Source organism: Pseudomonas sp. GD04058 (assembly GCF_029836855.1).
Classification (GTDB): Bacteria; Pseudomonadota; Gammaproteobacteria; order Pseudomonadales; family Pseudomonadaceae; genus Aquipseudomonas; species Aquipseudomonas bharatica.
In genome coordinates this window covers 1-56,328 of the sequence record NZ_JAOECN010000017.1, presented here as the reverse complement: position 1 = coordinate 56,328, position 56,328 = coordinate 1, and the positions used below count along the sequence as shown (strand labels likewise).

General features: G+C 64.3%; 55 protein-coding genes and 2 pseudogenes (1 of these 57 only partly in view). 31 read left to right on the top strand and 26 right to left on the bottom strand.

The genetic code is table 11. The features are described from left to right. Nucleotides 1–809: the 5' portion of a LysR family transcriptional regulator gene (locus tag N7650_RS15785; RefSeq protein ID WP_064302905.1), read on the bottom strand. It extends 70 nt beyond the left edge of the window; the window shows 809 of its 879 coding nt (coding positions 1–809); the start codon lies at nt 807–809; its stop codon lies off the left edge, out of view. Nucleotides 810–939: 130 nt separating this feature from the next. Here N7650_RS15785 and N7650_RS15780 point away from each other — a divergent pair, with 130 nt between their 5' ends. The 16 genes from N7650_RS15780 to N7650_RS15705 all read left to right on the top strand — a co-directional run bounded on the left by N7650_RS15780 (nt 940) and on the right by N7650_RS15705 (nt 19,152). Next, nucleotides 940–2,121, top strand: coding sequence for a serine hydrolase domain-containing protein (locus tag N7650_RS15780; protein ID WP_009404635.1), 1,182 nt, complete (start codon nt 940–942; stop codon nt 2,119–2,121). 168 nt (nt 2,122–2,289) lie between these two features. Further along, the gene (locus tag N7650_RS15775) at nt 2,290–3,438 is read left to right on the top strand and encodes an acyltransferase (RefSeq protein WP_279899026.1); all 1,149 of its coding nucleotides are present in this window, start codon (nt 2,290–2,292) and stop codon (nt 3,436–3,438) included. Nucleotides 3,439–3,465: 27 nt separating this feature from the next. Continuing rightward, complete coding sequence (locus tag N7650_RS15770; RefSeq protein WP_064302908.1) at nt 3,466–4,632, top strand: efflux RND transporter periplasmic adaptor subunit; 1,167 nt, start codon at nt 3,466–3,468, stop codon at nt 4,630–4,632. Next, the gene (locus N7650_RS15765) at nt 4,632–7,805 is read left to right on the top strand and encodes a multidrug efflux RND transporter permease subunit (RefSeq protein ID WP_279899024.1); all 3,174 of its coding nucleotides are present in this window, start codon (nt 4,632–4,634) and stop codon (nt 7,803–7,805) included. Before N7650_RS15770 ends, N7650_RS15765 begins: the two co-directional genes overlap by 1 nt. Nucleotides 7,806–7,881: 76 nt before the next feature. After that, complete coding sequence (locus N7650_RS15760; RefSeq protein ID WP_279899022.1) at nt 7,882–8,883, top strand: zinc-dependent alcohol dehydrogenase family protein; 1,002 nt, start codon at nt 7,882–7,884, stop codon at nt 8,881–8,883. Continuing rightward, the gene (locus tag N7650_RS15755) at nt 8,880–10,070 is read left to right on the top strand and encodes an MFS transporter (protein ID WP_009404649.1); all 1,191 of its coding nucleotides are present in this window, start codon (nt 8,880–8,882) and stop codon (nt 10,068–10,070) included. The genes N7650_RS15760 and N7650_RS15755 overlap by 4 nt, the downstream gene beginning before the upstream one ends. A 75-nt stretch (nt 10,071–10,145) precedes the next feature. After that, on the top strand, nt 10,146–11,066 hold the full coding sequence (locus tag N7650_RS15750; protein WP_009404654.1) for a LysR family transcriptional regulator: 921 nt from the start codon (nt 10,146–10,148) through the stop codon (nt 11,064–11,066). 322 nt (nt 11,067–11,388) lie between these two features. Beyond that, nucleotides 11,389–12,411, top strand: coding sequence for an aldolase catalytic domain-containing protein (locus N7650_RS15745; RefSeq protein ID WP_279899021.1), 1,023 nt, complete (start codon nt 11,389–11,391; stop codon nt 12,409–12,411). Next, on the top strand, nt 12,411–13,586 hold the full coding sequence (locus N7650_RS15740; RefSeq protein ID WP_279899020.1) for an isocitrate/isopropylmalate family dehydrogenase: 1,176 nt from the start codon (nt 12,411–12,413) through the stop codon (nt 13,584–13,586). The genes N7650_RS15745 and N7650_RS15740 overlap by 1 nt, the downstream gene beginning before the upstream one ends. Then, nucleotides 13,583–14,287: an RraA family protein gene (locus tag N7650_RS15735; protein WP_009404659.1), complete on the top strand. Its 705-nt coding sequence runs from the start codon at nt 13,583–13,585 to the stop codon at nt 14,285–14,287. Before N7650_RS15740 ends, N7650_RS15735 begins: the two co-directional genes overlap by 4 nt. 41 nt (nt 14,288–14,328) lie before the next feature. Beyond that, nucleotides 14,329–15,495, top strand: coding sequence for an LLM class flavin-dependent oxidoreductase (locus tag N7650_RS15730; RefSeq protein WP_009404660.1), 1,167 nt, complete (start codon nt 14,329–14,331; stop codon nt 15,493–15,495). After that, nucleotides 15,492–16,052 carry a flavin reductase family protein gene (locus N7650_RS15725; protein WP_279899019.1) on the top strand — a complete coding sequence of 187 codons (561 nt, stop codon included), beginning with the start codon at nt 15,492–15,494 and terminating at the stop codon, nt 16,050–16,052. Before N7650_RS15730 ends, N7650_RS15725 begins: the two co-directional genes overlap by 4 nt. Before the next feature lie 29 nt (nt 16,053–16,081). Beyond that, complete coding sequence (locus N7650_RS15720) at nt 16,082–16,450, top strand: antibiotic biosynthesis monooxygenase (protein ID WP_279899018.1); 369 nt, start codon at nt 16,082–16,084, stop codon at nt 16,448–16,450. Nucleotides 16,451–16,505: 55 nt separating this feature from the next. Next, nucleotides 16,506–17,495: a nitronate monooxygenase gene (locus N7650_RS15715; protein WP_279899017.1), complete on the top strand. Its 990-nt coding sequence runs from the start codon at nt 16,506–16,508 to the stop codon at nt 17,493–17,495. Nucleotides 17,496–17,509: 14 nt separating this feature from the next. Beyond that, a complete protein-coding gene (locus N7650_RS15710) occupies nt 17,510–18,289 on the top strand; it encodes an alpha/beta hydrolase (RefSeq protein WP_279899016.1) in 780 nt (259 codons plus the stop codon). Next, complete coding sequence (locus N7650_RS15705; protein ID WP_279899015.1) at nt 18,286–19,152, top strand: DUF6282 family protein; 867 nt, start codon at nt 18,286–18,288, stop codon at nt 19,150–19,152. The genes N7650_RS15710 and N7650_RS15705 overlap by 4 nt, the downstream gene beginning before the upstream one ends. 7 nt (nt 19,153–19,159) lie before the next feature. Here N7650_RS15705 and N7650_RS15700 read toward each other — a convergent pair whose 3' ends face one another. The 11 genes from N7650_RS15700 to N7650_RS15650 form a co-directional block, all read right to left on the bottom strand. Next, nucleotides 19,160–20,395 (bottom strand): OprD family porin, encoded by a 1,236-nt coding sequence (locus tag N7650_RS15700; protein WP_279899060.1) that lies wholly within the window; start codon nt 20,393–20,395, stop codon nt 19,160–19,162. Nucleotides 20,396–20,515: 120 nt separating this feature from the next. After that, entirely contained in the window at nt 20,516–21,718 is a 1,203-nt protein-coding gene (locus N7650_RS15695) for a benzoate/H(+) symporter BenE family transporter (RefSeq protein WP_279899014.1), read from the bottom strand. Between the two features lie 136 nt (nt 21,719–21,854). After that, entirely contained in the window at nt 21,855–22,781 is a 927-nt protein-coding gene (catA, locus tag N7650_RS15690; RefSeq protein ID WP_279899013.1) for a catechol 1,2-dioxygenase, read from the bottom strand. Between the two features lie 41 nt (nt 22,782–22,822). Continuing rightward, the gene (locus N7650_RS15685; protein WP_279899011.1) at nt 22,823–24,151 is read right to left on the bottom strand and encodes an MFS transporter; all 1,329 of its coding nucleotides are present in this window, start codon (nt 24,149–24,151) and stop codon (nt 22,823–22,825) included. 50 nt (nt 24,152–24,201) lie between these two features. After that, nucleotides 24,202–24,963, bottom strand: a complete 762-nt coding sequence (locus N7650_RS15680) for a 1,6-dihydroxycyclohexa-2,4-diene-1-carboxylate dehydrogenase (RefSeq protein ID WP_279899010.1) — start codon at nt 24,961–24,963, stop codon at nt 24,202–24,204. Between the two features lie 61 nt (nt 24,964–25,024). Beyond that, complete coding sequence (benC, locus tag N7650_RS15675; RefSeq protein ID WP_279899009.1) at nt 25,025–26,035, bottom strand: benzoate 1,2-dioxygenase electron transfer component BenC; 1,011 nt, start codon at nt 26,033–26,035, stop codon at nt 25,025–25,027. Nucleotides 26,036–26,081: 46 nt separating this feature from the next. Further along, nucleotides 26,082–26,570 (bottom strand): benzoate 1,2-dioxygenase small subunit, encoded by a 489-nt coding sequence (gene benB / locus N7650_RS15670; protein WP_064302922.1) that lies wholly within the window; start codon nt 26,568–26,570, stop codon nt 26,082–26,084. Beyond that, nucleotides 26,570–27,925: a benzoate 1,2-dioxygenase large subunit gene (benA, locus tag N7650_RS15665; protein WP_009404686.1), complete on the bottom strand. Its 1,356-nt coding sequence runs from the start codon at nt 27,923–27,925 to the stop codon at nt 26,570–26,572. Before benA ends, benB begins: the two co-directional genes overlap by 1 nt. 384 nt (nt 27,926–28,309) lie before the next feature. Beyond that, nucleotides 28,310–29,266 carry a helix-turn-helix domain-containing protein gene (locus N7650_RS15660; protein ID WP_279899008.1) on the bottom strand — a complete coding sequence of 319 codons (957 nt, stop codon included), beginning with the start codon at nt 29,264–29,266 and terminating at the stop codon, nt 28,310–28,312. A 170-nt stretch (nt 29,267–29,436) separates the two neighbouring features. Further along, the gene (gene catC / locus N7650_RS15655; protein ID WP_279899007.1) at nt 29,437–29,727 is read right to left on the bottom strand and encodes a muconolactone Delta-isomerase; all 291 of its coding nucleotides are present in this window, start codon (nt 29,725–29,727) and stop codon (nt 29,437–29,439) included. A gap of 13 nt (nt 29,728–29,740) precedes the next feature. Beyond that, the gene (locus tag N7650_RS15650; protein ID WP_279899006.1) at nt 29,741–30,862 is read right to left on the bottom strand and encodes a muconate cycloisomerase family protein; all 1,122 of its coding nucleotides are present in this window, start codon (nt 30,860–30,862) and stop codon (nt 29,741–29,743) included. Between the two features lie 127 nt (nt 30,863–30,989). On the opposite strand from N7650_RS15650, the gene N7650_RS15645 reads away from it, so the two are divergent. After that, nucleotides 30,990–31,901, top strand: a complete 912-nt coding sequence (locus tag N7650_RS15645; protein WP_279899005.1) for a LysR family transcriptional regulator — start codon at nt 30,990–30,992, stop codon at nt 31,899–31,901. A 51-nt stretch (nt 31,902–31,952) separates the two neighbouring features. Further along, on the top strand, nt 31,953–32,960 hold the full coding sequence (locus N7650_RS15640; protein WP_279899004.1) for an alpha/beta hydrolase: 1,008 nt from the start codon (nt 31,953–31,955) through the stop codon (nt 32,958–32,960). Nucleotides 32,961–32,964: 4 nt separating this feature from the next. Here the strand turns inward: N7650_RS15640 and N7650_RS15635 are convergent. Next, nucleotides 32,965–34,356 (bottom strand): annotated as a pseudogene (locus N7650_RS15635) (ATP-binding protein); the annotation flags it as partial. Nucleotides 34,357–34,521: 165 nt separating this feature from the next. Between N7650_RS15635 and N7650_RS15630 the strand changes: the two are divergent. Next, complete coding sequence (locus N7650_RS15630) at nt 34,522–35,436, top strand: LysR substrate-binding domain-containing protein (RefSeq protein ID WP_279899003.1); 915 nt, start codon at nt 34,522–34,524, stop codon at nt 35,434–35,436. A 180-nt stretch (nt 35,437–35,616) separates the two neighbouring features. Here the strand turns inward: N7650_RS15630 and leuD are convergent, their stop codons facing one another. The 3 genes from leuD to N7650_RS15615 are packed head-to-tail and all read right to left on the bottom strand — an operon-like array spanning nt 35,617 to nt 38,534. After that, nucleotides 35,617–36,225, bottom strand: a complete 609-nt coding sequence (leuD, locus tag N7650_RS15625) for a 3-isopropylmalate dehydratase small subunit (RefSeq protein WP_279899001.1) — start codon at nt 36,223–36,225, stop codon at nt 35,617–35,619. A gap of 1 nt (nt 36,226) precedes the next feature. Beyond that, complete coding sequence (gene leuC, locus N7650_RS15620; protein WP_279898999.1) at nt 36,227–37,648, bottom strand: 3-isopropylmalate dehydratase large subunit; 1,422 nt, start codon at nt 37,646–37,648, stop codon at nt 36,227–36,229. Further along, nucleotides 37,641–38,534 (bottom strand): alpha/beta hydrolase, encoded by an 894-nt coding sequence (locus N7650_RS15615; protein WP_279898997.1) that lies wholly within the window; start codon nt 38,532–38,534, stop codon nt 37,641–37,643. Before N7650_RS15615 ends, leuC begins: the two co-directional genes overlap by 8 nt. Nucleotides 38,535–38,958: 424 nt before the next feature. On the opposite strand from N7650_RS15615, the gene N7650_RS15610 reads away from it, so the two are divergent. Further along, nucleotides 38,959–39,654 carry a 3-oxoacid CoA-transferase subunit A gene (locus N7650_RS15610; protein WP_009404708.1) on the top strand — a complete coding sequence of 232 codons (696 nt, stop codon included), beginning with the start codon at nt 38,959–38,961 and terminating at the stop codon, nt 39,652–39,654. An 8-nt stretch (nt 39,655–39,662) separates the two neighbouring features. Then, nucleotides 39,663–40,304 (top strand): 3-oxoacid CoA-transferase subunit B, encoded by a 642-nt coding sequence (locus tag N7650_RS15605; RefSeq protein WP_279898994.1) that lies wholly within the window; start codon nt 39,663–39,665, stop codon nt 40,302–40,304. Between the two features lie 4 nt (nt 40,305–40,308). Here the strand turns inward: N7650_RS15605 and N7650_RS15600 are convergent, their stop codons facing one another. Next, nucleotides 40,309–40,467 (bottom strand): hypothetical protein, encoded by a 159-nt coding sequence (locus tag N7650_RS15600; RefSeq protein WP_279898993.1) that lies wholly within the window; start codon nt 40,465–40,467, stop codon nt 40,309–40,311. 457 nt (nt 40,468–40,924) lie between these two features. Here N7650_RS15600 and N7650_RS15595 point away from each other — a divergent pair, with 457 nt between their 5' ends. Together N7650_RS15595 and N7650_RS15590 are read left to right on the top strand one after the other, a co-directional pair. Beyond that, on the top strand, nt 40,925–41,221 hold the full coding sequence (locus N7650_RS15595; protein WP_279898992.1) for a DUF3077 domain-containing protein: 297 nt from the start codon (nt 40,925–40,927) through the stop codon (nt 41,219–41,221). Nucleotides 41,222–41,414: 193 nt separating this feature from the next. Further along, nucleotides 41,415–42,221: a ketol-acid reductoisomerase gene (locus N7650_RS15590; RefSeq protein WP_279898990.1), complete on the top strand. Its 807-nt coding sequence runs from the start codon at nt 41,415–41,417 to the stop codon at nt 42,219–42,221. A gap of 365 nt (nt 42,222–42,586) precedes the next feature. Here N7650_RS15590 and N7650_RS15585 read toward each other — a convergent pair whose 3' ends face one another. Next, nucleotides 42,587–42,769 (bottom strand): DUF1289 domain-containing protein, encoded by a 183-nt coding sequence (locus N7650_RS15585; RefSeq protein ID WP_009401950.1) that lies wholly within the window; start codon nt 42,767–42,769, stop codon nt 42,587–42,589. Nucleotides 42,770–42,887: 118 nt separating this feature from the next. Here N7650_RS15585 and mdcA point away from each other — a divergent pair, with 118 nt between their 5' ends. Genes mdcA through mdcH form a run of 7 tightly spaced genes read left to right on the top strand, consistent with a single transcriptional unit; the run spans nt 42,888 to nt 48,881 of the window. After that, the gene (gene mdcA / locus N7650_RS15580; protein ID WP_279898988.1) at nt 42,888–44,549 is read left to right on the top strand and encodes a malonate decarboxylase subunit alpha; all 1,662 of its coding nucleotides are present in this window, start codon (nt 42,888–42,890) and stop codon (nt 44,547–44,549) included. After that, a complete protein-coding gene (locus N7650_RS15575) occupies nt 44,550–45,404 on the top strand; it encodes a triphosphoribosyl-dephospho-CoA synthase (protein ID WP_279898986.1) in 855 nt (284 codons plus the stop codon). It begins immediately after the preceding gene. Between the two features lie 2 nt (nt 45,405–45,406). Then, on the top strand, nt 45,407–45,706 hold the full coding sequence (locus N7650_RS15570) for a malonate decarboxylase subunit delta (RefSeq protein WP_009401959.1): 300 nt from the start codon (nt 45,407–45,409) through the stop codon (nt 45,704–45,706). After that, nucleotides 45,699–46,553, top strand: a complete 855-nt coding sequence (locus N7650_RS15565) for a biotin-independent malonate decarboxylase subunit beta (protein WP_279898982.1) — start codon at nt 45,699–45,701, stop codon at nt 46,551–46,553. The genes N7650_RS15570 and N7650_RS15565 overlap by 8 nt, the downstream gene beginning before the upstream one ends. After that, the gene (gene mdcE / locus N7650_RS15560; protein ID WP_279898980.1) at nt 46,550–47,332 is read left to right on the top strand and encodes a biotin-independent malonate decarboxylase subunit gamma; all 783 of its coding nucleotides are present in this window, start codon (nt 46,550–46,552) and stop codon (nt 47,330–47,332) included. The genes N7650_RS15565 and mdcE overlap by 4 nt, the downstream gene beginning before the upstream one ends. Before the next feature lie 5 nt (nt 47,333–47,337). After that, nucleotides 47,338–47,955 carry a malonate decarboxylase holo-ACP synthase gene (locus N7650_RS15555; protein ID WP_279898979.1) on the top strand — a complete coding sequence of 206 codons (618 nt, stop codon included), beginning with the start codon at nt 47,338–47,340 and terminating at the stop codon, nt 47,953–47,955. Further along, complete coding sequence (mdcH, locus tag N7650_RS15550; RefSeq protein ID WP_279898978.1) at nt 47,952–48,881, top strand: malonate decarboxylase subunit epsilon; 930 nt, start codon at nt 47,952–47,954, stop codon at nt 48,879–48,881. Before N7650_RS15555 ends, mdcH begins: the two co-directional genes overlap by 4 nt. 367 nt (nt 48,882–49,248) lie before the next feature. On the opposite strand, the gene N7650_RS15545 is transcribed toward mdcH, so the two are convergent. Both N7650_RS15545 and N7650_RS15540 read right to left on the bottom strand, forming a co-directional pair. Then, nucleotides 49,249–50,169: a LysR substrate-binding domain-containing protein gene (locus tag N7650_RS15545; protein ID WP_279898977.1), complete on the bottom strand. Its 921-nt coding sequence runs from the start codon at nt 50,167–50,169 to the stop codon at nt 49,249–49,251. Nucleotides 50,170–50,273: 104 nt separating this feature from the next. After that, nucleotides 50,274–51,620, bottom strand: coding sequence for an SLC13 family permease (locus N7650_RS15540; protein ID WP_009398922.1), 1,347 nt, complete (start codon nt 51,618–51,620; stop codon nt 50,274–50,276). Nucleotides 51,621–52,444: 824 nt separating this feature from the next. Between N7650_RS15540 and N7650_RS15535 the strand changes: the two genes are divergently transcribed. Next, the gene (locus tag N7650_RS15535) at nt 52,445–52,753 is read left to right on the top strand and encodes a hypothetical protein (protein ID WP_037060085.1); all 309 of its coding nucleotides are present in this window, start codon (nt 52,445–52,447) and stop codon (nt 52,751–52,753) included. A 75-nt stretch (nt 52,754–52,828) separates the two neighbouring features. Here N7650_RS15535 and N7650_RS15530 read toward each other — a convergent pair whose 3' ends face one another. From N7650_RS15530 to N7650_RS15505, 6 genes and pseudogenes are all read right to left on the bottom strand, one after another. Then, nucleotides 52,829–53,311, bottom strand: a complete 483-nt coding sequence (locus N7650_RS15530; protein WP_009398920.1) for a hypothetical protein — start codon at nt 53,309–53,311, stop codon at nt 52,829–52,831. Nucleotides 53,312–53,441: 130 nt separating this feature from the next. Next, complete coding sequence (locus N7650_RS15525; RefSeq protein ID WP_279898973.1) at nt 53,442–54,077, bottom strand: DUF2625 family protein; 636 nt, start codon at nt 54,075–54,077, stop codon at nt 53,442–53,444. Between the two features lie 148 nt (nt 54,078–54,225). Beyond that, nucleotides 54,226–54,507 carry a YrhB domain-containing protein gene (locus tag N7650_RS15520; protein WP_009398917.1) on the bottom strand — a complete coding sequence of 94 codons (282 nt, stop codon included), beginning with the start codon at nt 54,505–54,507 and terminating at the stop codon, nt 54,226–54,228. Between the two features lie 130 nt (nt 54,508–54,637). After that, nucleotides 54,638–54,997, bottom strand: coding sequence for a hypothetical protein (locus N7650_RS15515; RefSeq protein WP_279898971.1), 360 nt, complete (start codon nt 54,995–54,997; stop codon nt 54,638–54,640). 349 nt (nt 54,998–55,346) lie between these two features. After that, on the bottom strand, nt 55,347–55,805 hold the full coding sequence (locus N7650_RS15510; protein ID WP_080604749.1) for a hypothetical protein: 459 nt from the start codon (nt 55,803–55,805) through the stop codon (nt 55,347–55,349). 316 nt (nt 55,806–56,121) lie between these two features. Beyond that, a pseudogene (locus N7650_RS15505) lies at nt 56,122–56,328 on the bottom strand (hypothetical protein); the annotation flags it as partial.

Below are 56,328 nucleotides of genomic sequence, written 5' to 3'. Positions count from 1 at the left end.
AGCACGCTGAAGTGGATGGTGCGGGTCACTTCTTCGGTCAGCACCGCTTGCAACTGCCCGGCATCGAGGGCGGCCTTGACCGAGAACTCGGGCAGGCAGGCGATGCCGCGCCCGGCCAGCGCCGCGTTGAGCAGCATGTCGATGTTGTTGCACACCAGCACCACGCGCAGGTTCTGCGGGCCATTGGGCGCCTGCTCCGGCAGCGGCCAGCGCTCGAGCTTGCCGGTGGAGGGCACGCGGTACAGCAGGCAGTCATGCTGGCCAAGGTCGTCGGCACAGCGCGGCTCGCCGTGGGCCTGGAAATAGCCCGGGGCGCCCACCAGCAGGAAGCGGAACGCGCCCAGGCGCCGGGCCACCAGGCGCGAGTCGTTGAGGGCGCCGGTGCGGATCACCGCATCGAAGCCCTCCTCTACCACGTCCACCAGGCGATCACTGAAATCCAGTTCCAGATGGATGTCCGGGTAGCGATTGGCGAAGCCGGACAGCAAGCTGAACAGGAACTGCCCGGCCAGCGGCAGGCTGACCCGCAGCTTGCCCCGCGGCTCGCTGCTACTGCTGGACAGTTCCAGCTCCGCCGCCTCCAGTTCATTCAGCACACGCTGGCAGCGCCCGAGAAACAGCGCGCCCTCGGCAGTCAGGTTAATGCTGCGGGTGCTGCGGTGGAACAGCCTGACCCCGAGACGCTGCTCGAGGCGAGCGATGCTCTTGCCGATGGCCGATGATGAAACGCCCAATTGCCGCCCCGCCGCCACGAAACTCCGGGTTTCGGCAACCTGCACGAAAACCGAGATACCACTGAGGTTATCCACGCTCTGTCCTTGAGTCCTGGGCTCCTGATTACGGAACCCGATGTCCGATGTGTCCGGAATTCTAGCCTCTGTTTCCGCAGATGTCCGCGCCCTAGCATGGCGCCGTCTACTACAGCAGGGAAATGCAGACATGACCGTCAAACAAACCATCCAGCTCGCCAACGCCGTCGCCACCGACCCGATGCAGGCACGCATCGACGCCGCGCTGGACAGCGCCATCAATGAACAGCGCCTGGTCGGCGCCGTGGTCCTGGTGGCCCGCCGCGGCGAAGTCACCTACCGCCGGGCCGTCGGCCTGGCCGACCGCGAGGCCGGCCTCGCCATGCGTCCCGACGCCTTGTTCCGGCTGTCCTCGGTAACCAAGCCGATCACCTCCGCCGCCGCCCTGGCCCTGGTCGCCCAGGGCCGTATCGGCCTGGACGACCCTATCGCCCGCTGGCTGCCGGAGTTCCAGCCGACCCTGGCCGACGGCACGCGCGTAGCCATCACCGTGCGCCAGTTGCTCAGCCACACCGCGGGCCTGGGCTACGGCTTCCTTGAAGCCCAGGGCGGTGGCGCCTATGCCCGCGCCGGGGTCTGCGACGGCCTGGAAAACGCCCCGTTGAGCCTGGAAGAGAACATCCGCCGCCTGGCCACCGCGCCGCTGCTGTATCGCCCGGGCACCGACTGGGGCTACTCGATCGCTACCGATGTGCTCGGTGCCTTGATCGAACGGGTCACCGAGACCGGCCTGGCCGAAGCGATCGAGCAACTGGTGAGCAAGCCCCTGGGCCTGACCGATACGCGCTTCCAGGTGGTGGACCGCTCGCGCCTGACCGCTGCCTATCTGAATGCCGAGCCGGCGCCACGGCGCATGCAGGGCGTCGAGGTGATCGAGGTATTCGAAAATACCGCCGGCATTCGCATGGACGCCGACCGTGTCCTGGATGACAACGCCTATGCGTCCGGCGGCTCGGGGATGGTCGGCACCGCCGGGGAGTTCCTGGTCCTGCTCGAAACCCTGCGCCAGGGCGGCGGCGCCCTGATGCCGGCGAGCCTGGTGAAGGAACTGGGCAGCGTGCAGACCGGCCAACTGGAACTGGCCAACTGGCCCGGCCGCGGCTTTGGCCTGGGCTTCACCGTGCTGACCGACCCACAGGCCGCGCAGACCCCGGAATCCGTCGGCACCTGGCGCCTGGGTGGCGCCTTCGGCCATTCGTGGTTCGTCGATCCGGCGCAGCAACTGTCGGTCGTGGCCTTCACCAACACCGCCTTCGAAGGCATGTTCGGCCAGTTCACCGTCGATCTGTGCAACGCCGTCTACGGCGCCTGACCCCACCCGCCTGCACGCTGCAAACAAGGAGCCCATGACTACAGGACCGGCCGCCCCGCCGGTCCTGCTGCGAATGCCGCTTGAGTGGCCCCGTCTAGCTGCCCCATGGAATTGACCAGGCCCGTCGATCCCCGACGGCGCCGGATCTTTAATGAAAGGTATCGACTCATGACGCATTCACACCTGTACCACCAGCACCCCCACGCGCGCCTGGATTCCCTCACCGGGTTTCGTTTCATCGCCGCGGCCCTGGTGTTCTTCTTCCACGCATCCCTGACCAAGATCATCGGTTTCAACCCCTTCGCCGACCCCGACATCATCGCAGGCTTCCAGCGCCTGTTCAGCGTCGGCGGCTGGACCGGGGTGTCGTTCTTCTTCGTCCTCAGCGGCTTCGTGATCACCTGGTCGGCGCGGCGCAACGACACCCTGGTGGCGTTCTGGCGCCGGCGCCTGGTGAAGATCTACCCCAACCACCTGGTGACCTTCGTCCTGGCGATGGTGCTGTTCGCCGTGCCGCTGGGGGCCATCGGCGCCTGGTTGCCCAACCTGCTGCTGGTGCATGCCTGGGTGCCGGACATGTCGGTGTTCCTCAGCGTCAACGGCCCATCCTGGTCGCTGTGCTGCGAACTGCTGTTCTACCTGGCCTTCCCGTTCCTGCTGCGGGCCTTGTGGAAAGTCCGCGAGGAGCGCCTGTGGCTGAGCGCGGGCCTGACCGTGGGCGCGCTGGCCGCCACCCATTGGGCGATCGCCAGGTTCGTCGGCGCCACGCCGCAGATCGCCGAGTATCCAATCTCCCTCCAACAGTGGTGGCTGGCTTACTACTTCCCGCCGCTGCGCCTGTTCGAGTTCGTGCTTGGCATGCTGATGGCGCGCATTCTCATGGCCGGGCGCTGGCCGGCGATCCCGGTCGCGCCGGCATTGGCGCTGGCGGCGCTGGCCTATTTTGTCGCCGGCGAAGTGCCCTTCATCTATAGCCTGTCGCTGACCACCGTGATCCCCATCGCCCTGCTGATCACCAGCCTGGCGGCCGCCGATGTGACCCGCCGCTGCTCCTGGTTCCGTCATCCGCTGATGGTCTGGCTGGGCGAGATCTCGTTCGGCTTCTACATGATCCACCTGCTGATCATGACCTGCGTGACCAACCTGCTCGGCGGCCAGACCTTCGCTGCCGGCCCCGCCGCCTTGATCCTCATCGCCACGTTCGCCCTGTCGCTGCTGGGCGGCTGGCTGCTGTTCGCCTTCGTCGAGCAACCCGCCATGCGCCGCTGGGGCAAGGCCCGCCCGGCGCCACAGCCACTGGGCGTGCCCCTGGCCTGAACCATTCCATTCGAAAGGATGCTTGCCATGTCTTCGTACCTTCGCAAATTGACTGGCGTGCCCGCCTGGGCGCTGGCCGGTTTGACCCTCATAGCGCTCGCCGGGCTCGCCATGGGCCTGCGCGCCCCCCGGGCCCAGGCCACCAACGCCCCGGCGCCGCTGCCGCAAGTCCAGGTGATGAACGCGGTCAGCCGCGACGTGGTTGACTGGCAGGGCTACACCGGCCGCCTGGTCGCCACCGACACGGTGGTGATCAAGCCGCTGGTGGCCGGCACCCTGGTCAGCGTGCATTTCAAGGATGGCGCACTGCTGCGCAAGGGCGACCTGATGTTCCAGATCGACCCGCGCCCCTACGCCGCCGCCCTGCAACAGGCCCAGGCGGCGCTGGTGGCGGCGCGCTCGGTGAGCCAGTTCGCGGACAAGGAACTGCAACGCTACGAGCACCTGATCAACAGCAATGCCATCGCCAAGACCGACCTGGACAAACGCGTGCAGAGCGCCAACGAAGCCCGGGCCCGGGTCGACGAGGCGCAGGCGCGGGTCGAACTGGCGCGCCTGGACCTGGAGCACACCCGCATCCTGGCGCCGTTCGACGGGCGTGCTTCTCGGGTCGAGGTCACCCCGGGCAACATCGTCGATGTCGGCGAACGCTCGACGGCGCTGACCAACCTGGTGTCGATCTCGCCGATCTATGCCGACTTCGACGTGGACGAGACCACCTTCCTGCGCTACCTGGGCAACCGCCCGGGTGGCGAGCCGGTACCGGTCAGGCTCGGCCTGGCCCACGAGGAAGGCTACCCGCGCCAGGGCACCCTGAGTTCCCTGGACAACCGCCTGGATACCCGTTCGGCCACCATCCGGGTAAGGGCCAGCTTCGATAACGCCAACGGCGAGCTGCGCCCCGGGCTGTTCGCCAGGGTGCTGCTGCCGGGCAGCGCCAGCCGGCCGGCCACGCTGGTGGACGACAGCGCCATCGGCACCGACCAGGACAAGAAATACGTGCTGGTGGTCGATGCCGAGGGCCGCGTGCAGTACCGCCAGGTCAAGCCCGGCATCCGCCAGGGTGCGCTGCGGGTCATCGACCAGGGCATCGAGCCCGATGAACAGGTGGTGGTGAGCTCCCTGCACCTGGCCACGCCAGGCAGCCAGGTCACGCCGGTCCAGGTTCCCTCCCGACCACAGGCGCAGCAATGATGAATATCTCCGCATTCTTTATCGACCGCCCGATCTTCTCCGGCGTGCTCAGTGCCCTGGTCCTGCTCGCCGGCCTGCTGGCGCTGACGCGCCTGCCGGTATCGGAGTACCCCGACGTGGTGCCACCGCTGATCGTGGTCAACGCCCAGTATCCCGGGGCCAACCCCGAAGTGGTGGCGCAAAGCGTGGCCGCGCCGCTGGAAGAGCGCATCAACGGCGTGGAAGGCATGCTGTACATGCAATCCCAGGCCAACAGCGATGGCAGCCTGGCGATCAACGTCACCTTCGCCCTCGGTACCGACCCGGACAAGGCCCAGCAACTGGTGCAGAACCGCGTCTCCGAGGCGCTGCCGCGCCTGCCGCCGGACGTGCTGAGCCTGGGGGTCAACACCAGCAAGTCGTCCTCCACCCAGACCCTGGCCATCCACCTGGTGTCGCCGAACAACGCGTACGACGCCAACTACCTGCGCAACTACGGCATCCTCAACATCAAGAGCCAGCTCGAACGCATCCCCGGCGTCGCCGAGGTGCGCATCTGGGGCGGTGGCGACTACGCCATGCGCATCTGGATCGACCCCGATCGCGTGGCGCAGCGCGGCCTCAGCGCTGGCGAAGTGGTGCAGGCGATCCGCGAGCAGAACGTGCAGGTCGCGGCCGGGGTCATCGGCGCCTCGCCGATGAAGGCCGGGGTGCCGCTGCAGTTGTCGGTGAACACCCAGGGCCGCCTGAAGACCGAGGAAGAGTTCGCCCGGATCGTGGTAAGGAGCCTGCCCGACGGCGGCGTCACCTACCTGCGCGATGTCGCCCGTATCGAGCTGGCCGCCTCCACCTACGCCCTGCGTTCGCTGGTGGACGGCCAGCCGGCGGTGGGCTTCGGGGTGTTCCAGATGGCCGGCGGCAACGCTCTCGACATCTCCGCCCGGGCGCGGGCGATCATGGCCGATGCCAAGGCCGACATGCCGGCGGGCGTCGATTACAAGATCGTCTTCGACCCGACCCAGTTCGTGCGTTCGAGCATCAATGCGGTGATCAGCACCCTGTTCGAAGCCATCGTCCTGGTGGTGCTGGTGGTGATCCTGTTCCTGCAGACCTGGCGCGCCTCGGTGATTCCCCTGCTGGCGGTGCCGGTGTCGATCGTCGGCACCCTGGCCGTGCTGCTGGCCTTCGGCTTTTCCATCAATGCCCTGTCGCTGTTCGGCCTGGTGCTGGCGATCGGCATCGTGGTGGACGACGCCATCGTGGTGGTGGAAAACGTCGAGCGCAACATCGCCCAGGGCCTGTCGCCACGCCAGGCCACGCACAAGGCGATGATGGAAGTCAGCAAGCCGATCATCGCCATTACCCTGACCCTGGTCTGCGTGTTCATTCCACTGGCCTTCATGCCCGGCCTGTCGGGTGGCTTCTATCGCCAGTTCGCCCTGACCATCGCCATTTCCACGGTGATTTCGGCCTTCAACTCGCTGACCCTGTCGCCGGCCCTCTGCGCCCTGCTGCTCAAGCCCCACGGCGCGCCAAAGGATGCCCTGGAGCGGGCGATCGATCGCCTCGCAGGGCGTTTCTTCAGCAGCTTCAATGCCCGCTTCCGCAGCGCCGAAGCGCGCTATGGCAACGGCGTGCGCGGCGTGCTGGCGCACAAGGGCCGGACCCTGGCGCTGTTCGGCGTGTTGCTGGCAGCCTGCGCCTGGCTCGGCAACAGCCTGCCGACCGGGTTCGTCCCGGCCCAGGACAAGGAGTTCCTGGTGGGCTTCGCGCAACTGCCCGCCGGCGCCTCGCTGGATCGCACCGAAGCGGTGATCCAGCAGATGAACGACATCGCCCTCAAGCATCCGGGCGTGGCCCACACCCTGGAATTCCCCGGGATGTCGGTGAACGGCCTGATGAACTCCTCGAGCTCGGGGATCATCTTCGTGATCCTCAAGCCATTCGCCGAGCGCTCCGGCGAGGCGCTGGGGGCCAACCGGATCGCCGCCGAACTCAATGGCCAGTTCAGCGCGATCAGCGAATCGTTCACCGCCGTGTTCCCACCGCCGCCGGTGCTGGGGCTGGGTACCCTGGGCGGCTTCAAGCTGCAGATCGAGGACCGCGCCAGCCTCGGCCATGTCGCTCTCGACAGTGCCCTGAAGGCGTTCATGGCCGAGGCCGCCAAGGCGCCGGAACTGGGGCCGCTGTTCTCCAGCTACCAGATCAACGTGCCGCAACTGGACGTCGACCTGGACCGGGTCAAGGCCAAGCAACTCGGGGTGTCGGTAACGGATGTGTTCGAAACCCTGCAGATCTACCTGGGCTCGCTGTACGTCAACGACTTCAACCTGTTCGGTCGGGTCTACCAGGTACGTGCCCAGGCCGATGCGCCGTTTCGCGCCAACCCCGAGGACATTACTCGGCTGAAGGTGCGCAATGCCCATGGCGACATGGTGCCGCTTTCGACGCTGCTCAGCGTGGGCCAGGGCTACGGGCCGGAAATGGTCGTGCACTACAACGCCTTCACCGCGGCGGACGTCAACGGTGCGCCCGCGCCGGGCTATTCGTCGGGCCAGGCCGAAGCCGCCATCGAACGCATTGCCCGCGACACCCTGCCCCAGGGCATCCGCATGGAATGGACCGACCTGACCTACCAGCAACGCCTGGCCGGTGACAGCAGTGCCTGGGTGCTGGCGGTCAGCACCCTGCTGGTGTTCCTGGTGCTGGCGGCGCTGTACGAAAGCCTGCTGCTGCCCCTGGCGGTGATCCTGATCGTGCCCATGGGGGTGCTGTCGGCGCTGGCCGGCGTGTGGCTGACCGGCGGCGACAACAACATCTTCACCCAGATCGGCCTGATGGTCCTGGTGGGGCTTGCGTCGAAGAACGCCATCCTCATCGTCGAGTTCGCCCGCGAACTGGAACGCCAGGGCCACAGCATCGCCAGTGCGGCGCGAGAGGCCAGCCGGCTGCGCCTGCGGCCGATCCTGATGACCTCGATCGCCTTCGTCATGGGCGTGGTGCCGCTGGTGCTGTCCACCGGTGCCGGCGCGGAAATGCGCCAGGCCATGGGCGTGGCGGTGTTCTTCGGGATGCTCGGCGTGACGGCCTTCGGCCTGTTGTTCACCCCGCTGTTCTATGTGCTGGTGCGCAACCTCGCCAGCCGTCTGGCCCAACCGCGCCCGACGAGGATTGCGGACATTCCTGTCCATTAACAGCGGAACTCCAGCGCGTTTTTCTTCATTGGACGCGCCCATAGACTGCGACTTTGCCAACCTTGCGAGAAATACCATGACACGTGTCGTTCGCTTCCATGAGTACGGTGATCCACAGGTCCTGCGGATCGAAGAATTGCCGGAGCCCCAGCCCGGCCCCGATGAGGTGCGTATCCGGGTCAAGGCCATCGGCCTCAACCGCGCCGAGTCCATGTTCCGCCGCGGCCAGTACTTGGAGCAGGCCGATTTCCCCAGCCGCCTGGGCTACGAAGCGGCCGGGCTGGTCGAGGCGGTCGGCGAAGGCGTACGCGACTTGCGGATTGGCGATGCGGTGAGCCTGGTGCCGCCGTCGAGCATCGCCCAATGGGGTACCTATGCCGAGCAGGCAGTGGTGCCGGCGGCCATGCTGGTGCGCCACCCGGACAATCTCGACATGCAGCAGGCCGCCGGCGTGTGGATGCAATACCTCACCGCCTGGGGTGCACTGGTGGCGGTGGCCGGCGTGGGCGCAGGCGACCACGTACTGATCACCGCGGCTTCGAGCAGCGTCGGCCTGGCGGCGATCCAGATCGCCAACCGGCTGGGCGCGATCCCGATTGCCGTGACCCGGGGCGAGGACAAGGTGCGCAAGCTGCTGGCCGCCGGCGCGGTGCAAGTGATCGTCAGCGACCAGGAAGACCTGGTCGCCCGGGTCGCGCAGATCACCTCGGGCAACGGTGTGCGGGTGGTCTTCGACCCGGTGGGCGGCCCGGCCATAGCGCGCCTGGCCGAGGCCACCGCGCGCGGCGGGATCATCATCGAGTACGGCGCGCTGAGCAACGAACCGTCGCCCTTCCCGCTGTTCACCGTACTGGGCAAGAGCCTGACCTTGCGCGGCTACCTGCTGCACGAGGTGGTCAACGATCCGCAGCTGTTCCGCCAGGGCAAGGCCTTCGTTACCAGCGGCCTGGAGGACGGCAGCCTGGCTCCGGTGATCGCCCGCACCTTCCCCTTCGAAGAGATTGTCCAGGCCCATGAGTACCTGGAGGCCGGCGAGCAGTTCGGCAAGATCATCGTGACCCTGGAGGATCGACCGTGAAAATGTTCAACCCACTGTTCTTCATCGCCCTGGGCCTGTTCGGGGTCTACACCATCGAGTTCGGCGTGGTCGGGATCCTCCCGGTGATCATCGAACGCTACAGCGTCAGCGCTTCCCAGGCCGGCTTCCTGGTCGGCCTGTTCGCCCTGATCATCGCGGTATTCGGGCCGTTCATGGTGCTGCTGTTCTCGCGCTACAACCGCAAGCGCGTGCTGACCCTGTCGCTGTTCATCTTCGCCGCCGCCAGCGCGCTGTCGGCCTACGCGCCGAACTACGAGTCCCTGGCGCTGCTGAGGATCATCCCGGCGTTCTTCCACCCGGTGTACTTCTCGCTGGCATTCGTCGCGGTGGTGTCGCTGTACCCCAAGGAGCAGGCAACCCAGGCGACCGCCAAGGCCTTCGTCGGCACCAGCATGGGCATGGTTTTCGGCGTGCCGATCACCACCTGGATCGCCGCGCGCTTTTCCTATGAGGCAGCGTTCCTGTTCTGCACCGCCGTGAACGTGATCGCCGGCCTGGGCATCATCGCCCGCCTGCCCGATACCTTTGCCGGACAACGGGCGCCCTACGGCAAGCAACTGGCGATCCTGCGCAAGCCGACCCTGTGGCTGAACATCCTCGCCTCCACGCTGATCTTCGGGGCGATGTTCTCGGTGTATGCCTACAGCGCCGAGTACCTGTCCCGCGAGGCCGGCATGAGCGGCGAGGTGATCAGCGCCATGCTCATCCTGTTCGGCGTCGGCGGTGTCGCCGGCAACCTGCTGGCCGGGCGCCTGCTGGCGCGGAGCAAGGTGGGTACCACGCTGATGCATCCGATCATGCTCGGCGCGGCCTACCTGCTCCTGCACTTCTTCGCCAGCCCGGCGATCGTGCCGATGATCATCATCGTGGTGCTGTGGGGGGCGACCCACACCAGCGGCCTGATCGTCACCCAGGTCTGGCTCACCTCGGAGGCCCCCGAGGCACCCGAGTTCGTCACCGGCCTGTACATCTCGTTCATCAACCTGGGGGTGACCCTGGGCGCTACCACCGGCGGCTGGTTCCTGGAGCGCCTGGGCATGCAGGGCACCATCCTCTCCGGCCTGCTGTTCTGCGCCCTGGCCGCGGCGACCATCGCCGCCAAAGTGTTGATGTACGGCGCTCGGCCAGTGGAACCCGAGCCAGAAACCCGAGCGGTTTTGCACTAGAGTGAGTGACTGGAAAACCGTGGCGAGCCACGGTTTTCCTTTTGCAGTTTCCATCGCCTAGGACGGAGTCACGAAATGGATGTCAGTACCTCTTCGCTCAGCACAGCGCAGCCCATGGATTTTGCCGTGGACAGCACCCAGTTCGACTGGGAGAACCTGCGCTACTTCATTGCCTTTGCCCGTATACGTTCCCTGGCCGCCGCCGCCCGTGTGCTGAATGTCGAGCACGCCACGGTGTCACGGCGCATCGCCGCCCTGGAAAGTGCCTTGAAGATCCGCCTGGTGGACCGTCGCAGCCACCGCTACGAGCTGACCGAAAACGGCGAGCGCATCGCCCAGCTGGGCAACCGCATGCAGGAAACCGCCTGCGCCCTCAGCCGCACGGTGTGCGCCATCCGCACGGAACGGGTGGCGGACATCACCCTCAGCACCCCGCCGCACCTGGCCACCCACTTCATCGCCCCGCACCTGGGGCGGCTGCGCGAGCAGTGCCCGGACGTCAACGTGCGCATCCTCTCCAGCCTGCGCATGGCGTCCATGGCGCGGCGCGAGGCGGACATCGCCATCAGTGTCGGGCGACCGACCGAGACCGACCTGGTGGTGCGCAAGATCGGCACCCTGGATTTCGGTTTCTTCGCCGCCCCCGCCTACCTGCAGGGCCGCAGCGAAGCGGACTATGAATTCATCGCCCACGACGATGACCAGGAGCCCTCGCCGCAGCGCATCTGGCTGGAGCACGCAGCCGGACAACGCCCCGTGGTGCTGCGGGTCAAGTCGTTCGACGTGCAGGCCGAGGCGGCCAGGGCCGGTGCCGGTATCGCCTTGCTGCCGGTGTTCATGGCCGATGCCCAGGGTGGCCTGCAGCGGGTGGCGATCGAGGAACGTCCCCTGCACGCGGAACTCTGGCTGGTGGTCCACCGCGATATGCGCACTGCCCCCGGTATTCGCGCAATGATGGACTTCCTCATCGATTGTTTTGCCGCCCACCATGAATAAAGTGGTTTACCGCCGTGCCTTGTGAATTTTTTAACAGCCGCTGTTAAAAACAACCTGTTTACATACCCGGCTGTATTGTCCAGTATCGAACTTGGTCAGGCCTCTACAAAACCGCAAACGCCATGACTTCGCTGTATCACGTTGCTGCCACACTTCCATAATAATAAGCAAAGCGGCCATATGCATATAACGATACCTCTGCCGACGGATCGTTATATGCATTCGGTCGTACACGACATTGCTACTCCTGGTGACCTCGGTTTTATTCGAAGTAAAAGCGGCACACTTGCGTGCCTTCGAAACATGATAAGGGACTGTATTCATGAACCAGATAAAGATTATCGATGTCACGCTGCGTGACGGCGGCTACCGCAACAACTTCAACTTCACCGTGGACTACGCCCAGTCCGCCATATCGCAAATGATCGACGCCGGTATTCCCTATTGTGAAATCGGCTATCGCAACGGCCCCTTCGCGCCCAAGCGCGAACACGGCCTGACCAGCGCGGTGGACGCGCGCTACCTGGAGGCCCTGCAGGCCGCCGCCCAGGGCCGCATCGCCCTGTGCGTCATGGTGCATCCGCACAACGTCGACGCCAGCGACTTCCAGTTGCTGCGCGAGCACGGCGTATCGATGATCCGCGTATGCCTGCGCCGTGACCGCCTCGAGGACGGCCTGGCCACGCTGCGCCTGGCCAAGGCCCATGGCTTCCAGGTCAGCGCCAACATCACCCATGTCACCACCCTCGGCCCGGGGGAAATCTCCGACATGAGCCTGCGGGCGGAAAACGCCGGGGCAGACGTGCTGGTGTTCGCCGACTCGAACGGCAACATGATCCCGGCCGACGTCGATCGGCTGATCAGCCGCATTTCCAGCCGGGTCCTGATCCCGTTGGGCTTCCATGCCCACAACAACCTGTCCCTGGCCCTTTCCAACGCCATCGCCGCCATGGATGCCGGCGCCGAGTACATCGATGCCTCGGTGTGCGGCATGGGCAAAGGCGCCGGCAACCTGCACCTGGGCGTCTTCGTCGCCTACCTGCACCGTGCCGGGATCCGCAACGACTACGACCTGGCCAGCACCCTGCACCTGTCGCAGCACACCGCCGACACCGTGCCGGCCAGCAGCCTGCCGCTGTCGCTGACCGACCTGATGATGGGCACCTACAACATGCCCTTCGATGTTCAGCAACGCCTCGATGAAGTCATCCGCCTGCATAACCCGACTTCAACTTTCCATGCCTTGCAACTCCTTCATGAACAGGACAACAGCAAGGAACAACGGGTGATCAAACCTTTGTCGCGCGCTCAATCAGCGCCCCTTGCCAGCGGAGGAACCCTTTAATGAACCAGCGCCAGAAAGTTGCAGTATTGCCCGGCGACGGTATCGGCATCGAAGTAACCGAAGCGGTACTTCCCTTATTCGAAGCCTTGAATCTTCCGATTGACCTGAGTTTCGGCGACATCGGCTGGAGTTGCTGGCAGAAGGAAGGAAACTGCATTCCCGATAACACTTGGAAACTGATCGAGTCCAGTGATGCGACCTTATTGGGAGCGATCACCAGCAAACCCCTGCGCGAAGCCGAAGCGGAACTTCCAGAGGCACTTCGCGGGCGTGGAAAAGTGTATGTTTCGCCGGTGATCCAGTTGCGTCAGAAACTTGGCCTGTTCGCCAATGTGCGGCCGGTGACCGATGTGCTGGGCGATAACCGCTACCGCTTCTCGGTGATCCGCGAGAACACCGAGGGCCTGTACGCGGGGCTGGATTTCGCCAGCATTCCCGAGGCCTTCGCGCCGATTCTCGAGGAGCGCGAGCGCAACGGCGCGGCCTGGACCCGCGCCGGGCTGGACGACGCCACCATGACCGTGCGCCTGCAGACCCGCGCCGGGCTGACGCGCCTGTTCCGCTTCGCCTTCGAGCATGCCCGCGAGCAGGGGCATGACCGCGTCACCCTGGCGGACAAGCCCAACGTGCTGCGCTACAGCGGCGCGTTCGCCCGCGACATCCTGGAAACGGTCGCGGCGGACTACCCCGACATCGGCTTCGCCATCGACAACGTCGATGCCGTCGCCCTGTGGATGGTGCGCCGCCCCGAGCGCTTCGGCGTGGTGGTGGCGGAAAACATGTTCGGCGACATCCTCTCCGACCTCGGTGCCGGCGTGATGGGCGGCCTGGGCCTGGCGCCCAGCGCCAACATCGGCGCCCAGGGTGCCTATTTCGAGCCGGTGCATGGCAGCGCGCCCGCCTATGCCGGGCAGAACCGGGCCAACCCGAGCGCGATGTTCCTCACCGTCGCCCTGTTGCTCGAACACCTGGGCCATGCCCAGGCCGCCCTGGCGATTCGCAACGCCGTGGCCCAGGTGGCACGCAGCGCCTGCCGCACCTACGACCTGGGCGGCACCGCCAACACCTTCGAGGTGGCAACGGTGATCGTCCGCCAGACCCTCGAATGGGCCGCGAAGCTCGACGCCGGCGCCAGCCGCACCCCGCACACCGTGAACACAGGAGCCCACGCATGAACGCAATCACGTCGCCCGTCCGCCAGGACCCTGCCCTGCTCAAGGCCTGCGAAGCGCTGGATACCGCCAGCCTGTCGGATGCCCTCGACAGCCTGGGCATCTCCGGCGGCCTGGCCGGCTTGCACCAGCAAGTCCCCGGCACCCGCTGCGTCGGCTTTGCCTACACCGTGCTGTACGAACCGGTGCAGGAACGCAGCGGCTTCAGGAACGCCGCCAACTACATCGACGACGTGCCGTCCGATGCGGTCATCGTTTCCAGCAATCCCGGACGCACCGATTGCACCACCTGGGGCGACATCCTCACCCACGTGGCGGTCAGCCGCGGCATCCGCGGCACGCTGATCGACGGCGCGGCGCGGGACATCGACACCGTCCAGCGCCTGGGCTACCCGCTGTTCAGCCGTGCGCGCTTCATGCAGTCGGCGAAGAACCGTGTGCAGCTCAAGGCTGCCCAGGTGCCGGTGCAGGTGTCGGGGGTGACGGTCCACCCGGGCGACCTGGTGGTCTGCGACAGCAGCGGCTGCCTGGTGATCCCCGCCGGCCAGGCCGAAGAGGTGATCCGCCGCGCCCGGGCCGTGGAGCAGACCGAGCGCGACATCATCCAGAGCGTCAACGAAGGCTATTCCCTGGAACAGGCCCGCGCCCTGCACCGCTATGACCAGCCCTGGCTCTCCAGCGGCGAAAAACGCACCAGCGCCTGAGTCGCGAACCCTTCCATTTTTCTTGCAGCGAGTACGTAGACATGACCAATGCAACCCCGTCCATCCGCAAGCCAAACCCGGTGCGCGACAGCAAGAACAAGATCAAGCTTGGCGTCTTCGGCTTCAACATCGAAGGCGGCTGCACCCTGACCAGCGCCCCGGAACGCCACCGTGCCGCAGACTGGCAAAGCAACCTGGCAATCGCCACCCTGGCCGACCGCGCCGGCCTCGAACTGCTGCTGCCGGTGGGCCGCTGGCGTGGCTGGGAAGGCGCCAGCAACCCCATGGGCGTTTCCTACGAAACCTACACCTGGGCCGCCGGCCTGGCCTCGGTCACCGAGCAGATCGCGCTGTTCACCACCTCGCACCTGTCCACCGTGCACCCGCTGTTCGCCGCCAAGCAGGCAGCGACCATCGACCATATCAGCGGCGGTCGTTTCGGCCTGAACATGATCTGCGGCTGGTTCGGCCAGGAAATGGGCATGTTCAACGGCCACCAGCGCGACCACGACAAACGCTACGACCACGCCGACGAGTGGATCGAGATCGCCAAGACCGCCTGGCAAGCCAACGGCTACTTCGACTACGAGGGCGAGTTCTTCAACGTCAAGCAAGGCTATTCCGAACCCAAGCCGCTGAACCGGCCGTTCCTGATGAACGCCGGCGGCTCGGCGCGGGGCAAGCAGTTCTGTGCCACCCATTGCGATGCCGCGTTCCTGATCCTCAAGCACGAGGACGATGACGACACCATCCGCGCGCAGATCCAGGGCTACCGCGACCTGGCCCGCGAGCAGGGCCGCGACCTGCAGATCTGGGTGTATGCCTATGTGGTCCACGAGGACACCCTGGAGCAGGCCCACGAGCAGCTCGACTACTACGTGACCCGGCATGGCGACGACGCCGCGCTGGACAACGTGACCCGCGAGATCGGCGTGCAGAGCGGCATGTTCAAGGACGAAGAGGATGCCGAGCGCTTCCGCTTCCATTTCAAGGCAGGCTTCGCCGGCGTGCCGCTGGTGGGCACCGCGCCGATGATCGTCGAGCAGATGCAACGCTGGTCCGACCTGGGCGTGGACGGCATCAACCTGACGTGGCTGGACTACCAGCGCGGCCTGCAACGTTTCGTCAAGGAAGTCCTGCCGCTGATGGAACAGGCCGGACAGCGCGCCCCGTACAAACCGGGCCGGATCATGGAGGCGGTGGCATGAGCGGATACCCACAGGCCCAGGCCGTTGCCGGTGCGCTCGCGCACCTGCCGGTCGACGGCGAGGACGATGCCCTCGAACTCGCCGATCGCTTCAAGAGCGCCATGCGCCGGCTGACCTCGAGCGTGGCGATCATCGCCAGCCGCGACGGCGACGACCCGGTGGGCATGATCGCCACGGCGGTTGTCTCGGTCAGCACCACGCCGCCGGCGCTGCTGATCTGCGTCAACCGCTCGGCCAGCCTGCACAGCCCGCTGACCCTCTCCGGGCGCTTCAGCGTCAACCTGCTGAGCGCCCGCCACAGCCATCTGGTGCCGGTGTTTGCCGGCCAGGTCAAGGGTCCGGAGCGCTTCGCCCATGGCCACTGGGAAGACATCCAGGGCCTGCCCTGCCTGGCGGATGCGCAATCGAGCCTGGTCTGCACCCTGGACCGACGCGTCGACTATGGCTCCCACGACGTGATCATCGGCCGCGTCGACGAAGTGCGCTTCGCAGAATCCATCAACCCCCTGCTTTGGGAAAACGGCAGCCCGGCGATCTCCGCCCGGCTGGCGCAATGAACCTTCACACCTATCAAGGAGCGACACCCATGACCCAGATCGAACAGTTCCAGGCCCCGCAACCGGGCGAAGACCAGGCCATCTTCCTGGTGAACGTGGTGCACGTGAACCCTGGCCAGCAGGATGCTGCCCTGCAGGTACTGCGCGACACCGTGCAGTACGTGGCGCGCACCTACCCGGCCTTCCAGTGGAGCCGGCTGTACAAAAGCACCGACGGCAAGACCGTGATCAACCAAGCGCAATGGAGCAGCCAGGACGCCTTCGATTCGCTGTTCCACGACGATGAGTTCCTGTCCCGCTACAACGGCCTGAAGAACACCGGCACCTGGGAGTTCCACCTTTACCACGTCAGCGACTACATCCCGCAGGCGCTGACCGTGGCTGCCCTCGCCGAGTGACGGACCGACCCGGGCGGCAGGCACGGCCTGCCGCCACCTCAACAGGAGCGTTGACATGACTGATCTCGATACCCGTATTACCCGAAGCCTGAACATCCGCAATCCGATCATCCTCGCCCCCATGGGCGGCGCCTCCGGGGCCAGGCTGGCCAGCGCGGTGTCGCGGGCCGGCGGCCTGGGCCTGGTCGGCGCCAGCTACGGCGACGAACAATGGATGCGCACCGAACTGGCCCCCATGCGCGAACTGGAACAGCCCTGGGGCGTCGGCCTGGTGATGTTCACCGTGGCCCGCAACATGGCCCTGCTGGACCTGGCCCTGGACTATCGCCCCGACGTCGTTGCCCTGTCGTTCGGCAACCCGGCGGACTTTATCCCGACCATCCACCGCGGCGGCGCCAAGGCCATCGTGCAGATCCACGAGCTGGACCAGGCTCGCGCCGCCGTGGATGCCGGCGCCGACGCGCTGATCGTGCAGGGCGCCGAAGCCGGTGGACACAGCCTGCGCCGCGGCCTGCTGCCGTTGCTGCCCGCGGTGCAGGACCTGGTCGGCGACCGGGTGCCGCTGATCGCCGCTGGCGGCATCGCCGACGGCCGTGGCGTGGCCGCGGCCCTGGTGCTGGGCGCCGATGGCGTGATGCTCGGCACCCGCTTCCTGGCCTCCGAGGAAGCCCTGCCTTCGGATGCCTTCAAGCGCCGGCTGATCGAGTCTGCCACCTCCGACACCGTGCGCACGCGGATCTTCGACCGCGTGCGTGGCATCGAATGGCCCGAGCAGTACAGCGGCCGGGCCATCGCCAACCGCTTCTCGGACGCCTGGCTGGGGCGTGACGAAGCGCTGGCCGAAGCGCCGGAGTCGGTGCGCCAGGACTACGCCCGGGCCGTGCTCGCCGACGACCTCGAACAGCGGGTGATCTGGGCTGGCGAGGTGCTGGACCTGGTCGGCGACATCAAGCCCGCGCGGCAGATCGTCAGCGACCTGCTGGAAGACACCACCCGCATCCTGCGCAACGGTCAGCGACTGTTGGTGCTGGACAAGATCGCCTGAGCGCGGAGGCCATGATGACGCAACGCTCAACCGCTACAAGCCGGCAATGGGGCGATGGCAGCCTGCTGGCGGTGGTCATGTCGCCGGTCATGCCGGTGTGGGATGAAGGCCGGTTCTTCGAGCCGATGATCGCGCCGCTGGTCAAGGCCGGCTACCGGGTACTGGTGTTCGACACCCTGTCGCTGCTGGACGACGAGGACGAATCGCTGCCGGCGTTCGCCCAACGCTGGCACGCGGAACTGACGACGCTGGGGCACATCGACCTGCTCGCCGGCTCGGCCCTGGGCGGCGCGCTGGTGCAGAGCCTGCTCGGCCTGCCCATCGGCCAGCAGATCGGCAAGGTGCTGCTGCTGTCCTCGCCTGCACTGGCCGACGGCATCCTCGACGGCCGCCTCGGGCGGATGGCCGACCTGGCCCAGCTCGGCGAGCTCGAGCGGGCCCTGCAACTGCTCGATGAATGGGTGCAGCCGGCCTCGCGGATACAACCCAGCGCGCCGATCAAGGTCGATCCGGCCAGTGCCGCGCTGCAGGCCCGGCGCCTGCACCTGGGCTTCCGCCTGCTCAACCGCCTCGATGTGCGCCAGGCCAGCGAAGCCTTCGGCGGCAGCTTGCTGACGGTCTACGGCGAGCAATCGCAACTGGTGCGCAGCATCAACGTGCACACCCATGCGCGGGCGCGCCACCATCGCCTGGCCATTCCCGGTGGCGGCATGCGTCCGCTGCTCGATGCGCCGGGGCTGGTCCTGCGCAGCGTGCGCGAGCACCTGGGCATCGACCTGGAGGTGGCCGCATGAATCCCACGCCAAGCCTGCTCGACGCCGAATTCATCGATGTGCACTATCACGCCGGCCCCGACGCCTTTGTCCGGCGTCACGGGGTGATCGAGGCCAGTCGGCGCTACGCCGCGCTGAACGGCTGGGTGGTGTTGAAGAATCACCTGGGCTGCACCGCCGCCCAGGCCTGGGAGGCCCGCCAGGAGGGTTTCCCGGTGTCCGGCTCGGTGGTGCTCAACGAGATTGCCGGCGGCATCGACTTCCGTGTGGTCCAGCGTTCGCTCTGCCAGCACGGCGACAGCGACGCCCGGCTGATCGTGCACCTGCCGACCGTCACCGGCCGCGCCCACCAGTCGCGGCTCAAGCGCAACAGCGCGCACTGGATCCTCGACGAGCATCCGATCAAGCCGCTGACCGTCAGCCACGAAGGCCGCCTCAACGCCCAGACCCTGGACGTGCTGCGCATGGCGCGGGACTACCCCATCGTCATTTCCAGCGGCCATGCCGACGCCCATGAGGTGCGCCTGCTGATCGAGGCGGCGCAGCAACTGGAGGTACCCCGGCTGATGCTCAACCAGCCGGCCAACCCGCTCACCGGCCTCGATGCCGAGGCCCTGCTAGAGCTGGCCCGGGCGCCCATGGTGTACACCGAGCAGACCGCCCTCACCTACCTGCTCGGCTACCAGGGCTGGGATGACTTCGCCAGGGTGCTGCGCGAAGTGCCCCGCGCGCTCTACAGCTCCGACCTGGGCCAGACCTCGCAGCCGGACATCGAGCAATGGCAGGTGGACAGCCTGCTGTGGTTCGAGCGCATGGGGCTCGATCGCAAGCGGGCGTTGCAGGTCGGTCGCGGGCATGCCCGGGAGATGCTGAAACTGGCGTAGCCTGCCTTCAGAGCAACTTCCAGGTGTAGGTGAAGATCAACCGGTTCTCGTCGATGTCGCTGCGGTAGTTGGAACGGGCCACGGCATTGCGCACGCGAATGCCGAGGCCCCCCAGCACGCCGCTCTGCACCACATAGGCGATATCCAGGTCGCGCTCGCGGTCCTTGCCTTCGAAACCGCGCCCGGTATCGACGTTGTCGCCAGTGATATAGCGCACCCCGGCAGTCAGGCCGGGAACGCCCATGGCGGCAAAGTCGTAGTCGTAGCGCGCCTGCCAGGAACGCTCGTCGGTGTAGGCGAACTCGTAGGTCGGCACTTCGTTGCCCAGCGGGGTGATGTTGGCGAATACCCGCGGGAACGGGCTGTCGCCGTACATGGCCTGGTAGCCGATGTAGAAGGTATGGCCGCCGCGCTTGGCCGAGAGCAGCGAGAACAGCGCCTGGTTGTCGATGTTGCCGAGCAGCGCATCACCGTCTTCGCGCGCCGTGTAATAACCGAGGTTGGCGCCCAGCACCCAGTCGCCCAGCGGCTGCGAATGCTTGAGGCCGAGGAAACCCTGCTCATAGATGTCTTCGAGCTGGCCGTACCACAGGCTCGCCGTGGTGCGGTTGCCGTTGAAGGCGTAGTCGGCACCGGCAAAGTTGAACCCATCGCTTTGCGCCTGGCGCTGCGGCACGTGGCCGAGCATGGCGGACATCTTGCCGTCGCCGCTTTCATTGCGCAGGTGGGTGGACTTGAGGTGGCCGGCCTGCAAGGTCAGCCCGTCGATTTCCGCCGAACTGACGGCCACGCCCTGGTAGGTCGGCGGCAACAGGCGGATATCGCTGAAGGCCAGCACCGGCAGGTTGGGCTGCAGCTCGCCGAACTTCAGCTCGGTCTTCGACAGCCGCGCCTTGAGGGTCAGGCCCAGGCGACTGTAGTTGTCGGCCGCCTCGCCGTCTTCCTGCACCGGCAGCAGGCCGGTGTTGGCGCGGTCCGGGCTGCTGTCGAGCTTGACCCCGAGCAGGCCGATGGCATCCACGCCGAAGCCGACGGTGCCCGGGGTATAGCCGGACTTGAAGGTGAGGATGAAGCCTTGGGCCCACTCCTCGGCCTTCGACTGCCGGTTGGCCCCGACGATGTCGGAGAAGTCGCGGCTGAAGTAGTAGTTGCGGGTGGTCAGGGTGGCGGTGGAATCCTTGAAGAAGTCCGCCTCGGCCGCCATCAGCGACGGGCTGGCAACGGCCAGGCCAAGCGGCAGCATGACTCGGGTAGCGCAAGGTGCATGTTTCATCGGGAAGCTCTCTGATCTTGTTTTTATTGGGGTGCAGCTTTCCAGGCGGCGGTCCGGTGAGGCCGCTGCCGTTGGTGTGGAACGGGTGGATCAGTGGCTGCGGCGCAAGGCAGCCTCGCGGCTGGATGGACGCCGCAGCGCCAGCAGGAAGTGGGTCGCCAGGCCGAATAGCAGGCCCCAGAACGCCGCCGACAGCCCCAGGAAGGACACGCCCGAAGCGGTGACCAGGAAGGTGAACAACCCGGCATCGCGCTCCTTGGGTTCGGCCAGGCTGCGGGCCAGGGCCTCGCTGATCGCGCCATACAGCGCCAACCCTGCCAGCGCCGCGATCAACTCTGCCGGAAAGGCAGCGAACAGCGAGACCAGGGTCGCCCCGGCAATGCCGAACAGCAGGTACAGCGCACAGCCGGACAAGGCCGCGATATAGCGCCGGCGCGGGTCGTCATGGGCCTCGCGCCCGGTACACAGGCTGGCGGTGACGGCGGCCAGGTTCAGGCCATGGCAACCGAACGGCGCCAGCACGCCGCCCACCAGCGCACTGCTGCTGATGATCGGGCTGGCCGGGGTCTGGTAGCCGGCGTTGCGCAACACCGCCATGCCCGGCATGAACTGCCCGGTCAGCGACACCAGCACCAGCGGCAGGGCCAGGTTGAGCACGGCCGACAGGCTGAATTGCGGGGTGATCCACTGCGGCGTGGCGACATCGAAGACCAGCGCCTCGCTATGGAAATGCCCGCCGGACAGGGTGATGCCGACGCCCACCAGCAATACCGCCGCCACCGAGTAGCGCGGCCACAGCCGGCGCATCGTCACGTAGGTGACGAACATCCCCAGTACCAGCGCCGGTTGCGCCGGCAGGGCCTTGAAAACTTCAATGCCGAAGCTGAACAGGATGCCCGCCTGCATCCCGGCGGCAATCGAACCCGGCAGGCGGGCGATAAGGCGGTCGAAGGCACCGCTCAGGCCGATCGCCAGCAACACCAGGTTGGTCACCAGGTAGGCGCCGATGGCCTGGTTCAGGCCGATCTGCGGCAAGGCGGTGACCAGCAGCGCCGAACCCGGGATCGACCAGGCGATCACCACCGGCACCCGGTAGCGCAGGCTGAGCACGGCACCGAGCACGGCACTGCCGACGGAAATCGCCCAGACCCAGGACGACAGCAGCTCGTGGGACAACCCCGCGCTTTGCGCCGCATGGAACACCAGCACCAGCGGGCCGGCGTAGGAAATCAGCGTGGCGATCATCCCGGCCACCAGGGCGGACAGCGAACAATCCTTGAAAAGGTCTTTCATGGGACCTCACTTGGGCCATTTTTGGGGCTGCTACGGGGACCTTGTGGGAGCGGGTTCACCCGCGATTGCTATGGTGAGTTCACTACTGCAATCGCGGGTAAACCCGCTCCCACAGGGATCGCGCTCGCCTGTGGGGTCAGGCTTCCTGCAGGGCACGAGGACGCTTGCTGCGTACCTCGGCAGCCGCATCCGGCGCGGCTTGCAGCTGGAAGTCGAAGCTCAGTTCGGCATAACGCCCCGGTACACCACGGGCGCCGTCCTCGTGGAAGCGCACCTCGCCCACCAGGCCCTCGCGGGTGGCATAGGCGAAGTCGTCCCACAGGTATTTGTCGCCGGACAGGTTGATCTGGGTGGTCAGGTGGCGATAACCCGGGGCCGAGATGAAGAAGTGCACATGGGCCGGACGCTGGCCGTGGCGGCCGAGCTGGTCCAGGCATTCCTGGGTCGGGCCCTGGGGGTCGCAGCCGTAGCCGGAGGGCACGATGCTGCGGGCGCGATAGCGGCCTTCGGCGTCGGTGACGATACGGCGGCGCAGGTTGTACTCGGACTGGCCCGGGTCGAAGAACGAATAGGTGCCCTGGGTGTTGGCATGCCACAGGTCGACGATGGCACCGGCCACCGGCTTGCCGTGTGGGTCGAGCACCTGGCCGTCGAGGAACATCGGCACGGCAACGCCCTCCTCGCTGCCATCGTCCATGCGCGTCTCGCCCTGGGCGATCGGCGCCCCGGCCACGTACAGCGGGCCTTCGATGGTACGCGGGGTGCCACCGGTCAGCCCCGCGTGGGCGTCCTTGGCATCCTGCAGCAGGTCGAGGAAATGCTCGATACCCAGGCCCGCCACCAGCAGGCCGGCTTCATTGCGCCCGCCAAGACGGTTGAGGTAATCGACGCTCTTCCAGAATTCGTCCTCGGTGATCTCCAGGTCCTCGACGATCCGCGCCACGTCCTGCAGTACCCGCAGCATGATGCGTTTCAGGCGCGGGCTGCCCTCGTCGTTACCTAGGCCGGCGGCCTCTTCGAAGAACTTCTGTACCTCGGCAGTGTGGGAAATCTTCACGGTCATGCTGTTCACCTCTTGTTATCGATGGGTATCGCGGGGTGCCTTCAAACCGCCGGGGCAGCCGCCAGGGCCTGGCGCTTGCCGCTGAGCACATGGATGGTCATGGCCAGGGCGGCGACCGCGCCGGGAATGGCGAAGGCAATGAAATTCAGTTGCAGCGGCAGGTTGATGCCCATCAGCGCCCCGCCCAGCAGCGGGCCGACGATGGCGCCGTTGCGGCCGATGCCCGAGGCCCAGCCCAGGCCGGTGGAGCGGATCGACAGGCCGTAGAGCTGGGCGGCGCCGGCGTACAGGAGGATCTGGGTACCGATGGTGGTGGCGCCGGCGATGAAGATCAGCAGGTAGAGCACCGGCATCGGGCTGTTGACCCCAAGCAGGCTGATCGAAGCCGCCGCCGCGAGGAAGAAGGCGATCTTGACCTTGACCAGGTTGTAACGGTCGCCCAGCCAGCCACCGAGAATGGCCCCGGCCATGCCGCCGAAGTTCAGCGCCAGCAGGAACGACAGGCTCGACCCCAGGCTGTAGCCGGCGCTGGCCATCAGCTTCGGCAGCCAGGAACTCAGGGCGTAGACCATCAGCAGGCAGCAGAAGAACGCTACCCACACCGACAGGGTGCGCACCGCCAGGCCGCCACGGAACAGTTCCAGGACCGAGACGCCCTTGCCCTTGTTGTCGTGGGCCTGCAGCATATCTTCAGCCTTCGGATCACACGCCGGATCGAGGCGCTTGAGCAGGGCCCTGGCCTGTTCGAACCGCCCCTGGCGTACCAGGAAACCGATCGACTCCGGCAGGTAGTAAAGGATCACCGGCAGCAGCAACAACGGGATGGCCGCGGCGAAGAACATCGACTCCCAGCCGAAGCGCGGCAGCATGTAGATGCCGATCCCTGCCGAGAGCATGCCGCCCACCGAGTAGCCGCTGAACATGATCGCCACCAGGGTGCTGCGCAGGCGCTTGGGCGCATATTCGTTCATCAGCGCCACGGCATTGGGCATCAGGCCACCGCAGCCGAGGCCGGCGAAGAAGCGATAGATGCCGAACTCGGTGGGGCTGCTGGCAAAGCCGTTGAGCAGGGTCGCGGTGGAGAACAGGGCGAAGCAGATGGCAATGCCCTTCTTGCGCCCGATCCTGTCGGCCAGGCTGCCAAAGGCCAGGGCGCCGAACATCATGCCGAACAAGGCGTAGCTGCCGAGGGCACCGGCCTGCAACGGGGTCAGGCCCCACTCCTTCATCAATACCGGCAGGACCACGCCATAGATGAACAGGTCGTAGCCGTCGAAGATCAGCAGCAGGGCGCACCAGCACATCACCATCCAGTGAAAGCGGGTAAAGGGCGCCTGGTCGATGACCTGGTGAACGTCGATTTTTCGCATGGCATCCATCTCTTGTTTTTGTTGTTGTAGAAACCGTGTCGGCGCAGGGGTCAACCGAGGTCGCCACCGCCTACGGGGAGAATCGTTCCGGTGATATAGGAGGCTTCGTCGGAGGCCAGGAAGAGGATCGCGCCGACCTGTTCGTCGAGGGTGCCGTAGCGCTTCATCAGGCTGCTGTCGATCGTCTGGTCGACGATCTGCCGGTACCAGCCCTGCTCCTGCTCGCTCTGCTGCGCGGCGTTGCGCGGAATGCGCCGTGGCGGCGCCTCGGTGCCGCCGGGGGCGGTGGCGTTGACGCGAATGCCGCGTCCGGCGTTCTCGAAGGCCAGGCAGGCGGTCAGGGCATTCACCCCGCCCTTGGCCGCGCCGTAGGGCACGCGGTTGACCCCGCGGGTGGCGATGGACGAGACATTGACGATCGCCCCCCTGCCCTGCTCCAGCATGTACGGCAACGCCGCATGGCAGCACCACAAGGTGGGGAACAGCGAGCGGCGCACTTCGGCCTCGATCTCGTGCTCCTGGTAATGCTCGAACGGCTTGGCCCAGATGGTCCCGCCGACGTTGTTGACGAGCACGTCGAGACGGCCGAAGCGTTCGACCGCCGCCGCCATCACCCGCTGGCAATCGGCGTAGTGTTCCAGGTCGGCGGTCAGGGCCAGCAAGGTCTCGCCCTGTTCCAGCTCGAACACCAGCTCGGAGCGGTCCACGGCGATCACCCGGGCGCCCTCGGCCAGCAAGCGCTCGACCACGCGGCGGCCGATGCCCTGGGCGGCGCCGGTCACCAGCGCGATCTTGTCGTCGAATCTGTTCATTGCGACCTCGAATAAAAGGGGGTCACCCCGCCCGCACGACAGGGCAACCCCATAAAAGGGTTCAGACGGCAGCGGCGAACTTCTCGTAGTAGAAGTTGGCCGGATGGATGTCCTGCTCGCGCAGGTACTGGCTGACCGCCTCGACCATCGGCGGCGGGCCGCACAGGTACACATCGACATCGCCGTCGTTCAGGTGCGCAGGGGCGATGTGCTGGGTGACATAGCCCTTGTTCGGGTACTGGCTGCCGGGGTTGGCGACACAGGCGCTGAAGGTAAAGTTGGGAATCTGCACGGCGAACTGCTCCAGGCGCTCCAGCTCCACCAGGTCGAAGTCGTTGGTGACCCCGTAGATCAGGCGCAGTGGGTAGTCGCTGCCCTGCACGGCGATCTTCTCCAGCATCGCGGTGAACGGCGCCAGGCCGGTGCCGCCGGCCAGCAGCAACAGCGGGCGCTTTACCTCGCGCAGGTAGAAACTGCCCAGCGGGCCGCTCAGGGTCATGCTGTCGCCGGCCTTGGCCAGGCCGCTGAGGAAGCTGCTCATCAGCCCGCCCGGTACGTTGCGGATCAGGAAGCTGACCTCGCCATCCTTCTGCAGCGAGCTGAAGGAATAAGCGCGGCTCTGCTCGCTGCCCGGCACCTTGAGGTTGACGTACTGCCCCGGCAGGAAGGCCAGGCGCGACAGCGACTCATCCTTGATCGACAAGGCGATGGTGCTTTCGGACAACTGGCGTACCTGGCTGATGGCGGCCTCGTAGCTGGCCTGCTGGGTCTTGCAGACCTGGGACGACGCCGGCACCCGCACCACGCAGTCGCTTTCGGCGCGCATCTGGCAGGTCAGCACGTAGCCCTGGGCCAACTCGTCGGCGCTGAGGGCATCCTCGATGAAGTTGTCGCCCATGTCGTAGCGGCCGGCTTCGGCGAAGCACTTGCAGGTACCACAGGCGCCGTCGCGGCAGTCCAGCGGGATGTTGATGCCCTGGCGATAGGCGGCGTCGGCCACGGTTTCACTGGCGGTGGCGTCGATGAAGCGGGTCACCCCGTCTTCGAAATTGAGCGCGATCTGGAAGCTCATGCTGCACCTCGCACGGCAGCGGGCCTGGGGCGCCGCTGCCGGGTATTCAAATGTGATAGATGTCGATGACCTGGCGGACGTAGTCGTTCTTCAGCACCACTTTCTTGGCCGTGATCAGCGGTTGTTCGCCACGCAGGTCGAGGCTGTAGAAGCTGGTGCCGAAGTAGCTGTCGGTGGTCTTGTAGCGGAAGCTCAGGGTGTGCCAGTTGAAACGCACCTGGCACTGGCCCTCGCCCTCCTCGACGATCTCGATGTTGCTCAGGTTGTGCGAGGTCCGGGTATCGGGGATGGTCGCGCTGGAGCGTTCGGTCTTGATGCGGAAGACACGATCCTCCAGGCCACCGCGGTTGCCGTACCAGATCAGCGAGATCTCGCTCTGCGGGTCTTCGGTGAGGGTGTCGTTGTCGTCCCAGGACGGCATCCAGAAGGTCGCGTCGGCGGCGTACAGTTCCAGCCATTCGTCCCATCGGGCATCGTCGAGCAGGCGCGCTTCGCGGTAGAGGAAGTCGCGCACGGTGGCATAGAGAGCGCTCATCACACGGCCTCCACGGCGATCAGTTGCGGCTCGCCGCCGACGGCCTTGAGCATGGTGTCCTGCCAGTATTTGTGTTGCAGCACGAACAGCCCCTCGTCCTCGGTGCGCACGCCGGAGAGCAGCGGCTGCAAATCGATTTCCTTGGCCGCGTCATCGGCACCTTCGACCCAATGCTCGGCACCGCGGGACATGTCGTTCCAGCCACGACCGCCGCCGTAGCCGGTCTGGCAGGAACGGAATTCCTCTAGGTCGTCCGGGGTGGCCATGCCGCTGACATTGAAGAAATCTTCGTACTGGCGGATACGCTTGGCCCGCGCCTCGGCGCTCTCGCCGCGGGGCGCGATGCAGTAGATGGTGATCTCGGTCTTGTCCACGGAGATCGGCCGAGCGATGCGGATCTGCGAGCTGAACTGGTCCATCAGGTAGACGTTGGGGTACAGGCACAGGTTGCGCGAGTTCTGGATCATCCAGTCGGCGCGGGCCTGGCCGAAGTCCCGGGCCAGCTCGTCGCGGCGCTCGAAGGCCGGGCGGTCCTCGGGGTTGGCCCAGCGGGTCCACAACAGCAGGTGACCGTGCTCGAAGGAGTAGAAGCCACCACCGTGCTTGGCCCAGCTGCCGGCGCTCATGGTCTTGATCTCTTCACCGGCCTCGCGCTGCTTGCGCTGGTTCTGCGTGGCGGCGTAGTTCCAGTGCACGGAACTCACGTGGTAGCCGTCGGCGCCGTTCTCGGCGGTGAGCTTCCAGTTGCCTTCGTAGATGTACGAGCTGGAACCGCGCAGCACCTCCAGGCCGTCCGGCGACTGGTCGACGATCATGTCGATGATCTTCGCCGACTCGCCGAGGTGCTCGACCAGGGGTTTGACGTCAGGGTTGAGGCTGCCGAACAGGAAACCGCGATAGGACTCGAAACGGGCCACCTTGGTCAGGTCGTGGGAGCCTTCGCAGTTGAAGGAGGACGGATAGCCGGCTTCGCTCGGGTCCTTGACCTTGAGCAGCTTGCCGCTGTTGTTGAAGGTCCAGCCGTGGAACGGGCAGGTGTAGCTGGAACGGTTGCCGCTCTTGTGCCGGCAGAGCATCGCGCCGCGATGGCTGCAGGCATTGAGGAAGGCATTGAGTTCACCGTCCTTGTTGCGCGCGATGAAGATCGGCTGGCGCCCCATGGTGGTGGTGAGGAAGTCGTTCTTCTCGGGGATCTGGCTGTCGTGGGCGAGGTAGATCCAGTTGCCTTCGAAGATGTGCTGCATCTCCAGTTCGAACAGGCGCGGGTCGGTGAACATCTCCCGCTTGCAGCGGTAGACGCCTCGGTCCTTGTCTTCCTCGAGCAGGGCATTCAGGTAGTCGATTCCCAGGGTCATGGCCGGGACCTCCGTTTTTATTATCAGACGGAGGAAAGGTTAAGCAGGCGGGGATGGCCGGGATATCCGCTTTTTGCAGACCGCTATCCGTTTCTTGCAGGTGAGAATGACGCGAACCCTGTGGGAGCTGGCTTGCCAGCGATAGCGGCGGTGAATTCACTACCGATATCGCTGGCAAGCCAGCTCCCACAGTTGTCTGGTTTCATGCTCGGCGTTTGAGGGTATCGGAGGTGACTCTCCACCCGCAGCATCCGTTTCTTGCAAGGCGGGAAAGAAGATAGATCAAGACCACCGCGGACCTTGTGGGAGCTGGCTTGCCAGCGATAGCGGCGGTGAAGTCACTACCGATATCGCTGGCAAGCCAGCTCCCACAGTTGTCTGGTTTCATGCTCGGCGTTTTAGGGTGTCGGAGGGCAGTTCGCCGAATTGCAGGCGATAGCTTTCGGAGAAGCGTCCCAGGTGCAGGAAGCCGTAGTCCAGCGCCAGTTCGGTCAGGCTGCGCACGTGGCAGTCCGGGTCGCCGAGACAGGCATTGATGCGCTCCAGCTTGCGCTGGCGGATGTACTGCTTCGGGGTAATGCCCAACTGGCGCTCGAACAGCCCGTACAACGAACGCACGCTCATCCGCGCCTGCTCCGCCAGGTGCTCGCTGGACAGCTCCTGCTTCAGGTTGCGTTCGATGTAGTCGAGGATCCGCTGGAAACCGGCCACCGACGGCGCCAGGCTTTCACGGCGGATATTGGTGCTCAGCAGCGACAGCAGCTTGCTGCCGACGATCTGGCTGTAGTGACTCTGCACCCGCAGCAACGGGTCGCTGGCTTCGGCTTCCATGCAGACCATCGCCAGCAGGCTGGAAAAGCCTTCCAGTTCATCCAGGCGGTAATGGTTGCGCAGGAAGCGCACGCCGCTGTCCGGGCGTTGCCAGCGGTGGTCGTCGCACACCGACTCGAGCAGCCTGACCGGCAGCTTGAGGATGAATTTCTCGCAGTCTTCGGAGTAGGTCAGGTCTACCGGATCGTCCGGGTTGATCAGCAGCAGCTCGCCCGGCACCAGGTGGTGCTCGCGCCGGTGCCCGCGCCACAGGCAGTTGCCGCTGAGCAGCACCTGCAGGTGGTAGATGGTCTCCAGCGCCGGCGAGGTGACGCGGACGCTGCCGCCGTAGCTGATCCGGCACAGGTCGAGGTCGGCGAACTTGCGGTGGTTGAGGCTGGCCTGGGGGTGGGTGCTGCGGGAAAGGCCTATGCAGTGCTGGCCGACGTGTCGATTGACGTAGTCGGACACGGCATAGGGGTCGGCATGTCGAAACACGCTACTGCGGTCACTCAGCAGGCGGCTATCCATCGGCAAGGCACTCGGTTCTTGTATTTATTGTCGTGGCGCTCCTCCGCCAGCAATGCTGCGGGGGCGCCCTCCGGCATCACAGTACGCAAAGGCGAGGACTGGCACAATTCACCGGCGACAGACAGTGCTCGGCAACTATGCGGGTGCCACCCACGCCGGGCCTCATGTTCTCAACGATCGTCCTCATGGATCGACGAGGGGTGTCGGCACAGCCCGTCGATCTCGATATCCATGTAGGGGAACAGCGGCAACTGCATCAGGGTATCGTGCAGGGCCTCGACGCTGGGCAGGTCGAATACGCTGTAGTTGGCGTAGTGCCCGGCGATGCGCCACAGGTGGCGCCAGCTGCCCTCGCGCTGGAGGCTCTGCGCCAGGGCCTTCTCGTCGGCCTTGAGCTTGGCGGCCCGGGCCGGGTCCATATCGACGGGCAGCTTTACCGTCATCTTTACGTGGAACAGCATGGTCTTGTCCTTCTTAGCGGCGGGCGAAGCGCGACAGTTGCGCCTCGTCCAGGGTCAGGCCGAGGCCGGGGGTACGCGGCACATGCAGCTGGAAATCGCGGTAGACCGGCGCTTCGCGAACGATTTCCTCGGTCAGCAGCAACGGGCCGAACAGTTCGGTGCCCCAGGTCAGCTGGCGCAAGGTGAGGAAGGCGTGGGCCGAGGCCAGGGTACCGACCGAGCCTTCGAGCATGGTCCCGCCATACAGGGCGATGCCCGCCGCCTCGGCGATCTGCGCGCTGCGCAGCACGGCACGGGGGCCGCCGTTCTTGGCGATCTTCAGGGCGAAGATGCTGGCGGCGCCGTCGGCGGCCAGGCTGAAGGCATCCTCGACGCTTTCGATGGACTCATCGGCCATGATCGGCGCCGGGCTGCGCTGGTTAAGGCGCACCTGGCCAGAACGGTTGACCCGGGAAATCGGCTGTTCGATCAAATCGATCCCGTTGTCGCCCAGCACCTGGCAGCCACGGATGGCCTGGGACTCGTCCCAGTACTGGTTGACGTCGACGCGCACGCTGGCGTAGTCGCCCAGGGCCTTCTTGATCGCCACCACGTGCTTGAGGTCCTGCTCCAGCGGGTTGGCGCCGATCTTCAGCTTGAAGATGCGGTGGCGGCGCAGTTCCAGCATCTGCTCGGCTTCGGCGATATCCCGGGCGGTGTCGCCGCTGGCCAGGGTCCAGGCCACTTCCAGGCTGTCGCGCACGCGCCCGCCCAGCAGTTCGCTGACCGGCAGGCCAAGGCGCTTGCCCTGGGCATCGAGCAAGGCGCTTTCAAGGCCGGACTTGGCGAAGGTGTTGCCCTTGGCGATCTTGTCCAGCTTGAGCATGGCGGCGTTGATATTGTCCGCGGCCATGCCGACCAGGGCCGGGGCCAGGTGTGCATCGATATTGGCCTTGATGCTCTCGGGGCTTTCATAGCCGTAGGACAGGCCGCCGATGGTGGTGGCTTCGCCGATGCCTTCGACGCCGTCGCTGCACCTCAGGCGCAGGATCACCAGGGTCTGCTGCTGCATGGTATGCATCGCCAGCTTGTGCGGGCGGATGGTGGGGAGGTCGACGATCACCGCCTGGACCTGTTCGATCACTGCATTGCTCATTTGCCGGGCACCTTGTGCCGGCGACGCCCTGCGCCGCCGTGGTTGTTCAGTGGACGGGCAAAGGATTGCCTGTTGGCGGCTGGCAATCCAATATCGATTACCTCTGCCACCATACCCAGGAAGTCTGATGGAGCTTCGCCACCTGCGTTACTTCAAGGCGCTCGCCGAAACCCTGAACTTCACCCGCGCCGCCGAACGCCTGCACATGGCCCAGCCGCCGCTGAGCCGGCAGATTGGCCAACTGGAAGAAGAGCTCGGCACCCTGCTGGTGGAGCGCGGCCGGCCGCTGCGCCTGACCGAGGCCGGACGCTACTTCCATGAACAGACCGGCACCCTGCTCCAGCAGCTCGAACAGATCGCCGCTACCACCCGGCGCATCGGCCAGGGCCAGCGGCAGTGGCTGGGCATCGGCTTCGCCCCCTCGACCCTGTATGGCCTGCTGCCGGAACTGACCCGCGAACTGCGCCGCGACGCCGAGCTGCAACTGGACCTGGTGGAAATGACCACGGTGCAGCAGGTCGAAGCGCTCAAGGCCGGGCGCATCGATATCGGTTTCGGGCGGATCCGCATCGACGAACCGGCCATCGAGCAGCGGGTGCTGTACGAGGATCCGCTGGTGGCGGTATTGCCGCGCGGGCATGCGTTGTGCGGCACCACGCCGAGCCTGGCGCAACTGGCCGGCGAGCCCTTCGTGCTCTACCCCGCCACGCCGCGGCCCAGCTATGCCGACCACGTGCTGGCGCTGTTCGCCCACCATGGCCTGAGCGTGAAGGTCGGGCAGTGGAGCAATGAATTGCAGACCGCGCTGGGCCTGGTGGCGGCCGGCCTTGGCGTGACCCTCGCGCCGGCCTCGGTGCGCCAGCAGCATCGGGCGGACCTGGAATACACAGGAGTGAGTGATCGGGATGCCGTGAGCCCGATCATCCTCAGCCGGCGCAAGGACGACGCCGGGCCAGAGTTGCAGCGCTGCCTGGAACTGATCGAGGGGTTGCTCGCGGCACAGGATCCCTCTTCCCGAGAGTCGTTAACGCCGGGTTAATCCAGGCAATGCCCAGTGGTGGCCAACCTTGGAAAACAGGAAGCACGCCTTATGAAAAGCACCCTACAAGCCGCACTCCTTGCGGGTTTACTGGGCTCCGGCCTGCCATACGCCACCGCAGCCAACGTCTACGGCCCGCAACTGGAGGGCTTTGCCTACCCCTATCCGTTGCAGCACCTGAACTTCACCTCCCAGGGCAAGGCCCTGCAGATGGGCTACCTGGACGTGCCGGCGCAAAAGCCCGGACCAACCTTGGGCACGGTCGTACTGCTGCACGGCAAGAACTTCTGCGCGGCCACCTGGGAAGACACGATCAAGGGGCTTAGCCAGGCCGGCTACCGGGTGATCGCGCCCGACCAGATCGGCTTCTGCACATCGAGCAAACCCGACAACTATCAGTACAGCTTCCAGCAACTGGCCCACAACACCCATGAACTGCTGAAGCATCTGGGTATCGACAAGGCCAGCATCATCGGCCACTCCACCGGTGGCATGCTGGCAACCCGCTACGCCCTGATGTATCCCTCCGAAACTGCCCGGCTGGTGATGGTCAATCCGATCGGCCTCGAAGACTGGAAGGCCATGGGCGTACCGTACCGGACGGTCGATCAATGGTTCGAGCGGGAGCTGAAAGTGACGGCGGAAGGCATCAAGGCCTACGAACAGAAGACCTATTACGATGGCCGCTGGAAGCCCGAGTACGACAAATGGGTGGATATGCTGGCAGGGCTCAATGCCGGGCCTGGCCGTCAGGCAGTGGCGTGGAACTCGGCGCTGGTCTACGACATGATCTTCACCCAGCCGGTGGTGTACGAATTCCCGAAACTCCAGGTACCCACCCTGCTGATGATCGGCCAGACCGACACCACCGCCATCGGCAGCGATATCGCACCGCCCGAGGTCAAGGCCAGGATCGGCAAATACCCCGAACTTGGAAGAGCCGCGCAAAAGGCCATACCCGGGGCAGACCTGGTCGAATTCCCGAGGCTGGGGCATGCACCGCAGATGGAGGAGCCGGCCAAATTCAACCAGGCGCTGGTAGAGTGGTTGGCGAAGTGATCGGGTTCTGCCGCGGAAGATAGAGGGACACCGTGGTACCCGTGCCCACCTGCGAGGCGATGTGCGCCTGGCCGCCGGATTGCCGGGCGAAGCCGTAGATCATCGACAGGCCCAGCCCCGTACCCTGCCCGGCGGGCTTGGTGGTGAAGAATGGCTCGAAGGCCCGGGCAAGGACGTGCTCGGGCATTCCGCTGCCGGTGTCGGACACGGCCAGGCACAGGTAACCGCCTCCTGGCAGTTCGAGCGCCAGCGCCTGGTCGTCGTCCAGGTACAGGTTGCTGGTGCTGACCTGGATCCGCCCGCCTGCGGGCATGGCGTCACGGGCATTGATACACAGGTTCAGCAGCGCGTTTTCCAACTGGCTGGCATCGACGAAGGCGGACCAGAGGTCGAGCGCGCCGCGGGTTTCGAGGGTGACGGCGGGGCCGACGGAGCGTTGTATCAATTCGAGCATGCCGCTGATCAGCGCATTGACATCAGTCGCCCGGGGCTCCAACGGCTGCCGACGGGAAAATGCCAGGAGCCGGCTGGTCAGCGCCGCGGCCCGGCTGACCCCATCCTGGGCGGCGATCAGGTACTTGCCCAGTTCGCCGAACCGGCCCTGGAGCATGCGCCCTTCGAGCAGTTCCAGGGCACCCGAGATGCCAGCCAGCAAGTTGTTGAAGTCGTGGGCGATCCCGCCCGTCAACTGCCCGACCGCCTCCATTTTCTGCGACTGGCGCAGACTGGCCTCCGCGGCCATAAGCGCCTGGGTACGTTCCTCGACCCGTTGTTCAAGGGTGTCGTTGAGCAGGCGCAGGGCTTCTTCCGAGTGCGTCCGTTCGAGCAGGTCGGCAGCCTGGCGGGCGAGGATATCCAGCAACCGCAGATCGCGCTCGGAAGGATGGTGGGGCTGGCCCCAATGGGTGGAGATCATGCCCAGCAGCGCGCCTTTGCGCGAGACCAGCGGGGTGGTTTGCGCGGCGCGGATACCGGTGCGGCGAAACGCTTCCAATTCCTCGGTACCGGCGATGTCCGGCCATTGCTCATAATCGGCGATGATCGCGCGCTGGCCGCAACGCAGCGCCAGGGCACAACTGCTCAGGGCCTGGGGACTGACCCACTGCCAGAACCGCACCGCATCCTCGGGCAAATGCCGCGCGCACAGCAACTGCAGGCCGATGGCGCTGCCCTCGCTGTCGCTACCGGCGGACAACACCTGCATGGTGCCGAACTGCGACCCGCAGATGGCCACTGCCGCGTCGACGATCTTGCCGTACAGGGCGGCGAGATCCTGTTCACCGATCAGCATGGTGCTGATGCGGTGCACCAGCTCCAGGTCACCCAGGTCGTCGAGCACGGTAAAGGCGCAAGCCGCAGGCGACTCCGAAGGTTGAACGACTTGGGTCTGGGTCATGGAGGGGGCCTGATGAACATGCAGAAGAGATGATTGTTAATAGTTATACGCGCTTATGCCTGGTGCTGCCGACTATCTTCAGCATGCCCCACCATCCGGCCATGAACAGCGCACGGACCAAAAGGGGCTAGAATTGCGCCACCTTCCGCCGCCGACCCAGCCTCCATGACCAGCCTTCCCGAAGCCGCCCCCCTGGCCACCGACCTGCGGGTGTTCCTGACCGTCATCCGCAAAGGCAGCTTCGCCAACGCGGCGCTGGAACTCGACCAGTCGCCGGCGTATGTCAGCAAGCGCATCAAGATCCTCGAAAGCACCCTGGGCACCCGCCTGCTGCACCGTTCGGCACGGCATATCGCGCTGACCGACGCGGGCCTGCGCACGCAGCATTGGGCCGAGCGGATACTCGACCAGTTCGACGACTTCATGTGCGACCTGAGCCAGGTGCGCAAGGCTCCGCGCGGCCTGTTGCACCTGTGCAGCAGCTTCGGCTTCGGGCGCAACCATGTGGCTCCGGCCATCGCCGAACTGGCCGCGACCTATCCGGACCTGGAGGTGCGCCTGGAGGTGTTCGACCGGGTGGTGGATATTGTCGCCGAGGGCTTCGACCTGGAAATCCGCGTGGGCAATGACCTGCCGGGACAACACATGAGCCGCCGCCTGGCGAGCAACCGGCGGGTGATCTGTGCCACGCCCGAATACCTGGAGCGCTGCGGGACGCCGATGACCCTGGACGACCTGGGCCAGCACGACTGCCTGGTGCTCAAGGAGCGCAACAGCCCGTTCGGCCTGTGGCGGCTGGAGTCTGCCGGCAGGGAACATACGGTGCAGGTCAACGGCACGCTATCGTCTAACAGCGGCGAGATCGTCCTGCAATGGGCGCTGGCCCATCGCGGCTTGTTGCTGCGTTCGTGGTGGGATGTGCAACCGCTGGTGGCCCAGGGACGGCTGGTGCAGGTGTTGCACGAGTACAGCCAGGGCGCGGATATCTGGGCGGTGTATCCGACGCGCCTGGCTGATTCGGCGAAGTTGCGGGTGTGCGTGGAGTTTCTTGAAGCGCGGTTGAAACATCTGGCTGTGTAGTGCTCTTTCGGGCCTCATCGCTGGCAAGCCAGCTCCCACAGTGACCGCGTGCACCGCCGGACCTGTGTGAGCTGGCTTACCAGCGATAGAGCCTTAAAGAGCACCAAAAGGCTCAAGGTGCACGCGAACCCTGTGGGAGCTGGCTTGCCAGCGATTGGGCCTTCAAGGCCACCAGAAGGCTCAAGCCAGCCAGGGATTCCCGGCCAGATGCCGCGCCTCGAACGCCCGGATCTGCTCGCTGCGCTGCAAGGTGCTGCCGATCGCATCCAGCCCCGACAACAGGGCTTGCTTGCGCAGCGCATCGATCTGGAAGGCAATGCTCTCCCCCTCTCCCAACACAATCCGCTGCCCCGGCAGGTCGATCTCGATGCCGTTGGTTTCAGGCTGGCTGACCCGCTCGCCCAGACGCTTGAGTTCGTCCGGCTTCAGTTGAATGGTCAACACCCCGTTGCGCTGGCAGTTGTCGTTGAAGATCCCGGCGAAGCTGGTCCCGATCAACGCCCGTATGCCCAGTTGCTTCAGCCCCCACACCGCATGCTCGCGGCTCGAGCCACAACCGAAGTTGGGGCCGACCACGAGGAAGGCCGCCCCTTGCCAGGGTGCCTGGTTCAGCACGAACGCCGGATCGGGCGAGCCATCCGCAAGAAAGCGCAGGTCGAAGAACACCCCGCGATCCAGCCCGGCACGGTCGATACCCTTGAGGAACTGCTTGGGCATGATCACGTCGGTATCGACATTGGCCGCCAGCAATGGCGCGGCCACGCCTTGTACATGAACGAACGGTTGCATCTCACACCTCCCCTTGCAGCGAACGCACATCGACAAGATGGCCGCTTACCGCTGCCGCGGCGACCATCGCCGGGCTCATCAGATGGGTACGCGCGCCAGCCCCCTGGCGGCCTTCGAAATTGCGGTTGGTACTGGACGCACAGCGGTCACCGGGACTGAGCACGTCATCGTTCATCGCCAGGCACATGGAACACCCCGACTGCCGCCATTCGAAGCCGGCTTCGCGAAAGAGCTGCGCCAGGCCCTCGGCTTCGGCCTGGTCGCGCACCTGGGTGGAGCCCGGGACGATCATCGCCCGTACCCCTTCGGCGACCTTGCGTCCCCGAACCACACGGGCGGCATCGCGCAAGTCTTCGATCCGGGCATTGGTGCAGGATCCGATGAAGGCATGGCTGATGGGGATGCCACTGAGCGCCATGCCGGGTTGCAGCCCCATGTAGCGCAGGGCACGTTGCAGGTCCTGGCGCAGGATCGGATCCGGCTCGGCCAGTGGATCGGGCACGCAGGCGCCGATGGCGGCGGCCTGGTCGGGGCTGGTGCCCCAGGTGACCATGGGCTCCAGTGCGCCGACCTGCAGCGTGACCTCACGATCGAACTGCGCGCCCGGGTCGCTGGACAGCTCGCGCCAGCGCGCCACGGCTTGCTCCCACACGGCGCCACGGGGCGCCCGCGGCTTGCCCTTGAGGTAGTCGAAAACCTTGTCGTCCGGGGCCATGAAGGCACCCCGGGCACCGGCTTCCACCGCCATGTTGCACAGGGTCATGCGCCCTTCGACGCTGAGGGCGTCGATGGCCGGGCCGGCGAATTCGATGGCGTAGCCGGTGGCACCGGAGGCGCCGATGCGGCGGATCAGTTCCATGATGATGTCCTTGGCCACCAGCCCCGGGCCCGGCTCGCCCTCGACGGTCACGCGCAGGGTCTTGAGGCGCTTGTACACCAGGGTCTGGGTAGCGAGCAGGTGCTCGATCTCCGAAGTGCCGATGCCGAAACCGAATGCGCCGAGGGCACCGTAGGTGGTGGTGTGGCTGTCGCCCGCCGCCACCACCATGCCCGGCAGGATGAAGCCCTGTTCCGGCGCCACCACGTGCTCGATGCCCTGGCGCTTGTCGAGCACGCCGAACAGCTCGATGCCGAAGTCGCGGCAGTTTTCCTCGAAGTAGCTGACCTGGCGCGCACCGCCCGGGTCCGCCATTTCGGCACCCCGTTCGGGTGTGGTGGGATTGACGTGGTCCACCACGCACAGGGTCGCCGCCGGCCGCCAGACCGTGCGCCCCGCCTCGCGCAAACCGCTGAAGGCCTGGGGGCTGGTGTACTCGTTGGCGACCTGGCGGTCGATGTACAGCAGCACATGGCCCTGGTCGTCCAGCTCGCACACGGTATGGGCGTCGATGTGTTTTCGGTACAGCGTTCTTGGGCTAGTCATGGTCATGTCCATCACGGAGGAACGGCAGCGTGTGTTCCAGCAGGGCCTCGGGGGCTTCTTCGGCGATGTAGTGGCCACACGGCAGTTCGCCGCCGCGCACGTCCGTGGCGATGGCGCGCCACGCCTGCAGCGGCGAGAAGCACTTGCCGATCACGCCATCACGGCCCCACATCACCAGCAATGGAAGCTGGAGCTTGTTGCCGGCATCGATGTCGGCCTGATCGTGTTCCAGGTCGATGCCGGCGGCGGCGCGGTAGTCCTCGCATACCCCGCGGGCGGCGCCGGGCAGGGACAGGCAGCGCAGGTATTCGGCGAAGGCCTCGTCGGTGAAGGGTGCAAGGCCGGCGCTGCGCCCGCCCATGACGCTGCGCAGATAGCCTTCGGGGTCGGCTTCGATCAGGGTTTCCGGCAGCGGCGCCGGGCGGATCAGGAAGAACCAGTGCCAGTAGGCACGGGCGAAGGCTTCGTTGGTCTGCCGGTACATGGCCAGGGTCGGGGCGATATCCAGCAGCACCAGGCGGCTCAGGCGCTGCGGATGGTCCAGGGCCAGGCGGTGAGCGACGCGGGCACCACGGTCGTGGGCCATCAGGGCGAAGGTGTCGAAGCCCAGTTCGCGCATCAGGCCGACCATGTCGTTGGCCATGGTGCGCTTGGAATAGCGCTCGTGGGCGGGGTCGGCCTCGGGCTTGGCGGAGTCGCCGTAGCCGCGCAGGTCGGCGGCGATCACGGTGAAATGCTCGGCCAGGGAAGCGGCGACCTTGTGCCAGATCACATGGGTCTGCGGATGCCCGTGCAGCAGGAGCAGCGCCGGGCCCGCGCCGCCCTTGCGGTAGGCAATCTCGACACCGTCGATGATGCAGGTGGATTTATGGAAGTCAGGGAACATCGGCGGTACTCCATTTCTTGTTCTTTCAGGCTGGTGTCGAGGATAGCTGCGGCAGGAACGGGTTCAACGGGTGAAATGGAGAGGTATGGAACACGGATCGTGAATTTGAACATATAGACGGCTCGGCCCCTGTGGGAGCGGGTTTACCCGCGATTGCGGCGGTGGCTCCACCATCGTAATCGCGGGTGAACCCGCTCCCACAGGGTCCGCGTCGTACGGGAAATAGTTCGGGCGCGCAACTGCGCGCAGATCGCACAACAGTTCGATAATCGCACCAATTCCGCCAAACCCCCTCTACTTGTCGCCCTCTCTGCGGCACGCTATGGACAAGTCAGCCAACGACTCCAGGCGCTGACTGGCCCAGGCCTTGTGGCGCGTCGGCCAGTCCGGCAATCAATACTCCAGGAATGACCAGGAGCCCGCTTTGATCAATAAAACGTATGAGTCCATCGCCAGTGCGGTGGAAGGGATCACCGACGGTTCGACCATCATGGTCGGTGGTTTTGGTACTGCCGGCATGCCGTCCGAGCTTATCGACGGGCTGATCGCCACCGGCGCCCGCGACCTGACCATCATCAGCAACAACGCCGGCAACGGCGAGATCGGCCTGGCCGCACTGCTCATGGCCGGCAGCGTGCGCAAGGTGATCTGCTCGTTCCCGCGCCAGTCCGACTCCTACGTGTTCGACGAATTGTACCGCGCCGGCAAGATCGAACTGGAAGTGGTCCCGCAGGGCAACCTGGCCGAGCGCATCCGCGCTGCCGGTTCGGGCATCGGTGCGTTCTTCTCGCCAACCGGCTACGGCACCCTGCTGGCCGAAGGCAAGGAAACCCGCGAGATCGACGGGCGCCAGTACGTCCTGGAAATGCCGCTGCACGCCGACTTCGCGCTGATCAAGGCGCACAAGGGCGACCGCTGGGGCAACCTGACCTACCGCAAGGCCGCGCGCAATTTCGGCCCGATCATGGCGATGGCCGCCAAGACCGCCATCGCCCAGGTCGACCAGATCGTCGAACTCGGCGAACTGGACCCGGAGCACATCATCACTCCCGGTATCTTCGTCCAGCGCGTGGTCGCCGTTTCCGGCGCTGCCGCTTCTTCGATCGCCAAAGCTGTCTGAGGCCTGCCATGACCATCACCAAAAAACTCTCCCGCACCGAGATGGCCCAGCGCGTGGCCGCCGACATCCAGGAAGGCGCGTACGTCAACCTCGGTATCGGCGCACCGACCCTGGTGGCCAACTACCTGGGCGACAAGGAAGTGTTCCTGCACAGCGAAAACGGCCTGCTGGGCATGGGCCCGAGCCCGGCCCCGGGCGAGGAGGACGACGACCTGATCAACGCCGGCAAGCAGCACGTGACCCTGCTCACGGGGGGCGCCTTCTTCCACCACGCCGACTCGTTCTCGATGATGCGCGGCGGCCACTTGGACATCGCTGTGCTGGGTGCCTTCCAGGTATCGGTCAAGGGCGACCTGGCCAACTGGCACACCGGTGCCGAAGGCTCGATTCCCGCCGTGGGCGGCGCGATGGACCTGGCCACCGGCGCGCGCCAGGTGTTCGTGATGATGGACCACCTGACCAAAACCGGCGAAAGCAAGATCGTCCCCGAATGCACCTACCCGCTGACCGGTATCGCCTGCGTCAGCCGCATCTATACCGACCTGGCGGTGCTGGAAGTCACGGCCGAGGGCCTGAAAGTCATCGAGATCTGCGCCGATATCGACTTCGACGAGCTGCAGAAGCTCAGCGGTGTACCGCTGATCAAGTGATCCGCTACGCCTGTTGACCGTCGTCCTCGATATCTTCCTCCGCCTCCGCGGCGTCGGTTGCATCGGCATCGTTCAGGGGCGGCGAGGACGGCTTCTCGGGGTCGTTGATGAAGGGCACGCCGCTTGGGCCGTGCTCTTCCAGTCCTTCGGTCTTGGGCTGCATGGGAAATCCTCCGGGTGATGAGCGTTGGAGGCGGGGCCGGGAGGTGTCGTTCAAAAATTCGGGGGCGATGCAGGCGCCACAAGGCGCTTGATCGTTCACCGATGGCCGAAAAACCCTACAAGCTTCGGACCGGTTCCGACTTTCATGTAGGCAATTTCCCAAGCATACTTTTCCGCCTTCTCAGTCGTTGCGCTCCTGGGCATTTGCTGCCTACGCTTCGCCGGTCGCTGCGATCCAGCGACACAGACTTCGCGGTCTGTTGGCGAAAGGTGCTTCGATAGCGCCATCCAGATAGCAGGCGCTTTTTTTGCGCCTGCCGTTTGTGCAATGGCGGCTGTGCGTGGGAGACCCTCGGGTCTGCCGGGTTCCTTTTGCCTCGGTCCGCGAACCCACGTACAGCTGCCACCCTTCGTTTCGCGGCGAGGGCTGGCAGTTTGGCCGCAGAAGGAGATGCACCATGAAAAAACTCGTACCCGATCCCCCTCGCCTCACTACCGTCCATACCCAGTTCAGCGCCTGCAACAACAGCCACAAACCGCTGTTCGCGGTCTGTGATGGCGTCGATATCGAAGATGCGCTGGTGCATCTGTCCATGACCCTGAAATCGGCATCCGAAACCAACACCCAGGTTTGCGAACAGACCGAACGGTCGCTGGGCGGGCTGGCCTGGGCAACCTATCACTCATTGGAGATTTCACAGGCGTTGGTGGAGTCGTTATTGAGCGGGTTGGCACAGCATGGAGCAAGTGGCTGACAGCCGATGCGAGGGCCGCGTATGCGGCCCTTCAAACAGGAGCGAAGGCAAAAATAAATCCGTCCTCCCTTTTCCTTGTCTCCCTTTTTTCACTTTTCCCGCGCCCTGGCAAAAACGATCAGTTTCTTCCTGCCGTCGACTTCTATAATTCGAAATGGCCGTCAACGAAATGGATATCACCGCAGGAGACACCATGAAACTGGCATATATGACCGCCTTCGTCATCTCGTCACTGAGCCCGGCAGCTTACGCATTTGACTCCAACGAAGTACCGCGTGAAACATCGTTACAACGGGCCATTATCGAGCCCGCGATGGTGCAGCAGGCCATCGAGCTGGAGAACCGAATCTCCGCACAGGCTGATACCGCCGCGCCCAGCGGCGAGTCGCCAGTGGTCGTTCTCAAGGGCAGCAGCAAGGTCATCATCACCGCTCCCCACGCCACGGAACCTTTCCGGGAGGGCAAGTATCGGTTCTCCGATGGCGCCGGCACTGCAGCGTTGGCGCAAATGCTGAATCGAACTACCTGTGCGACGGTGATATATACGCAGTACCGCACGCCATCCGATCCCAACTATTACGATGACAACGAGTTTAAAGACCAACTGGCAGAACTGATCGGCAGCCAACGTCCAGCACTCGTATTGGATATCCACGGAAGCAGTGATTTCAGGCCCTACGATGTCGATATCGGCACCATGAATGGCAAATCGTTATTGGGCAATCAGGCCCTTCTGGTTGATCTTGTTGAACATCTGCGCCAGGAAGGAATGACCAACCTCTCGAATAATTACTTCGCTGCCGAAAAGAACCAGACAATTACCCGCTTTGCCTCAAGCAAGCAGGTGCCGACCCTGCAGTTGGAAATCAGCAGCACCCTGCTGCGCCCTTCCGAAGGTGGAGTGATGGCCCACCGTTTCGCTCAGCTGTTGCAGGGACTCACACGATACGTTCGAGGTGTAACCAACAACCCGACAGGTCAATGTGGGCCTACTGCATAAGCGAGCTTGCGCGCGATTGCGGTAGTGACTTCACCGCCGCTATCGCTGGCAAGCCAGCTCCCACAGGGTCCGCACTACAGCCAGATCGTCGGCAAAAGGCTGCTGTCGCTGCTGAGCACCAATATTCGTCACGAAAGCCTGGCGCCGTCGTTTGGCGAGCTTCCCTCCGACACTCTCAAACGCCGAACATAAAACCAGACAACACTGCGGACCCTGTGGGAGCTGGCTTGCCAGCGATTGTGATAGTGATTTCACCGCCGCTATCGCTGGCAAGCCAGCTCCCACAGGTTCCGCACTACAGCCAGATCGTCGGCGGCAAGCTGCTGTCGCTGCTGGCCCGGGTTGCGGCGCATATATCCCGGGCTCTACTTTTTCTTCTTCGCGAGGCCCTTCATCCGTAGCGCCGCCTTCTGCACCGTGGCCATCTTCTCCGGCCTTTTCATCCCGCGCCATTTGCGGATTTCTTCCCTGGTCCGCCCGCAACTGACGCACATCTCACTGTTCAGCTGACAGAGCGATACACAAGGGTTTTCAACATCTTTTGCCATGTTCCAGCCTGAGCGATCGTTAATTTAAGCGTAATGATCCGCGAACCATCTTGATTGATGCCTTTCCTCCTCCCCTCGTATGTTGACCTCCACGAAAGCGGACCCGTGGAGTCACCCAATGACAACAAGACCCTCCCCCCCACCGCAGTGGTCGCGCCGGCGCACCGAGAAGCAGCGGCGGCTCGATCTGCTGCGCGACCTCGCAAATGGCGCGGTGATACCCGGTGAACGAATCGTCGAAGCCCTGGAACTGTTGATCGCCCCCGGTGATCGGGTGGTGCTCGAAGGCAACAACCAGAAACAGGCGGATTTCCTCTCCCGCTCGCTGGCCAAGGCCGACCCCGGCAAGCTGCACGACCTGCACATGATCATGCCCAGCGTCAGCCGCGCCGAGCATCTGGACCTGTTCGAACAGGGCATCGCCCGCAAGCTCGATTTCTCCTTCGCCGGCCCGCAAAGCCTGCGCATCGGCCAGTTGCTCGAAGACGGCCGCCTGGAAGTCGGCGCCATCCATACCTACATCGAACTGTACTCGCGCCTGCTGGTGGACCTGATCCCCAACGTGGCCCTGGTGGCCGGCTTCATGGCCGACCGCGAGGGCAACATCTATACCGGCCCGAGCACCGAGGATACCCCGGCCCTGGTCGAACCGACTGCCTTCAGCGACGGCATCGTGATCGTCCAGGTCAACCAGTTGGTCGACGATGTCCGCGACCTGCCCCGGGTCGATATCCCGGCGTCCTGGATCGATTTCGTGGTGGTCGCCGACAGGCCGTTCTACATCGAGCCGCTGTTCACCCGCGACCCACGCCATATCAAGCCGGTCCATGTGCTGATGGCGATGATGGCGATACGTGGGATCTACGAGAAGCACAACGTGCAGTCGCTCAACCACGGCATCGGTTTCAACACCGCCGCGATCGAGCTGATCCTGCCGACCTATGGCGAGTCCCTCGGCCTCAAGGGCAGGATCTGCCGCAACTGGACGCTCAACCCGCACCCGACGCTGATTCCGGCGATCGAGTCCGGCTGGGTCGAGAGCGTGCATTGCTTCGGCACCGAGCTGGGCATGGAAGACTACATCGCGCAGCGCCCGGACGTGTTCTTCACCGGGCGCGATGGCTCGATGCGCTCCAACCGCATGATGTGCCAACTGGCCGGCCAGTATGCCGTCGACCTGTTCATCGGCGCCACCCTGCAGGTGGATGGCGACGGGCACTCCTCGACCGTTACCCGCGGCCGCCTGGCCGGCTTCGGCGGCGCGCCGAACATGGGCCACGACCCACGCGGCCGCCGCCACGCGACCCCGGCCTGGCTGGACATGACCGAGCCGGTGACCCTGCTGGAACGGGGCCGCAAGCTGGTGGTGCAGATGGTCGAAACCTTCCAGGAAGGCGGCAAGCCCACCTTCGTCGAGACCTTGGATGCCGTGGACGTGGCCAGGAAAGCCGGCATGCCCCTGGCGCCGGTAATGATCTACGGCGACGACGTGACCCACCTGCTCACCGAGGAAGGCATCGCCTACCTGTACAAGGCGCGCAGCCTCGAAGAACGCCAGGCGATGATCGCAGCGGTCGCCGGCGTCACCGCCATCGGCCTGCGCCACGATCCGAAAAACACCCAGCGCATGCGCCGCGAAGGCCTGATCGCACTGCCCGAGGACCTCGGCATCCAGCGCACCCAGGCCAGTCGCACCTTGCTCGCGGCCAAGAGCATCGCCGAACTGGTCGAGTGGTCCGGCGGACTGTACAACCCGCCCGCACGTTTCAGGAGCTGGTAAATGAGCGTATCCACACTGATCCATACCCCGCTTCCGCTCGCCCACTGGCTGGCCGATGCCGCCGTGGACGCCCTGATCGACGAGGCCGACCTGTCGCCCAAACCGGCACTGGTGGACCGCCGCGGCACGGGTGCCCATCACGATCTGCACCTTGGCCTGATGCACGCCTCGGCCCTGGCGCTCTGGCCATGCTTCAAGGAAATGGCGGAGGCTGCACTGGCCCTGGGCGAAGTCGGCCTGCCGCTGCGCGAAGCGCTCGGGCGCATTGGCCGTGAAGGTGAACGCGCGATGTTGGCGACCACCGGCGGCGTCAACACTCACCGCGGCGCGATCTGGGCCCTGGGCCTGCTGGTCGCCGCCCGTGCGCTCGGCGAGCCAGGCGAAGACGCCAGTGCAGTCGCCGCGCGCGCCGGACGCATCGCCCTGATCGACGACCGCTTCGCGCCAAGGCAGCCGGACAGCCACGGCCTTCAGGTGCAACGTCGCTACGGTGCACGCGGCGCCCGGGAACAAGCGCAATCGGGCTTCCCGGCGGTACTCGGCCATGGCTTGCCGCAACTGCGGGCCAGCCGCAGCCGCGGCGCGGGCGAGCAGAATGCGCGCCTCGACGCCCTGCTGGCGATCATGGCCACCCTCGACGACACCTGCGTGCTCTGGCGCGCCGGGCCGCAGGGCTTGCACGCCATGCAGCAAGGCGCCCGGGCCATCCTCGATGCCGGCGGCAGCGCCAGCCTTGCCGGGCGCCGCCGCCTGAGCGAACTGGACGCCAGCCTGCTGGCCCTCAACGCCTCGCCAGGCGGCGCCGCCGACTTGCTGGCGGCCTGCCTGTTCCTCGATAACGCCGGGAGCCTCTGAACATGGAAACCCTGTCTTTCACCTTTCCCGCCGGCGAGCCTGGCGCAGGCCGTGCCCTGGTGGGCTGCGTCGGTTCCGGCGATCTTGAAGTGCTGCTCGAACCCGGCGCCCACGGTGTGCTGGCAATCACCGTGGTCACCTCGGTCAACGGCAGTGCGCCACGCTGGGAGCAGCTGTTCCAGCGCCTGTTCACCGAGCAGTTGCCGCCGGCCATGAACATCGACATCCACGACTTCGGCGCTACCCCGGGTGTGGTGCGCCTGCGCCTGGAACAAGGCTTCGAGGAGATTGCCCATGACTGATGTCGCCCGCTTGCTCAACAGCCGCAGCTTCGTCGAACTCGGCGCTCGCGAGCGTGCCCGGGCGCTGCTCGATGCCGATAGCATGCGCGAACTGCTCGGGCCGTTCGATCGCCTGATGTCGCCCTGGCTGCCCGGCCAGGGCATCGTGCCCCAGGCCGACGATGGCGTGGTCATCGCCAAGGGCACCCTGGACGGCCGGCCGCTGGTGCTGGCCGCCATCGAGGGCGCCTTCCAGGGCGGCAGCATGGGCGAGGTCGGCGGTGCCAAGATCGCCGGCGCCCTTGAACTGGCGGTCGAGGACAACCGCAAGGGCATCCCCACCGCCGCGGTACTGCTGCTGGAAACCGGTGGCGTACGCCTGCAGGAAGCCAACCTGGGCCTGGCGGCCATCGCCGAGATCCAGGCGGCGATCGTCGAGCTGCGTCAGTTCCAGCCGGTAGTCGGCCTGGTCGCCGGCGCCGTTGGCTGCTTTGGCGGCATGTCCATCGCTGCCGGGCTGTGCAGTCACCTGATCGTCACCCGCGAAGCGCGCCTCGGCCTCAATGGCCCGCAGGTGATCGAACAGGAAGCGGGCATCGACGAATACGACTCCCGCGACCGGCCCTTCATTTGGAGCCTGACCGGCGGCGAACAACGGCATGCCTGCGCACTGGCAGACAGCTACATCGCGGACGATGTCGAGCAGTTGCGTACGGCGCTGGCAAGGGCCCTCGCCGCCGGCGAACCCGCCCTGCCCCGTAGCCGGCGCCATGCCGATTTCCTTGCCCTGCTGAACAAGCTCGGGGCGGACTGCGAACAACTGGACGCGCGCCGCGTGCGCGCCATCTACCAGGGAGAACTGCAATGAGCCGAGGATACCAGTGGCTGCGCGCATTGGCCGCCGGGCAGGAACTGCCGGGCTTTCCCGCCTCGGTGAAAGTCATCGATGGCGAGCTGGCGAACCGCCCCGCGCGCTACCTGGCGGTGGTACCGGACGCACACAATCCGTTCCCCCGGGCGCGACAGGGCGAGGTCGGCCTGCTCGAAGGCTGGGGCCTGGCCAAGGCCATAGACGAGGCCATCGAGGCCGACCTCGGCGCTACCCCACGGGTGCTGGTGGCGGTGGTCGATGTACCGAGCCAGGCCTATGGCCGGCGCGAGGAGGCGCTGGGTATCCACCAGGCGCTGGCCGGCGCAGTGGATGCCTATGCCCGCGCCCGGCTCGCCGGTCACCCGGTGATTGCCCTGCTGGTCGGCAAGGCGATGTCGGGGGCCTTCCTGGCCCACGGCTACCAGGCCCAGCGCCTGATCGCCCTGGACGACGACGGCGTGATGGTGCATGCCATGGGCAAGGCCGCCGCCGCGCGCATCACCTTGCGCAGCGTCGAGGAACTCGAAGCCCTGGCCGCCAGCGTCCCGCCCATGGCCTACGACATCGCCAGCTATGCCTCGCTGGGGCTGTTGTGGGAGCGGGTCAAGGTCGAACGCATCGAGCAGCCCGGCGCGGCGGATACCGCCAGGGTCAACGAGGTGCTGGCCCGCGCGGTACTGGATATCGGCACGAGCACCGACCTGCGCGGCCGCCTCGGCGCACCGAACCGGGCGATGTCGTCGCGGGTGCGCGAGCGCTTGCGGGCCCAGTGGTAAGTCGGATGAACAGCACCTTTCGCGCACACGATCTGCTGTGGGGCATGCCCCCCGCGCAACTGCCCGAAGATGCCCCGAACTGGGCGCGCCAGGTGCTGGGCGCCGGCCTGCCGGTAGTGGTACGCCGGGCCAGCGGCGAAGCGGGATCGGTGCCGGTCGGCGTGCGCGGCGACCAGCGCGCGCGGCGCCTGGCGGCCTGGATGACGACTGCGGCAGTGCGCTGCCGGCGCCGCCCCGAGGACCTGCGCCTGAACGGCCCGGCGGACCTGCCCGCACTGGTTGCCCTGCACCAGGTCACACCGATCCTGGACGGCACCGGCCTCGACTGGGGCCCTACCGGTGGCGTCGCCTACCAGTTGGCGACCGGGCTGACGGTGTTGCACGCCGACAGTGATCTCGACCTGCTGCTGCGTACACCGACGCCCATCAGCCGTGGCGAAGCCCGAAGCCTGGGCCAGGCCTTGAAGGCCATGGCCTGCCGCATCGACCTGCAACTGGAAACGCCCAACGGCGCCGTGGCCCTGGCCGAGTGGGTCACGGACAGCACGAAGGTGCTGCTCAAGCACCGCGACGGCGCCCGCCTGGTCAGCGATCCCTGGCACCTCGCGGAGCAGCCGGCATGAGCAGCCTGTTCGCCTTTCCCGGCCAGGGCGCGCAACGCGCCGGAATGCTGCAAGGCCTGGTGCAGGACGCCTCGGGCCGGGCCTGCCTGGAAGAAGCCGGCGATGTGCTCGGCGAGTCCCTGCTGGGCCTCGACAGCCGCGAGGCACTGGCCTCCACTCGCGCCGTGCAACTGTGCCTGCTGGTGGCCGGCGTGGCAGCCGCGCGCGGGCTGCTGCAACGCAACCCGCCACCGGACTACGTTGCCGGACTGTCCATCGGTGCCTACCCGGCAGCGGTGATCGCCGGCGCCCTGGACTACGCCGACGCGGTGCGCCTGGTGGCCCTGCGCGGCGAGCTGATGCAACGTGCCTACCCCGCTGGTTACGGCATGACGGCCTTGATCGGCCTGGACCAGGGCAGCGTCGAACGACTGATCGAGACCGAGCGCGAGCCGGTGTTCCTGGCCAATATCAATGCCGAGCAACAGTTCGTGATCGCCGGCGATGACCAGGCCATGCAACGGGTTGCCCAACGAGCGCTGGCCATGGGCGCTCGCGCGGCCAGGCGCCTGGCCATGAGCGTGCCGTCCCATTGCCCGTTGCTGGAATCGCCGGCCAGGGAACTGGCACAGGCCTTCGCCGCGGTCCCCCTGCGCCGCCCCGGCATCAGGTTCCTGAGCAGCAACAGCGCCAGGCCTGTGCCCACCGCCGAGGCCCTGCGCGACGACCTGGCCTTCAACATGTGCCGCCGCGTCGACTGGGCGGCGACCGTCCGCACCGCCTGGGAACGGGGCGTGCGCCTGCTGGTGGAGATGCCACCCGGCGCCGTGCTCAGCGGCCTGTCCCGGCCTGTGTTCAACCCCGGAACCGTGATCCCCTGCCAGGACGCCCGTGCGGATACCCTGGATGCACTACTGCGCAGGGAGGCAGATACCTCCTTGTCATGATCGCAGGTGCGGGTTCTGTGCTAGCCGATGGATCTGCAGCGCTCTCCAGATCGAGCGCCGCCCGCGCGGCGCATCGCTGGCAAGCCAGCTCCCACATTTGTTGCAACGCGCCATGGCCTGTGAGATCTCCATTGCCAGCCTTTGGATGTTCGGCGATCCATCGTGGGAATGGCTATTGGGTTCGGCGCGATATCGAGTCATACAAACAGAGCGGTCAACCATGGCCTGGCTGGCATAGGTACGTTGCAACAAATGTGGGAGCTGGCTTGCCAGCGATGCGCCGCGCGGGCGGCGCTCAATCTCAAGGACGCCAGAAAAGCCAAGCCGAGCACCTATAAGCCCTGACGCAACCTCCTGACGAACCTTCTCACCCCTCTTCACGCCCCCGGCTGTACATACGGCACTCAGCAACCAGCGCCAGCAGGTTCGGGTCCCGCTCGCGGCTCTTCAGGAACATCACGCCGATATGCTGCTGCAGGCGATAGCGCGGCTGCAGCGGGATCAGCTTGACGCGGTTTTCATAGACCGCCGAGATCCGCCCCGGCAGCAAGGCGTAGCCCACCCCGGAACTGACCATGCTGAGCAAGGTGAAGATGTCGTTCACCTGCATGGCCACGTTGGGCTTGAACCCGGCCTGCTCGAACACCCGCACCCCATCGCGGTAGGTCGCGAAGCCCTGGGCCAAGGTAATGAAGGTCGAGGCGGCGAGATCGGCCAGGTCCACCTCGGCTTCCAGGGCAAAGGGCGAGTCGGTGGGCACGGCCAGGAAGATATCGTCGGAGAACAACGGCAACTGTTCGCAGGCCGGGTCGCTGGTGCTTTCGTCCAGGGAAACCAGGATGGCGTCCAGTTCGAAGTTTTTCAGGCGATACATCAGGTCGACGTTGGAGCCGAGGATCAGGTCGATATTCAGCTCGCTGCGCCGCAGCTTCAGGCCCATGACCAGTTGCGGCACGGTCTTCACCGTCAGCGAATACAAGGCGCCGAGCTTGAAGCGCTCGGACGAGAAGCCGGCGGCCTCACGCGTCAGACGCACCATTTCACCGGCGTCCTGGATCAGCTTGCGGGCCTTTTCCTCCAGCACATAGGCGCTTTCCAGCGGCGTCAGCTTGCGCCCTTCATGCTTGAACAGCGGGCAGCGCAAAGCGTTCTCCAGCGAATGGATGGCCCTGTGCACGCTGACACTGCTGGTCTCCAGCTCGCTGGCGGCGCGGGCAAGGTTGCCGTTGTGCATGAACGAGAGAAAGATTTCCAGCTTCTTCAGGGTCAGCTCTTCGTCGATTTGCATACTCGGGTCCAGGCAGGAAGGGGCTGCCCGTGAGCATATAGGAACGCCGCAGCGCATGCCGGCAGAGGTGAGGTGACGACCTGCGGCCGCCACCTGCGCAGGGCCTACATCCAGCCCGGCATCACGAACAGCAGCCAGGCCAGCAGCGGCCCGAAGGCCACCACCAACCCGCTGTAGACAAGGAAGCGACGGAACAAGGCTTCGCGCTCTTCCTTCGCCGCCGAAGCCACCACCAGGGCGCCATTGGTGGAGAACGGGCTGACATCCACCACCGTGGAAGACACCGCCAGCGCACAGATGACACCAGCCGCGCCGAGATGGCCCTGCATCAGGAAGGGAACCGCCAGCGGGATGGTTGCCCCCAGTACCGCCGCCGAAGATGCGAACGCGGAGACGATGCCCCCGACATAGCACACCAGCAGCGCCCCCAGCAGCGGAATGCCGATGGCACTGACGCCGTGGCCGACGAAATCGACCGCACCGGCCTTCTGCAGCACGGCGACATAGGTCACCACGCCGCTGATCAGCAGCACCGTGGACCAACTGATGCCGTCCACCGCGCCCTTCTGCGCCGACGGCGAAACGATCGCGATAGCGACGGCAACGGTGATCGCCACCAGGCCGACGTTCAGGTCGTATGCCAGCGCGGCGATGCCCAGCCCCAGAAGGCCGACCAGCGTGATCAGGTGATCGCGATTGATCTGCAGCTCACTCAGCGCCTGCGGATCATTGGACAGGGTGCCGCCACCGGCACTGACCAACGCACCATGGCCCTCGATGGCGAACTCCCGCGACGACGCCTGCACCCCGGCGAGCAACGGCTCCTCGACCACGGCACGCCCACGGCGCAGCAAGGCGATGCCGCCAAAGGCGAAGAAGCAGATGAACGCCATCAGCACGTTGAAGCCGAGACTGGTGAGGAACACGGCCATCTCCGTAACGTCCAACCCAGCCTTCTGCACCACCTGGTTGGTGATGCCGCCGTACACGCTGATCGGCGAGAACCCGCCCGCCTGCGCACCGTGGATCACCAGCAGGCCCATCATCAACGGATTGATCTCGTACTGCTTGGCAAAACGCAGCGCGACCGGGCCGATGATCGCAACCGCAGCCGGCCCCAGCGCACCGAACGCCGTGAGCACGGCAGTGACGATGAACATCACCCAGGGAATGGCCACGATATGGCCTCGTACCGCCTTCACCGCCCAATGCACCAACAGGTCGATGGTGCCGTTCTTCTGGGCGATGGCGAACAGATAGGTAATTCCGACCAGGGTCAGGAACAGATCGGCAGGGAACCCGGCCAGAACCTCCTTGCCCCCCATGCCGACCCACACGCCACCAACGATGAACGCCAGGGTAAAGCCGACTGCGCCCATATTGATCGGCAGCGCCGTGGCCACGATGAACATCACCACCAGACCGATGATCGTTGCAATTTCAGGGCTCATACGTCCTCCCGAGGCAGCAGGTTCGTTTCATCGGACAGCAATCCGCTGTCCAGCCTGATGAAACCGGCCCGGGAACAAAAGGCAGGTAGGGCTACACCGTAGATGATCATTGTTTTTACCCTCGTTGATTCGTCGAAGTTATTGTTCTTGTGCTTCGGTAATCGGTAGTGCTATCGGCTGCGGTTCACCTCCTGGCGCAGCAGAAAATACAGGGGATCCAGGCGCGAGGACACGCCGGGCCGGGGCACGCACCGAGCGAATCGCCGGATCGTCCCGGCGCGGCGACAGGAACAGCGCGGCGGAGGGGAGCGTGTTGTTGGCATTGGAAACTCCACGAAATCCGCTTTCGTGAAGGCACATTAGAAGTGCAGGCCGCAGGGCATCAATCAAGGGAAGAGGTGCTTTGTTACGGTAAGGTTAATGATTCGATCGAAAAGATCGGCGTCCAATACCTCGGAATGGTACAGCCCGAAGGAGTCCTCAATCGCTCACCGATAGGCGATTTACCCTACAAACATCAGACCGCTTCCGACTTTCGTGTAGGCAATTTCCCAAGCATACTTTTCCGCCCCATCCAGCGTTGCGCTCCTGGAAATGGTTGCCTAGCCTTCGCCGGTCGTTGCTCAACAACGACCGGCTTTGACAGGCCTGAAGACCGTTTTACGAGGAGACGCCAGTCGTTATGGCGGCTGTGCGTGTGGGCGCCTTCGGGCGCGCCAGGTCGTTCTCCTCATGGTCCCTGGTCTGTCAACCCACGCACAGTTGCCACCCTCCTGGTTTGACAGCCGGTTCGTGGCAGCACCTGTTGACCAGAGGAGCACGTGATGAAGAAGCTTGTCCCCGATCCACCCTCACCCACTCAACGCCGCACAACCACACTGACCCATTTCGGCTCATGCAATGGCGCGCACCCGCCGCTTTTCGCCGTACACCCCGATGCCGATATCGAGGATGCGCTGATGCATCTGCATGCGGCGATAACCTCGGCATTCGAGAGCAACGCCCAGCTCTGCGAAATGCTCTCGCGGCCATTGGCGGACAAGGCCTGGGCGACATGGCAATCATTGGAGATTTGCCAGGCGCTGGTGGAGGCATTGCGTGGAGGGCCGTGTTGCCGACAAGGACTGGGGTAAAAGGTTGAAGGCCGCTTGGGCGGCCTTTTCTGTTTTTGGGTGCCATTCAAATCTGGTCCTATCCGTTTCCCATTCTCAGTCCACACTCTCAATCACAATGTTTTCCTCGGCTGGCAAAAAGAAACGCGCCGCCAACCAGCAAATAACGATCGAAGCAAAAGAAATCATTGCCACTTCAAAAAAATGATCGGAGAACTGGGCGTCGCTTATACCACCCTCTATTACCGCCAGGAACAGCAGCACCCAGAACATGGCAATAAGCCCACCCGACAAAGAGACAAGCACACAGTTTCGTGACGTTCTACCGACCTTCATCCATGCAATGATCAGTGCAAATACTAGGAACGGCGGAAGAAACGCCACCTGCACAATGAACGGCACGAGGAAAGGCATAGCGACTAGCTCTATTCCTTTGACCTCACCCAACAATCCCGGAGTATTCACCAAGTGCGCAAGGAGGGTAACAAACTTGTAAATCCCAGCCATAAACCCTAGAACAAACGGACAGAAGAAAAATGCAGCAAACACCTTGTAACGCGGATACTTCATTATGCTCATGGCTTGAACCCCTGTGCTTTCGGAATATCCAAGCAGATTACACTCAAACTCCACCCTGGACTTATCAATCGACGCAACTCTCCTAACAGAAAAATAAATCTGCCTCTTTTCCCGCTAGCGCCTCAAGAAATCATTCACCAACGTCAAATTTAATCTGAGCACCGTCAGGCAACTCTTTGATTTGAAGCGCTAAATCGGCCCTGAGCCTCATACCTTCAACAGCGTCAATCATATGCAGATTATCAATCGTAAACTCACCGCCCAATACGAATGGCGTCTTAGGCACAACGCGCTTTCCAGCAGAAAGCTGGCCATTCTGTTTTTGCCACTGATGCGCTAATGGATAACCTGTTAGAACTTCATAATCATGAAGGAGTGTTTGCGCCCATTGTTCAATGTCGCCAGCCAAATAATCAAGGCAGCCGAGCTCCGGATCAAATGTGTAAACGTTACCGTCCTTGAGACAGAACTGCCCGCCAAATATATCCTCGGCAAAAAATAGGCAACCGTCTGCAAGACCGTTGTATCGACTGCGCCATAGTGCATGCTCATTCCAATCAGTGATATCAAGCTCGTGCTGGCTGGAGCATGCTGGAAATACATGCAATGCGCTTTCGAGAGCGTAAAACCCATTACGCCGACGAAGCATACCCAAAAGTTGGTCAGCCAACGCTCCTGCATATTCAAGCAAATACTCTTGAATCGCCGGCTCACCCTGACTCAACGATGAACTTGAGTTTACTAACAACCTTTCCAAACTGCTCATATCCTAATCACCCTAAAAAGAAGACAGATTTATCTTTCATCGACGCAGCTCGTCTAGCTGAGAAAAATAAGTCCGCCCCTTTCCCCTTGAAAAGCAAATCCGTCCCCTTTTCCACATCTATCGACCCAGTTGTTTTTACACCATTAAATTACCTTAACCTCAAGGATTTCTCTTTCATATAGTCCTTCAAATAGCTATCTATGGGCTTTGCTGTTCCAAGAATATAAAGCTCACCAGACTGCCTATCAATTAAAAACGGGGCATTCCCTGCGAGCTGAGTTGACAGCTCACCTGTTTCCAAAAACTCCTTTGATTGGTAGCAGAAATACCACCCCTCGGAAAATTCTCCCTCATATGTAATTTGCAAAGGAACTTCGGAGCCCTTTAGATATTCCTTCGCCAGCTCCAAGGCATACGCATAAGTGACCATCAATTTGTCCTCGGGAAGAGGGGACACGGGAAAAGGGGACAGATTTCTATCTGATGCCATTCGTCTAGCCGAAAAATAGATCTGTCCCCTTTTCCGGTCTGTCCCCTTTTCGGTCCCCTTTTCGATAGCATCATGTGTTTCCTATATATACGGCTCCATCCGAGAACTCCACCAACCACGGGTCAGTTGATGACGAATAAAATGTAGTCAAGATGCGGCCATCATACAATCTAAAGAATGGATCGATTGGCTGAGCATCAATAAGCCAACCTACCTCAACAATGGACAAACCTGAAAGCGCAGAAACAAAGTCAAGGGAGTCGTCATCCCAGTAAGCGACCAGCAGCTTCCCTCCCTTAGAAACACGCCACGCGCCCCTAGTCCGAAAGCGCCACCCCGCCGAAAAAAGCATCAGAATATCACCATCCCAAAATACTCTTTCAATTTTTATAGGCAACAGAAGCGCCACAGCTTGTAAGAATTTAGTCATTGCTTAGTCCATTTGCTCAATATGCGTCCTCTCTCTAATCCACTGCTTCCGTTCAGCTTTCGATAAACCCTGCGGAGGCTGCGGTGGCTATTCCAGTAGTAGACGGAAAAGGGAACAGATTTATTTTCCACCCGATGTCATTCGTCTAGCAGAAAAAATAAATCTGTCCTCTTTTCCGCCTTTTCCGCTGTCCCCTTTTCCGTGTTCCCTTTTCTGATCAATAGACACGATCTATAAATCAAAGTAGAAAAATCGACTCACTCAGTACCACCACTACACTCCAATATTTTTATGCAACCTGTCCTTTTTTTCACTTCTTCCTCGCTTCCCTCATCGTCCCCTTTTCCTCTCACCACACCTCATGTACTTCAGGACGATAACCCATTTCAATTCGCTCAACCAAAAGAGGAGCGCTAATTATACCCTCAGTGGGATACTCCAATTCCTGCGGCGTTAGGTCTCTCTCCAGCCGAAGAGACTTTTCTCCATCCCACAACCAAATAGACCCACCTGCGCCGCCGTTTCTGGAACGGAACACTGGAAAAATTTGTAGCACCTCAGGCACAGGCACATTGGCGACCACTGTCAACAACCCTTGATTGACAGCACTCTGAACTACAAAAAAAGCAGAAAACTGAACCGGGTTACGCACCACATCCAGAAAGCTCTCTGGCTGTTTCCCATAGACTCCAGAAAAAACCCGAATCAAATAACCAAACTCTGGACTCTTGTGCGTAACCTGCGCATAAGCAATTCCTTCGGAAGTTAAAATCTGCAATACATCGCCAAACTTCACTTTTTTCGTCATTTAGAACCCCGCATATCCCACACTCCTCAGCAGTTCAGCACCGCGAACCAAACCCTGCTCGTACTTAGTCGGATTTTTAACTTGTGAGATAGAGTTAATTTTATTTATCAAGGTACCGCCGTCTTTCCCGAGCCCATGGAAATCTATGAGTGTTTGCTCAACCGCACGAGCATCAGCTCGTGATAGCCCTTCAAGCCCTCAAAAAGGGGACAGATTTATTTCCTACTAGAAAAATAAATCTGTCCCCTTTTCGTGTCCCCTTTTCGCTTTTCGCTCGCCAGTTTGCAGATATCTCTGATGCTTCTTTTGCCCCTACTCAACTCTTCAATGCTGGCAAAGACAGCACTTCATCATACTGCGGCCAGTCTTCCCTAGCGCGTTTGAGTACCCCTTGCATCAACTTGTCCAATTCAGGCAGGGGCTGCTCGGGTGGCAATTGGTCAAAGGGCACGGCCAGAAGCGGATGATCAATCTTCTGCGGATTGGCTAAACCTTCCCATTGGCGCAGGCGCAGGATATAAAG

Coding starts and splice junctions, on each gene's coding strand:
- N7650_RS15780 (WP_009404635.1), top strand. CDS start 940: ATGACCGTCAAACAAACCATCCAGCTCGCCAACGCCGTCGCCACCGAC.
- N7650_RS15775 (WP_279899026.1), top strand. CDS start 2,290: ATGACGCATTCACACCTGTACCACCAGCACCCCCACGCGCGCCTGGAT.
- N7650_RS15770 (WP_064302908.1), top strand. CDS start 3,466: ATGTCTTCGTACCTTCGCAAATTGACTGGCGTGCCCGCCTGGGCGCTG.
- N7650_RS15765 (WP_279899024.1), top strand. CDS start 4,632: ATGAATATCTCCGCATTCTTTATCGACCGCCCGATCTTCTCCGGCGTG.
- N7650_RS15760 (WP_279899022.1), top strand. CDS start 7,882: ATGACACGTGTCGTTCGCTTCCATGAGTACGGTGATCCACAGGTCCTG.
- N7650_RS15750 (WP_009404654.1), top strand. CDS start 10,146: ATGGATGTCAGTACCTCTTCGCTCAGCACAGCGCAGCCCATGGATTTT.
- N7650_RS15745 (WP_279899021.1), top strand. CDS start 11,389: ATGAACCAGATAAAGATTATCGATGTCACGCTGCGTGACGGCGGCTAC.
- N7650_RS15740 (WP_279899020.1), top strand. CDS start 12,411: ATGAACCAGCGCCAGAAAGTTGCAGTATTGCCCGGCGACGGTATCGGC.
- N7650_RS15735 (WP_009404659.1), top strand. CDS start 13,583: ATGAACGCAATCACGTCGCCCGTCCGCCAGGACCCTGCCCTGCTCAAG.
- N7650_RS15730 (WP_009404660.1), top strand. CDS start 14,329: ATGACCAATGCAACCCCGTCCATCCGCAAGCCAAACCCGGTGCGCGAC.
- N7650_RS15725 (WP_279899019.1), top strand. CDS start 15,492: ATGAGCGGATACCCACAGGCCCAGGCCGTTGCCGGTGCGCTCGCGCAC.
- N7650_RS15720 (WP_279899018.1), top strand. CDS start 16,082: ATGACCCAGATCGAACAGTTCCAGGCCCCGCAACCGGGCGAAGACCAG.
- N7650_RS15715 (WP_279899017.1), top strand. CDS start 16,506: ATGACTGATCTCGATACCCGTATTACCCGAAGCCTGAACATCCGCAAT.
- N7650_RS15710 (WP_279899016.1), top strand. CDS start 17,510: ATGACGCAACGCTCAACCGCTACAAGCCGGCAATGGGGCGATGGCAGC.
- N7650_RS15705 (WP_279899015.1), top strand. CDS start 18,286: ATGAATCCCACGCCAAGCCTGCTCGACGCCGAATTCATCGATGTGCAC.
- N7650_RS15700 (WP_279899060.1), bottom strand. CDS start 20,395: ATGCTGCCGCTTGGCCTGGCCGTTGCCAGCCCGTCGCTGATGGCGGCC.
- N7650_RS15695 (WP_279899014.1), bottom strand. CDS start 21,718: ATGAAAGACCTTTTCAAGGATTGTTCGCTGTCCGCCCTGGTGGCCGGG.
- catA (WP_279899013.1), bottom strand. CDS start 22,781: ATGACCGTGAAGATTTCCCACACTGCCGAGGTACAGAAGTTCTTCGAA.
- N7650_RS15685 (WP_279899011.1), bottom strand. CDS start 24,151: ATGCGAAAAATCGACGTTCACCAGGTCATCGACCAGGCGCCCTTTACC.
- N7650_RS15680 (WP_279899010.1), bottom strand. CDS start 24,963: ATGAACAGATTCGACGACAAGATCGCGCTGGTGACCGGCGCCGCCCAG.
- benC (WP_279899009.1), bottom strand. CDS start 26,035: ATGAGCTTCCAGATCGCGCTCAATTTCGAAGACGGGGTGACCCGCTTC.
- benB (WP_064302922.1), bottom strand. CDS start 26,570: ATGAGCGCTCTCTATGCCACCGTGCGCGACTTCCTCTACCGCGAAGCG.
- benA (WP_009404686.1), bottom strand. CDS start 27,925: ATGACCCTGGGAATCGACTACCTGAATGCCCTGCTCGAGGAAGACAAG.
- N7650_RS15660 (WP_279899008.1), bottom strand. CDS start 29,266: ATGGATAGCCGCCTGCTGAGTGACCGCAGTAGCGTGTTTCGACATGCC.
- catC (WP_279899007.1), bottom strand. CDS start 29,727: ATGCTGTTCCACGTAAAGATGACGGTAAAGCTGCCCGTCGATATGGAC.
- N7650_RS15650 (WP_279899006.1), bottom strand. CDS start 30,862: ATGAGCAATGCAGTGATCGAACAGGTCCAGGCGGTGATCGTCGACCTC.
- N7650_RS15645 (WP_279899005.1), top strand. CDS start 30,990: ATGGAGCTTCGCCACCTGCGTTACTTCAAGGCGCTCGCCGAAACCCTG.
- N7650_RS15640 (WP_279899004.1), top strand. CDS start 31,953: ATGAAAAGCACCCTACAAGCCGCACTCCTTGCGGGTTTACTGGGCTCC.
- N7650_RS15630 (WP_279899003.1), top strand. CDS start 34,522: ATGACCAGCCTTCCCGAAGCCGCCCCCCTGGCCACCGACCTGCGGGTG.
- leuD (WP_279899001.1), bottom strand. CDS start 36,225: ATGCAACCGTTCGTTCATGTACAAGGCGTGGCCGCGCCATTGCTGGCG.
- leuC (WP_279898999.1), bottom strand. CDS start 37,648: ATGACTAGCCCAAGAACGCTGTACCGAAAACACATCGACGCCCATACC.
- N7650_RS15615 (WP_279898997.1), bottom strand. CDS start 38,534: ATGTTCCCTGACTTCCATAAATCCACCTGCATCATCGACGGTGTCGAG.
- N7650_RS15605 (WP_279898994.1), top strand. CDS start 39,663: ATGACCATCACCAAAAAACTCTCCCGCACCGAGATGGCCCAGCGCGTG.
- N7650_RS15600 (WP_279898993.1), bottom strand. CDS start 40,467: ATGCAGCCCAAGACCGAAGGACTGGAAGAGCACGGCCCAAGCGGCGTG.
- N7650_RS15595 (WP_279898992.1), top strand. CDS start 40,925: ATGAAAAAACTCGTACCCGATCCCCCTCGCCTCACTACCGTCCATACC.
- N7650_RS15590 (WP_279898990.1), top strand. CDS start 41,415: ATGAAACTGGCATATATGACCGCCTTCGTCATCTCGTCACTGAGCCCG.
- N7650_RS15585 (WP_009401950.1), bottom strand. CDS start 42,769: ATGGCAAAAGATGTTGAAAACCCTTGTGTATCGCTCTGTCAGCTGAAC.
- mdcA (WP_279898988.1), top strand. CDS start 42,888: ATGACAACAAGACCCTCCCCCCCACCGCAGTGGTCGCGCCGGCGCACC.
- N7650_RS15575 (WP_279898986.1), top strand. CDS start 44,550: ATGAGCGTATCCACACTGATCCATACCCCGCTTCCGCTCGCCCACTGG.
- N7650_RS15570 (WP_009401959.1), top strand. CDS start 45,407: ATGGAAACCCTGTCTTTCACCTTTCCCGCCGGCGAGCCTGGCGCAGGC.
- N7650_RS15565 (WP_279898982.1), top strand. CDS start 45,699: ATGACTGATGTCGCCCGCTTGCTCAACAGCCGCAGCTTCGTCGAACTC.
- mdcE (WP_279898980.1), top strand. CDS start 46,550: ATGAGCCGAGGATACCAGTGGCTGCGCGCATTGGCCGCCGGGCAGGAA.
- N7650_RS15555 (WP_279898979.1), top strand. CDS start 47,338: ATGAACAGCACCTTTCGCGCACACGATCTGCTGTGGGGCATGCCCCCC.
- mdcH (WP_279898978.1), top strand. CDS start 47,952: ATGAGCAGCCTGTTCGCCTTTCCCGGCCAGGGCGCGCAACGCGCCGGA.
- N7650_RS15545 (WP_279898977.1), bottom strand. CDS start 50,169: ATGCAAATCGACGAAGAGCTGACCCTGAAGAAGCTGGAAATCTTTCTC.
- N7650_RS15540 (WP_009398922.1), bottom strand. CDS start 51,620: ATGAGCCCTGAAATTGCAACGATCATCGGTCTGGTGGTGATGTTCATC.
- N7650_RS15535 (WP_037060085.1), top strand. CDS start 52,445: ATGAAGAAGCTTGTCCCCGATCCACCCTCACCCACTCAACGCCGCACA.
- N7650_RS15530 (WP_009398920.1), bottom strand. CDS start 53,311: ATGAGCATAATGAAGTATCCGCGTTACAAGGTGTTTGCTGCATTTTTC.
- N7650_RS15525 (WP_279898973.1), bottom strand. CDS start 54,077: ATGAGCAGTTTGGAAAGGTTGTTAGTAAACTCAAGTTCATCGTTGAGT.
- N7650_RS15520 (WP_009398917.1), bottom strand. CDS start 54,507: ATGGTCACTTATGCGTATGCCTTGGAGCTGGCGAAGGAATATCTAAAG.
- N7650_RS15515 (WP_279898971.1), bottom strand. CDS start 54,997: ATGACTAAATTCTTACAAGCTGTGGCGCTTCTGTTGCCTATAAAAATT.
- N7650_RS15510 (WP_080604749.1), bottom strand. CDS start 55,805: ATGACGAAAAAAGTGAAGTTTGGCGATGTATTGCAGATTTTAACTTCC.